The sequence below is a fragment of the Cellulosimicrobium sp. MI9406 genome, assembly GCF_040595865.1.
Taxonomy (GTDB): domain Bacteria; phylum Actinomycetota; class Actinomycetes; order Actinomycetales; family Cellulomonadaceae; genus Cellulosimicrobium; species Cellulosimicrobium funkei.
In genome coordinates, this window is the sequence record NZ_JALIZI010000003.1 from 172,013 (window position 1) to 229,683 (window position 57,671).

47 protein-coding genes (2 of these 47 running past the window's edge) are annotated in these 57,671 nt (G+C 74.5%); 30 read left to right on the forward strand and 17 right to left on the reverse strand.

From position 1 onward, the window contains the following. From MT994_RS06385 to MT994_RS06405, 5 genes are all read right to left on the reverse strand, one after another. Nucleotides 1-1,089 carry the 5' portion of a methyl-accepting chemotaxis protein gene (locus MT994_RS06385; RefSeq protein ID WP_354805580.1) on the reverse strand. It extends 528 nt beyond the left edge of the window, so only the first 1,089 of its 1,617 coding nucleotides appear in the window; it begins with the start codon at nt 1,087-1,089; its stop codon lies beyond the left edge, outside the window. A 55-nt stretch (nt 1,090-1,144) separates the two neighbouring features. Continuing rightward, nucleotides 1,145-1,555 (reverse strand): chemotaxis protein CheW, encoded by a 411-nt coding sequence (locus MT994_RS06390; protein ID WP_021482517.1) that lies wholly within the window; start codon nt 1,553-1,555, stop codon nt 1,145-1,147. Further along, the gene (locus MT994_RS06395; protein WP_354805843.1) at nt 1,552-3,891 is read right to left on the reverse strand and encodes a chemotaxis protein CheW; all 2,340 of its coding nucleotides are present in this window, start codon (nt 3,889-3,891) and stop codon (nt 1,552-1,554) included. Before MT994_RS06395 ends, MT994_RS06390 begins: the two co-directional genes overlap by 4 nt. 181 nt (nt 3,892-4,072) lie before the next feature. Further along, a complete protein-coding gene (locus MT994_RS06400) occupies nt 4,073-4,288 on the reverse strand; it encodes a hypothetical protein (RefSeq protein WP_043653789.1) in 216 nt (71 codons plus the stop codon). A 52-nt stretch (nt 4,289-4,340) separates the two neighbouring features. Continuing rightward, entirely contained in the window at nt 4,341-5,597 is a 1,257-nt protein-coding gene (locus tag MT994_RS06405; protein WP_354805582.1) for a hypothetical protein, read from the reverse strand. Nucleotides 5,598-5,758: 161 nt separating this feature from the next. On the opposite strand from MT994_RS06405, the gene MT994_RS06410 reads away from it, so the two are divergent. Further along, nucleotides 5,759-6,829 carry a hypothetical protein gene (locus tag MT994_RS06410; protein WP_354805584.1) on the forward strand — a complete coding sequence of 357 codons (1,071 nt, stop codon included), beginning with the start codon at nt 5,759-5,761 and terminating at the stop codon, nt 6,827-6,829. A 22-nt stretch (nt 6,830-6,851) separates the two neighbouring features. On the opposite strand, the gene MT994_RS06415 is transcribed toward MT994_RS06410, so the two are convergent. Then, nucleotides 6,852-8,348 (reverse strand): helix-turn-helix domain-containing protein, encoded by a 1,497-nt coding sequence (locus tag MT994_RS06415; RefSeq protein WP_354805585.1) that lies wholly within the window; start codon nt 8,346-8,348, stop codon nt 6,852-6,854. A 116-nt stretch (nt 8,349-8,464) separates the two neighbouring features. On the opposite strand from MT994_RS06415, the gene MT994_RS06420 reads away from it, so the two are divergent. The 3 genes from MT994_RS06420 (at nt 8,465) to MT994_RS06430 (ending at nt 11,844) form a co-directional block, all read left to right on the forward strand. Beyond that, nucleotides 8,465-10,405 carry a phosphoenolpyruvate carboxykinase (GTP) gene (locus MT994_RS06420; protein ID WP_354805587.1) on the forward strand — a complete coding sequence of 647 codons (1,941 nt, stop codon included), beginning with the start codon at nt 8,465-8,467 and terminating at the stop codon, nt 10,403-10,405. 126 nt (nt 10,406-10,531) lie between these two features. Beyond that, complete coding sequence (locus MT994_RS06425; protein ID WP_354805588.1) at nt 10,532-11,176, forward strand: PRC-barrel domain-containing protein; 645 nt, start codon at nt 10,532-10,534, stop codon at nt 11,174-11,176. After that, nucleotides 11,173-11,844, forward strand: coding sequence for a hypothetical protein (locus MT994_RS06430; protein ID WP_354805590.1), 672 nt, complete (start codon nt 11,173-11,175; stop codon nt 11,842-11,844). The genes MT994_RS06425 and MT994_RS06430 overlap by 4 nt, the downstream gene beginning before the upstream one ends. Nucleotides 11,845-11,848: 4 nt before the next feature. On the opposite strand, the gene trpS is transcribed toward MT994_RS06430, so the two are convergent. Beyond that, complete coding sequence (gene trpS, locus MT994_RS06435) at nt 11,849-12,982, reverse strand: tryptophan--tRNA ligase (RefSeq protein ID WP_354805592.1); 1,134 nt, start codon at nt 12,980-12,982, stop codon at nt 11,849-11,851. Between the two features lie 208 nt (nt 12,983-13,190). Here trpS and MT994_RS06440 point away from each other — a divergent pair, with 208 nt between their 5' ends. After that, the gene (locus tag MT994_RS06440) at nt 13,191-14,063 is read left to right on the forward strand and encodes an SMP-30/gluconolactonase/LRE family protein (RefSeq protein WP_354805593.1); all 873 of its coding nucleotides are present in this window, start codon (nt 13,191-13,193) and stop codon (nt 14,061-14,063) included. Between the two features lie 15 nt (nt 14,064-14,078). Here MT994_RS06440 and MT994_RS06445 read toward each other — a convergent pair whose 3' ends face one another. After that, the gene (locus MT994_RS06445; RefSeq protein WP_043653780.1) at nt 14,079-14,933 is read right to left on the reverse strand and encodes a fumarylacetoacetate hydrolase family protein; all 855 of its coding nucleotides are present in this window, start codon (nt 14,931-14,933) and stop codon (nt 14,079-14,081) included. Between the two features lie 38 nt (nt 14,934-14,971). Further along, entirely contained in the window at nt 14,972-15,976 is a 1,005-nt protein-coding gene (locus MT994_RS06450; RefSeq protein WP_354805595.1) for a C-terminal binding protein, read from the reverse strand. A gap of 70 nt (nt 15,977-16,046) precedes the next feature. Between MT994_RS06450 and MT994_RS06455 the strand changes: the two genes are divergently transcribed. Both MT994_RS06455 and MT994_RS06460 read left to right on the forward strand, forming a co-directional pair. Next, a complete protein-coding gene (locus MT994_RS06455; RefSeq protein ID WP_354805596.1) occupies nt 16,047-16,859 on the forward strand; it encodes an SDR family oxidoreductase in 813 nt (270 codons plus the stop codon). Nucleotides 16,860-16,907: 48 nt separating this feature from the next. Next, entirely contained in the window at nt 16,908-17,240 is a 333-nt protein-coding gene (locus MT994_RS06460; RefSeq protein WP_354805597.1) for a nuclear transport factor 2 family protein, read from the forward strand. Between the two features lie 187 nt (nt 17,241-17,427). Here the strand turns inward: MT994_RS06460 and MT994_RS06465 are convergent, their stop codons facing one another. From MT994_RS06465 to MT994_RS06480, 4 genes are read right to left on the reverse strand one after another with little or no spacing between them, the layout of a single operon-like run. After that, on the reverse strand, nt 17,428-18,267 hold the full coding sequence (locus MT994_RS06465) for an SDR family oxidoreductase (RefSeq protein ID WP_354805598.1): 840 nt from the start codon (nt 18,265-18,267) through the stop codon (nt 17,428-17,430). Next, a complete protein-coding gene (locus MT994_RS06470; protein ID WP_354805600.1) occupies nt 18,264-19,577 on the reverse strand; it encodes an enolase C-terminal domain-like protein in 1,314 nt (437 codons plus the stop codon). Before MT994_RS06470 ends, MT994_RS06465 begins: the two co-directional genes overlap by 4 nt. After that, entirely contained in the window at nt 19,574-20,371 is a 798-nt protein-coding gene (locus MT994_RS06475; protein ID WP_144681732.1) for an SDR family NAD(P)-dependent oxidoreductase, read from the reverse strand. The genes MT994_RS06470 and MT994_RS06475 overlap by 4 nt, the downstream gene beginning before the upstream one ends. Further along, nucleotides 20,368-22,011, reverse strand: coding sequence for a hypothetical protein (locus MT994_RS06480; RefSeq protein WP_354805602.1), 1,644 nt, complete (start codon nt 22,009-22,011; stop codon nt 20,368-20,370). Before MT994_RS06480 ends, MT994_RS06475 begins: the two co-directional genes overlap by 4 nt. 147 nt (nt 22,012-22,158) lie before the next feature. Between MT994_RS06480 and MT994_RS06485 the strand changes: the two genes are divergently transcribed. The 12 genes from MT994_RS06485 to MT994_RS06540 all read left to right on the forward strand — a co-directional run bounded on the left by MT994_RS06485 (nt 22,159) and on the right by MT994_RS06540 (nt 38,649). Then, nucleotides 22,159-22,848, forward strand: a complete 690-nt coding sequence (locus MT994_RS06485; protein ID WP_086149077.1) for a GntR family transcriptional regulator — start codon at nt 22,159-22,161, stop codon at nt 22,846-22,848. Nucleotides 22,849-22,909: 61 nt separating this feature from the next. Further along, complete coding sequence (locus MT994_RS06490) at nt 22,910-23,512, forward strand: HEAT repeat domain-containing protein (protein WP_354805603.1); 603 nt, start codon at nt 22,910-22,912, stop codon at nt 23,510-23,512. A 166-nt stretch (nt 23,513-23,678) separates the two neighbouring features. Further along, complete coding sequence (locus MT994_RS06495) at nt 23,679-24,743, forward strand: GNAT family N-acetyltransferase (RefSeq protein WP_354805604.1); 1,065 nt, start codon at nt 23,679-23,681, stop codon at nt 24,741-24,743. 906 nt (nt 24,744-25,649) lie between these two features. Then, a complete protein-coding gene (locus MT994_RS06500; protein ID WP_354805606.1) occupies nt 25,650-27,920 on the forward strand; it encodes a peptidase C14 in 2,271 nt (756 codons plus the stop codon). An 86-nt stretch (nt 27,921-28,006) separates the two neighbouring features. Further along, nucleotides 28,007-30,226 carry a peptidase C14 gene (locus tag MT994_RS06505; protein ID WP_354805607.1) on the forward strand — a complete coding sequence of 740 codons (2,220 nt, stop codon included), beginning with the start codon at nt 28,007-28,009 and terminating at the stop codon, nt 30,224-30,226. A gap of 376 nt (nt 30,227-30,602) precedes the next feature. After that, complete coding sequence (locus MT994_RS06510) at nt 30,603-32,009, forward strand: Gfo/Idh/MocA family oxidoreductase (RefSeq protein WP_354805609.1); 1,407 nt, start codon at nt 30,603-30,605, stop codon at nt 32,007-32,009. 103 nt (nt 32,010-32,112) lie between these two features. Beyond that, complete coding sequence (locus MT994_RS06515) at nt 32,113-33,387, forward strand: sugar ABC transporter substrate-binding protein (protein ID WP_354805611.1); 1,275 nt, start codon at nt 32,113-32,115, stop codon at nt 33,385-33,387. 73 nt (nt 33,388-33,460) lie between these two features. Further along, complete coding sequence (locus MT994_RS06520; protein WP_081895826.1) at nt 33,461-34,417, forward strand: sugar ABC transporter permease; 957 nt, start codon at nt 33,461-33,463, stop codon at nt 34,415-34,417. Next, entirely contained in the window at nt 34,414-35,334 is a 921-nt protein-coding gene (locus MT994_RS06525; protein ID WP_228485232.1) for a carbohydrate ABC transporter permease, read from the forward strand. Before MT994_RS06520 ends, MT994_RS06525 begins: the two co-directional genes overlap by 4 nt. Before the next feature lie 8 nt (nt 35,335-35,342). After that, nucleotides 35,343-36,401, forward strand: a complete 1,059-nt coding sequence (locus tag MT994_RS06530) for an NAD(P)H-binding protein (RefSeq protein ID WP_228075095.1) — start codon at nt 35,343-35,345, stop codon at nt 36,399-36,401. Then, nucleotides 36,401-37,588: a dihydrodipicolinate synthase family protein gene (locus tag MT994_RS06535; protein ID WP_354805613.1), complete on the forward strand. Its 1,188-nt coding sequence runs from the start codon at nt 36,401-36,403 to the stop codon at nt 37,586-37,588. The genes MT994_RS06530 and MT994_RS06535 overlap by 1 nt, the downstream gene beginning before the upstream one ends. Next, complete coding sequence (locus MT994_RS06540) at nt 37,585-38,649, forward strand: hydroxyacid dehydrogenase (protein WP_354805615.1); 1,065 nt, start codon at nt 37,585-37,587, stop codon at nt 38,647-38,649. The genes MT994_RS06535 and MT994_RS06540 overlap by 4 nt, the downstream gene beginning before the upstream one ends. A 33-nt stretch (nt 38,650-38,682) precedes the next feature. Here MT994_RS06540 and MT994_RS06545 read toward each other — a convergent pair whose 3' ends face one another. After that, nucleotides 38,683-39,681, reverse strand: coding sequence for a DMT family transporter (locus tag MT994_RS06545; protein ID WP_354805617.1), 999 nt, complete (start codon nt 39,679-39,681; stop codon nt 38,683-38,685). 82 nt (nt 39,682-39,763) lie between these two features. On the opposite strand from MT994_RS06545, the gene MT994_RS06550 reads away from it, so the two are divergent. From MT994_RS06550 to MT994_RS06560, 3 genes are all read left to right on the forward strand, one after another. Then, a complete protein-coding gene (locus MT994_RS06550) occupies nt 39,764-40,675 on the forward strand; it encodes a LysR family transcriptional regulator (protein WP_076403349.1) in 912 nt (303 codons plus the stop codon). Between the two features lie 269 nt (nt 40,676-40,944). After that, entirely contained in the window at nt 40,945-41,406 is a 462-nt protein-coding gene (locus tag MT994_RS06555; protein ID WP_354805845.1) for a tRNA (cytidine(34)-2'-O)-methyltransferase, read from the forward strand. Nucleotides 41,407-41,527: 121 nt separating this feature from the next. Beyond that, nucleotides 41,528-41,860, forward strand: a complete 333-nt coding sequence (locus MT994_RS06560) for a hypothetical protein (protein ID WP_076403352.1) — start codon at nt 41,528-41,530, stop codon at nt 41,858-41,860. 79 nt (nt 41,861-41,939) lie between these two features. Here the strand turns inward: MT994_RS06560 and MT994_RS06565 are convergent, their stop codons facing one another. Next, the gene (locus MT994_RS06565; protein ID WP_354805618.1) at nt 41,940-43,535 is read right to left on the reverse strand and encodes an FGGY family carbohydrate kinase; all 1,596 of its coding nucleotides are present in this window, start codon (nt 43,533-43,535) and stop codon (nt 41,940-41,942) included. 1 nt (nt 43,536) lies between these two features. Then, nucleotides 43,537-44,718 carry a xylose isomerase gene (xylA, locus tag MT994_RS06570; protein WP_076403356.1) on the reverse strand — a complete coding sequence of 394 codons (1,182 nt, stop codon included), beginning with the start codon at nt 44,716-44,718 and terminating at the stop codon, nt 43,537-43,539. Nucleotides 44,719-44,819: 101 nt separating this feature from the next. Here xylA and MT994_RS06575 point away from each other — a divergent pair, with 101 nt between their 5' ends. Next, nucleotides 44,820-46,049, forward strand: coding sequence for an ROK family transcriptional regulator (locus tag MT994_RS06575; protein WP_194522069.1), 1,230 nt, complete (start codon nt 44,820-44,822; stop codon nt 46,047-46,049). A gap of 99 nt (nt 46,050-46,148) precedes the next feature. Here the strand turns inward: MT994_RS06575 and MT994_RS06580 are convergent, their stop codons facing one another. Next, nucleotides 46,149-47,216 carry a LacI family DNA-binding transcriptional regulator gene (locus tag MT994_RS06580; protein ID WP_061266634.1) on the reverse strand — a complete coding sequence of 356 codons (1,068 nt, stop codon included), beginning with the start codon at nt 47,214-47,216 and terminating at the stop codon, nt 46,149-46,151. Between the two features lie 174 nt (nt 47,217-47,390). Here MT994_RS06580 and MT994_RS06585 point away from each other — a divergent pair, with 174 nt between their 5' ends. The 7 genes from MT994_RS06585 to MT994_RS06615 all read left to right on the forward strand — a co-directional run. After that, nucleotides 47,391-48,329 (forward strand): sugar ABC transporter permease, encoded by a 939-nt coding sequence (locus MT994_RS06585; protein ID WP_031315702.1) that lies wholly within the window; start codon nt 47,391-47,393, stop codon nt 48,327-48,329. 2 nt (nt 48,330-48,331) lie between these two features. Next, nucleotides 48,332-49,288, forward strand: coding sequence for a carbohydrate ABC transporter permease (locus MT994_RS06590; RefSeq protein ID WP_021481966.1), 957 nt, complete (start codon nt 48,332-48,334; stop codon nt 49,286-49,288). An 84-nt stretch (nt 49,289-49,372) separates the two neighbouring features. Further along, nucleotides 49,373-50,713, forward strand: a complete 1,341-nt coding sequence (locus tag MT994_RS06595) for a sugar ABC transporter substrate-binding protein (protein WP_021481965.1) — start codon at nt 49,373-49,375, stop codon at nt 50,711-50,713. A gap of 141 nt (nt 50,714-50,854) precedes the next feature. Next, nucleotides 50,855-53,071: a beta-galactosidase gene (locus MT994_RS06600; RefSeq protein ID WP_354805621.1), complete on the forward strand. Its 2,217-nt coding sequence runs from the start codon at nt 50,855-50,857 to the stop codon at nt 53,069-53,071. A gap of 225 nt (nt 53,072-53,296) precedes the next feature. Next, nucleotides 53,297-56,905, forward strand: a complete 3,609-nt coding sequence (locus MT994_RS06605) for an Ig-like domain-containing protein (RefSeq protein WP_354805622.1) — start codon at nt 53,297-53,299, stop codon at nt 56,903-56,905. Between the two features lie 227 nt (nt 56,906-57,132). Further along, nucleotides 57,133-57,468 (forward strand): STAS domain-containing protein, encoded by a 336-nt coding sequence (locus tag MT994_RS06610; RefSeq protein ID WP_354805623.1) that lies wholly within the window; start codon nt 57,133-57,135, stop codon nt 57,466-57,468. After that, on the forward strand, nt 57,465-57,671 hold the start of the coding sequence (locus MT994_RS06615; RefSeq protein WP_086149091.1) for an ATP-binding protein. 267 nt of this gene lie beyond the right edge of the window; only the first 207 of its 474 coding nucleotides appear in the window; the start codon lies at nt 57,465-57,467; its stop codon lies off the right edge, out of view. The genes MT994_RS06610 and MT994_RS06615 overlap by 4 nt, the downstream gene beginning before the upstream one ends.

Here is a 57,671-nt window from a genome sequence, read left to right on the forward strand (position 1 = left end):
CTCGTTCGTCGCCGCAGCACGCTCCGTGGCCTTGTTCGCCACCTTCGCCGCCTCGTTCGAGTTCTGCGCGATCTCCCGGATCGAAGCCCCCATCTCCTCCGCACCCGCAGCCACCGTCTGCACGTTCTGCGACACCTGCTCCGCCGCCGACGCCACCACACCCGACTGCGCCGCCGTCTCGTCCGACGACGCCGAGAACTGCGCACCCGCCGCAGACAGCTGCTCCGTCGCCGCAGCCACCGCCTCCGACGTCCCCGCCACCTCCGCGATGATCCCCCGCAAGTTCTCCTGCGCACTCGTCAACGCCGCAGCCATCTGCCCCAGCTCGTCACGGGCCTCCACCTGCGCCCGCACGGTGAGGTCGCCCGAGGCGAGCGCGCCGAGCGCGTGCTGGACCGTGCCGGCGGAGCGCCGGATGCCGTTCGCGACGCGCACGCCCACGACGACCGCGAGCAGGAGCCCGACGGCGGCGACGACGATCATGAGGAGGAAGGCCCGCGTGGCCTTCGCCGCGGCGTCGTCCGCGACGGTGTCGAGGTAGGCGTACACCGCGTCGCCGGACGCCGCCAGCGAGGTCCGGTAGGACTCGATGATCTCGTCGTTGGCCGCCTGGATCTCGGGCGTCACCGCCTTGGCCTCCACGGCCGGCATGAGCGTCGCGTCGCGGAAGGCGAGCCACTCGGCCCAGCTCGCCTTGAACGCGTTCCAGTTCGGCTCGTCCACCCCGTCGGCGGCCAGCACCGCGTCGATCACGCCGATCTGCTCCTCGACGAGGGCGTCCGTCGCGGCCATCTGCTCCACGGTCTGCTCGCGGGCCTCGCCCTGGACGATGTCGTACTGGTAGGTGAGCCGCCACGCCTCCTGGGAGGCGTGGTCCACCTCCGCGTTGCTGCGCAGGAGCGAGCTCGCGACGCTCGCGACCGACGCCGTGTCGTCGGACGTCGACCGCAGGCTCTGCAGGGCGAACCCCACGACGAGGACGAGCACGACGGCGAGCACGCCGAGCGCGGTGAGGATCTTCGTGCGGACGGAGAAGTCGGCGAAGCGACGCCGGCGCGCGGCGGGCCGCGGGGTCTCGAGCGTGGACATGAGGAGCTCCTGGGGACGTGGGGACGAGAAGAGGAAGGGGGCGAGCCGGTCGGGCTCAGGACGCCGCGGCGTCGACGTCGAGCGCGAGCAGCAGCCGGTCGGAGAGCTTGTACGCGCCGCGGATCACGGCGCGCAGCTCCTCGGGGAGCGTCTGGGGCGGCGTCTCGAACTGGTCGGCGTCGACCTCGAGCACGTCGCCGATCGTGTCGACGAGCAGGCTCACGGTCTCGTCGCCGACGAAGACGACGACCATCATCTGGTCGCCCTCGTGGGCCACCATGCCGAGGCGTCGCCGCAGGTCGACCGACAGCACGACCTGCCCGCGGAGGTTGACGAGGCCCCCGACGTCGTCGGGCGCGAGCGGCACGCGTGTCCGGGCGCGGCCCGGCAGGACCTCCTGGACGCGGTCGACGGGGATCCCGCAGAGCCGGTCGGCCAGCGTGAACGTCACGAGCTGCGTGGTCATCGGGCACCTGCCAGCGACAGGTCGTTCTCGGCCGTCGCGTCGTCGAAGGGGTCGAGGTCGTCGTAGAAGCCGGGGTCCGCCGCCTGGACGGCGCTGCGGACGTCGAGCAGCTCCGTCACGCGGTCCTTGAGGACGGTCGACCCGGTGAGCCCGTGGCCGTCGATGTCGCTGCGCCGGCGCGCGTCGTCCTCGACGATGTCGAAGATCTCCGTGACCGCCATCGCGATGCTGCGCCCCGCGCGGGTGTACACGACGATGTCGAGCTCGTCCGCGGGCGGGCCGCCCGCCGCGCCCAGGAGCTGGTCGAGCCGGACGAGCGGCAGCAGCGCGCCGCGGTACTGGAGCACCTCGCGCGAGCCGACCTGCTCGATCGTGGCGGCGCGGATCCGTTCGAGCCGCGTCACCGCGGAGAGCGGGATCGCCACGCGGCGGTCGCCCGCCCCGACGACGAGCATCTGCTCGACGGTCGTGGCGCTCTCCGTCGTGTCCTGCGCGTACGCGCGGGCCATGTCCGCGGCGTCGGACGTGAGCACCTTGCGGGCGATCGCCTGGAGGTCGAGGATGAGCGCCACCCCGCCGTCGCCGAGCACCGTCGCCCCGGAGTACATGCCGATCTGCTTGAGGCGGTTCGCGAGCGCCTTGACGACGATCTCCTCCATGTTGAGGACGCGGTCGACGATCACGCCGAAGCGCTGGTCGTCGGCCTCGACGACCGCGATCACGCGACCCTCGGACTCCGGGTCGAGCCCGAGCACCTCGGAGAGCGACAGCAGCGGGAGCAGCGTGCCCCGCAGCCGGAAGACGGGGGCGGTGCCGACGTGCTCGATCTCGCCGTGCTGGTCGCCGAGGGCGACGAGCTCGAGGAGGCTGACCTGCGGGATCGCGTAGACCGCGCCGCAGCACATCACCGTGAGGGCGGGCATGATCGCGAGCGTCAGCGGGATCCGCATGCGCCACGTCGTCCCGGTCCCGACCGTCGACTCGACGTCGACCGAGCCGCCGATGGCCTCGATGTTCGTGCGGACGACGTCCATCCCGACGCCGCGTCCGGACACGTTCGTGACCTTCGCCGCCGTCGAGAAGCCGGGCAGGAACAGCAGGTCGAGCAGCTCGGACGGGGCCATCGCGGCGACGTCGCCCGCCGTCCGCAGCCCCTTGGCCACGGCGGTGCGGCCGACCTTCTCGGGGTCGATGCCCGCGCCGTCGTCCGTGATCTCCACGACGACCTGGCCGTTCGAGTGGTACGCGCGCAGCGTCACGAGCCCCTGGGGCCGCTTGCCGGCGCGGCGCCGGTCCTCGGGCGCCTCGATCCCGTGGTCGACGGCGTTGCGCACCAGGTGCGTCAGCGGGTCCTTGACCGCCTCGAGCAGGGAGCGGTCGAGCTCGGTGTCACCGCCCGTCATCTCGATCCGGACGTCACGACCCAGCATCTTCGCGAGGTCGCGCACGACACGCGGCATCTTGGACCACACGTGCTCGATCGGCTGCATGCGCGTCTTCATGACGCCCTCCTGCAGCTCGGACGCGATGAGGCTGAGGCGCTGCGCGGACCGCTTGGTCTCCTGGTCCTCGCCCGCGCCGGCGATCCGGTCGATCTGGTTGCGCACCAGTACGAGCTCACCGACCTGCCGCATGAGCGTGTCGAGGAGGTCGACGTCCACCCGGATCGAGCCGTCCGCGGCGTTGCGGGTGTGCGGCTCGGGCTCGGGTGCCGGCTCGGGCGCGGGCGCCGGTCCGACGGCGGGTGCGGGCGCCGGCTCGGCAGCGAGCACCGGGGCGGTCCGGGCCGTGGGAGCCGGCTCGGGTGCGGGAGCCGGCTCGGGTGCGGGAGCCGCCGCGGGCGTGGGCTCCGGCTCCGGCCCGGGGTCGGTCTCGAGGTCGGTCTCAGGCGCGGTGCCGGCCGCGGCGTCGGGCGAGGTGCCGTTCGCGACAGCGGGCGCGACGTCCGGCTCCGGCGCCGCCGTGCCGTCCTGGACCGCGACGATGCGCGCGACCATCGGGTCGACGTCCAGGTCGTCCCCGGCACCGGACTCGACCTTGGCGAGGATGGCGCGCAGCGTGTCGACGAGCGCGAGCAGCACGTCCGCCGTCGGCTGGTCCATCGCCCGCTCGCCGTCGCGCAGCTCCGACAGGAGCGACTCGCCCACGTGGGACACGCGCTCGAGGTTGCCGAACCCGAGGAAGCCGCTCGTGCCCTTGATGGTGTGCACGGTGCGGAAGATGCTGCTCAGCAGCGCGCGCGACGACGGGTCGCTCTCGAGCGCCACGAGGTCCTGGTCGAGCTGGTCGAGGTTCTCGTAGGACTCGACCAGGAACTCGTGGACGATCTCGTCCATCTCGTCCACGTCCGTACCTCCCCGCCATGTCTGGCGTGTGTCTGTCTCGTCGCCGGTGTCCGGCGTGCGGCCCGGGTACCCCCGCGGGTGCCCGGGTGGCCGACCCGTTCGGCACGGGCGGTCACGGCGTACTCTCGGTACGCGCTGCCGCCTCGTGGGGTGCGGGTCGTCCGGGGTCGTGTCAGGCGGTGGCCTTCTGCGCGGCGCGGTTCACCAGTCCCGCGGCCTCCGGGCGCGTCATGCCCTGCAGGACGAGCTCCTCGACCAGCGAGGCGATGAGCTCGTGGACGTCGCGCGGGTTGAGCGGCGAGCCGGACCGGCGCCGGGCGAGCTCCTTGTTCAGCGGGGCGCAGCGTTCGGCGATGGTCGTGCGCGGGCGTGCCGGGACGGCGGCCATGGGGTCTCCTCTCGGTGCCTCGCGGGCGAGGCGCGTCGGTGGTCGTGAGGTCCTATGCGACGAGCGAGCGCTTCTGGCCACCCGTGCGGGCCGCGGCCACCAGGTCCGCCAGCGCGCGGCGCACGGCGAGCGGCGTCGCGCCCAGCGGGGCGCCGGGCAGCGCCGCGGCCGTCGTCAGGGTGGCGAGGTAGCGCGCCGCGTCGCGCGTCGTCTCGCCGGTCCCGCGGTCGGGGTCCCACGCGGAGCGCGCCTCGTGCTCGTGCTCGAGGAAGACGGCGGTGAGCTCGGCGACCCAGGCCGCGTCCACGCCGCAGCCCGCGACGGCCTGCTTGACGGCGACTCGGGTGCGGGAGACGGCGGGCCGGCCGGGGCGCGCGCGGTCGGCGAGCGCGTCGCGGACGAGCAGGTCCGCGATCCGCGCGCCGTACTCGTGGTCGGCGAGGGTCGAGAGCCGGTCGCGGTCGAACGCGGCCCAGAGCCGGCCGAGCAGGACCGCGCGGCGCTCGTCGGTCGGGGCGAGGAGCCCGACGACGGAGCGCAGCGCGAGGTCCTCGTCCTCCTCGACCCACCCGAGCATCCGGGCGCGCACGTCCGGGTCGAGCGGGCGGTCGAGCTCGGGCAGGTCGAACGCCTCGCGGATCGCGCCCGCGTCGATCTGCGTGCGGAGCACGCCGCGCTGCCGCGCTGCCGCGCTCACGTGCGTCTCGTAGAGCTGCTCGAGCTGCGCGGAGCGCCCCGCGTCGACGACGTCCGTCGCGGGGTCGGGGACGACCGGGAGCTCGTGCAGGAGGCCCGCGAGCCGGCCCTCGTCGTCGACCGTGCCCTCCAGCAGGTCGGTCGACACGATCTGCCCCACCCGGCGCGCGCTGCGCACGCTGCGCAGGAGGGTGCGGTGCATGAGCGTGTAGTCGCCGAGCGCCTGGCGGATGGAGCCGGCCGCGCTCGCGCCGTCGGCGAACACCTCGAGGTCGAAGAACTTGGTGCCGTTGCGTCCCGTCGAGTCGCCGGTCGCGCCGTCGGCGCTCGGGAGGTCGAGGAGCTTGCGGGTGTAGAAGTCGACGGCCGCCTCGACCATGTCGTCGTGCAGGAACCGCGCGACGTCGTGCCGGTGGCAGTACCGCAGCGTCTCGGACGGGATGATCCCGGTCCGGAAGACGGCCTCGAAGACCGCCATGCGGGCCTCGCGCTCGGGGAGCGCACCGGCGCGCACGCGCAGCGCGAGGTCGGTGGTGAGGCGGTCGAGCTCGTCGCTCGCGCGGTCGTGGGTGCGGGGGGCGGGGACGTCGGTGGCGACGGTCGAGGTGTGCATGGCGAGGGTGTGTGCGGCGCCCGCGCGAAAATCGGCCGCTCGCAGCCCCACGGCGCTGTGATGTCCGTCACACTGTCGCCGCCTCGTGCGCGGTGGTGCGCGCAGGTTGGCGCGCGCCCCCGCCGCATAGGCGTGGAGACCACCACGACGAGAGGACCCTTGTGGAGCACAGACGCCGGACGTTCGACGCCGGACCGGGAGCGGGCCTCCTGCTCCCCTCGTCCGCGATCGAGACGGTGGCCCGCCTGCACCGCTGGCAGGCGTTCGCCGGCCTGGCCGACGGCGAGGTGCTGCTCTCGCCCCTGTCCGCGTCACCGCTCCCCCTGCCGTGGACCGTGCCCGCGGGCCGACGGCGGTGGACCACCGTGCGCCCCGAGGCGATGTGGCACCCGCTCCTGTGGCTGCCCGAGCGCCTGAGTACGCCGCGGGTCCTGCGCGACCCGGTGACGGGCGAGACGTGGGGCGAGACGTACGACGAGTGGGCGCTGCGCGTCGTGCTCGAGCTCACCGAGGCGGGCCCGGTGACGCTCGACGGGCAGGAGTGGGTCCTGCTGCACGACCCGGCGCACGACCGGTTCGTGCGCCCCGCCGGGCCGGAGGACCACGACCTCGTCCCGCTGTTCGACGTGACGACCGGGACGTGGCTCGACGTGCTGTCGACCGTCGGGCTCGACGTCGACGACCGGGCGGACGTCGCCCGGGTCGAGGCGTGGCTCGCCGGCGGGGCCGACGCCGCGCTCGACGCGGTGGACCTCGACCGGCACCTGCACGCCGAGGGGCGCGACCCGGCCTGGTCGCTCGACCGGGTGCACCGGCCCCTCGCCGGGCCGGGCGAGTCCCGGACCTACGTCGAGGACCTGCGCGACGCGTCGTCGGCCCTCGTGGCGCGCGAGCTCGGCGAGCGCGCCGCCCGCCTGGGGCGCGGCCGGGCGACCGCGCGCGAGCTCGGCCGGCAGGTCGGCACGCTCGCGCGCATCGCGTCGACGCTGCTCTCCCCGCGCGAGCTCGTCGCCGAGGACCTCGGGCTCGCGCTGTCGCTCGTCACCGCGAGCGCCGAGCGGGCGACGACGAGGCGGGCCGCGCTCGACGCCGTCGCGGACCTGCGCATGGTGCTCGGCCCGGTCGCGCAGGCGGCCGCCGTCGGGCTCGACCGCGTCGCGCTGCGGTCGGAGATCGAGACGGCGCAGGTGCACCGGCAGGTCGCGGCGCTCTCGGGCCGGCCGGTCGCCTGAGGCGCGCTCGCCCGGCGCCCGGTCAGGCGTCCCGCGGGGCGTGCTTGGCGAGGAACGCGTAGACCTCCGTCGCGTCGACGCCGGGGAACGCGCCGCTCGGGAGCGCGGAGAGCACGTGCTGGTGCATGCGCGCGCTGGGCCACGACGCGTCCTCCCAGCGCGCGGCCGCGTCCGCGGCCGGGCGGCGGCAGCACGACTCGTCCGGGCACGACGACTGCCGCCGCACCGTCGTGTCCCGGCCGCGGAACCACTTCGCCGAGGCGAACGGCACCCCGACGGCGATGGAGAACTGGCCGGACGTCGTCGTGCCGGTCTGCGTGGAGCACCAGAACGTGCCCGCGGGCGTGTCCGTGTACTGGTACGACTCCTGCGCGCGGTCGCGGCGCGTGAAGGCCTCGCGGGCGGCCCACTTGCGGCACACCATCTGGCCCTCGATCGAGCCCGTGACGTCGGCGGGCAGGGGCAGGCCGTCGTTCTCGTAGCCCCGGAACAGCGCGCCGTCGTCGCCGACGCGCAGGAAGTGCAGCGGGATGCCGAGGTGCACGGTCGCCAGGTTCGTGAAGCGCTGCGCGGCGGCCTCGTGGGTCACGCCGAACGCGTCGCGCAGGTCCTCCACGGCGAGGTCCTTCTCGCGCTTGCGCCGCTCGAGGAAGTCGACGGCCGCGCTCTGCGGGATGAGGCAGCACGCGGCGAAGTACGTGATCTCGACGCGCTGGCGCAGGAACTCGGCGTAGGAGCGCGGCCGCTCGTGCCCGAGCACGCGGTGCGCGATGGCCTGGAGGGCGAGCGATCGCAGCCCGTGGCCGCCGGGGATCGACGCGGGCGGCAGGTAGATGCGCCCGTTCTCCAGGTCGGTGACGGTGCGCGTCGAGTGCGGCAGGTCGTCGACGTGCCAGATGGTGAAGCCGAGCTGCTCGGCCAAGCGCGCGACGGTGCGGTGGGTGAGCGCGCCGACGGTGTACCCGGCCTTGCGCGTCATCTCCTCGGCGAGCGCCTCGATCTCCGGGTAGTAGTTGTCGCGCGCCTGGCGCTCGAGGCGCAGCTCGGTGTTGGCGCGGCGCGCCTCCTCGGGGGTCGCGACGGCCTCGGTCGCGCGGCGCTGGAGCTCGGCGTGCAGGCCCACGAGGTTCTCCAGCACCGGCAGGGGCAGCTTCTGGCTCGCCTTCACGGCGGGCAGCCCGAGGCCCGCGAACAGCGGGCCGCGCTGGGCGCGGTCGAGCGCGATCTCCAGCGCGGCGCGGCGCGACGGCGGCTCGTCCGTGAGCAGGTCCGTGACCGGGACGTCGAGCGCCTGGGCGAGCTGCTGGAGGAGTGACAGCCGCGGCTCCCGGCGCCCGTTCTCGATCATCGACAGCAGGCTGGGCGCGGTGCCCACGGCCTCGCCGAGCGCGTCGAGGGTGAGGCCGCGCGCCGTGCGGAAGTGCCGCACGCGCCGACCGAGCGTGATGAGGTCCGCCTGGGCCGCGGGCTGAGCCTCGGGACGGTCCCCGGGACGGCTGGACGACGTCGTGCTGGCCATGGCTTGACAGTACGTCAAGATCGGCGAATCTTCACAGCGTCCTGAGGCGAAATCTACGCCGGTTCGGCGTGAGGCTGGAGGCACAGCACCGCCCACCCGCCGAGCGAGGAGAACCCATGACCACCGCCGCAGGCCCCCGCCAGACCCGCCGCACCCGCCAGGCCGCGCTGCTCGACGACGTCGAGACCGACCTCGCCGGGCTGACGACGGACCGGTCGCCGGGGCAGCGAGGCGGCACGGCCGACCCTCGTCCGCGCGACGCGCGCGCCTGGGTGCGGGAGATCGCGACCCTCACCGAGCCGGACGCGATCGTCTGGTGCGACGGCTCCGCGGCGGAGAAGCAGCGCCTGACCGACCTCCTCGTCGACGCCGGGACGCTCCTGCCCCTCGACCCGGAGCTGCGCCCCGGGAGCTACCTCGCGCGCTCCGACCCGAGCGACGTCGCGCGCGTCGAGTCGCGCACGTTCATCTGCTCGCGCGAGGAGGTCGACGCCGGCCCGACCAACAACTGGCGCGAGCCGGACGCCATGCGCGCCGAGCTCCGCGGCGTGTTCGAGGGCTCGATGCGCGGCCGCACGATGTACGTCGTGCCGTTCTCGATGGGCCCGGTGGGCGGCCCCATCTCCCAGGTCGGCATCCAGGTCACCGACTCGCCGTACGTCGTCGTCAGCATGGGGATCATGACGCGCGTCGGGACGGCCGTCATGGACCTCATCGACGCCGGTGTCGCGTTCGTGCCCGCCGTGCACTCGGTGGGCGCGCCCCTCGTGGACGACACCGGGGCGGTCTCCGAGGACGTGCCGTGGCCGTGCAACGACACGAAGTACATCGTCCACTTCCCCGAGACGCGCGAGATCTGGTCGTACGGCTCCGGGTACGGCGGCAACGCCCTCCTCGGCAAGAAGTGCTTCGCGCTGCGCATCGCGTCCGCGATGGCGCGCGACGAGGGCTGGCTCGCCGAGCACATGCTGCTCATCCGCGCGACGTCGCCCGAGGGCCGGGCCTACCACCTCGCCGCGGCCTTCCCGTCCGCGTGCGGCAAGACCAACCTCGCGATGCTGCGCCCGACGATCCCCGGCTGGACCGTCGAGACCATCGGCGACGACATCGCGTGGCTGCGCCCCGGCCCCGACGGCCGCCTGCGCGCGATCAACCCCGAGGCCGGCTTCTTCGGCGTCGCGCCCGGCACCGGCGTCGAGACCAACCCCGCCGCCGTCGAGACGTTCGCGCGCGACACGATCTTCACGAACGTCGCGCTCACCGACGACGGCGACGTCTGGTGGGAGGGCCTGACCCCCGAGCCGCCCGCGCACCTGATCGACTGGACCGGCCAGGACTGGACGCCCGACGCCGGCCGCCCCGCCGCGCACCCCAACTCGCGGTTCACCGTCTCCGCGGCGCAGTGCCCGACCATCGCCGACTCCTGGGAGGACCCCGACGGCGTCCCGATCGACGCGATCGTGTTCGGCGGGCGCCGCGCGACCAACGTCCCGCTCGTCGCGCAGGCGTACGGCTGGGAGCACGGCGTCTTCATGGGCGCCACCATCTCCTCCGAGCAGACCGCCGCCGCCGAGGGTACCGTCGGCGCACTGCGTCGCGATCCGTTCGCGATGCTGCCCTTCTGCGGCTACAACATGGCCGACCACTGGGCGCACTGGCTCCGCGTCGGCGCCTCCCTCGACCCCGAGAAGCGCCCCAAGATCTTCCAGGTCAACTGGTTCCGCAAGGACGCCGACGGCCGGTTCCTCTGGCCCGGGTTCGGCGAGAACGCGCGCGTCGTCGCGTGGATCGCGGCACAGGTCGACCGCTCGCGCGGCGTCCGCACCGACAGCGGCGCCGTGAAGAGCCCCGTCGGCCTGCTCCCCGCGCCCGGCGCGCTCGAGCTCGGCGGCCTCGACCTGGACGACGCCGACCTCGACGCCCTGTTCGACGTCTCGCCCGAGCAGTGGCTCGCCGAGGCCGAGCTGACCGCCGAGTTCTTCGACACCTTCGGCAACCGCGTGCCCGACGAGCTCTGGGCACAGCTCGCGCGGCTGCGGGACCGGCTGGGGGCCTGACGCCGAGCGCCGCCGCACGCACCCGACGTCCCCGGGTGCGTGCGGTGGCGCTCGCTCGCACCATGAAGTGGTCGGCTCCAGCAGACGGGCCCCCTCCCTGCTGCGGCTCCGACCGAAGGACTCCCCATGATCAGCACGGACCAGATCGAGCGACTGCTCGCCGGAGGAACCGTCGTCACGGAGGACGGCGAGAAGATCGGCAAGGTCGGCCAGGTGTTCGTCGACGACCGCACCGGCGAGCCCGACTGGGTCACGGTGAAGACCGGCCTGTTCGGCACCGGCGAGTCGTTCGTCCCGCTCGCCGAGGCCGACGTCCAGGGGGACGAGATCCGCGTCCCCTTCGACAAGGATCGCGTCAAGGGTGCCCCGCGGGTGGACGACGCAGGGGGCCACCTCTCCCACGAGGAGGAGGACGCGCTCTACCGCTACGACGGGCGCGACACCTCCGACGCGGCGCGCGGGGGCGGCGAGCGTGACAGCGAGCGGCCCGGCCCGGACGACCGGTCCGCGCACGACGTCGGGGCCAGGGGTGACGATCCGGACGACGGCGCCGCCGACGAGGGCGACGTCGTCGGCAGGCACGCCGCCGGGCCGGCGGACGACCTCGCTGCCTTCCCGGCGGATCCGGCCCCGACCGGCGAGCAGGCGCCCACGAGGATGCGGCTTCGCCGGTACGTCGTCACCGAGTACGTCGAGGAGACGGCGCCGGACGAGGAGACGGGGCCGGACGACGCCCGTCGCGAGACCTCCGGAGAGGACGGTCAGTCATGAGCACCAGCTACGGGTCGACCCGGCCCGAGAACGACCCTCCGGCACGCGAGCCCGGCGGGTCCGCCGACCGTGCTGCCGACCCCGCGACGGGCGGTGTCGCACCCGACCGGGAGGCCGTCGTCGCCCGGGAGAAGGAGGAGTACGGCGGCATCAAGATCGGTTCCGCCTTCTTCGGGTGGCTCACCGCCACCGGGACGGCCGTCCTGCTCACCGCGCTGGCCGCCGCCGCGGGGGCGGCCTTCGGCCTGTCCGGGACCACGGACGCGCAGGACGCCGTCGAGCAGGCGACCGAGAACGCGGAGACCATCGGCATCGTCGGCGGCATCGTGCTGGTCGTCGTCCTGTTCGTCGCCTACTACTGCGGTGGCTACGTCGCGGGCCGCATGGCGCGCTTCGACGGCGCCAAGCAAGGCCTCGCGGTGTGGCTCTGGGCGGTCGTCATCGCGATCGTGCTGGCGCTGCTGGGGCTGGTGGCGGGCAGCCAGTACAACGTGCTGTCGCAGCTCAACACGTTCCCGCAGATCCCGGTGAGCGCGAACGACCTCACGACCGGCGGCGTCATCGCGCTCGTCGCCGCCGCCGTCGTGAGCCTCGTGGGCGCCGTTCTCGGCGGTATCGCGGGGATGCGGTTCCACCGCAAGGTGGACCGCGCGGGCATGGGCGGATGACCGCTCAGTAGGCCGTGCCCATGAGCTCGCGGACCTCGGCGAGGGTGCGCTCGGCGGTCGCGTTCGCGCGGGCGTTGCCCTCGCGCAGCACGTCGAGCGGGTCGGGCCCGTCCCCCGCGGCGAGAGCACGACGGCGGGCCCGCAGGGGACGCAGGTGCTCGACGAGCGCCTCGGTCACCACCTGCTTGAGCCGGCCCGCCCCGGCGGCACCGACCTCGTCGGCGAGCGTCTCGGGCGTCGTCCCGGCGGCGAACGCACCCAGCGTGAGGAGGTTCGCGACCTCGGGCCGGCGGTCGGGCTCGTACGTGACGTGCCGCTCGGAGTCGGTGCGGTGGCGGCGGACGAAGCGCGCGGTGGCGTCCTCGTCGTCGCGCAGCTCGAGCGCGTTGCCCGCGGACTTGCTCATCTTGCGTCCGTCGGTGCCGAGCACGGTGGGCGCGGGGGCGAGCAGGACGTCGGGCTCGGGGAAGTAGGGCTGCGCAGCGGCGTAGCGCTGGTTGAAGCGTCGTGCGACGGTGCGCGTGAGCTCGACGTGCGGGAGCTGGTCCTGCCCGCCGGGCACGAGGTTGCCGTGGCAGAACAGGATGTCGGCCGCCTGGTGCACGGGGTAGGTGAACAGCAGGCCGCTCATGGGACGGCCCTGCCGTGCGGCGGCCGCGACGGCCTCGGCCTTGACGGTCGGGTTCCGCTCGATCTCGGCGGTCGTGACGAGGCTGAGGAACGGCAGCAGGAGCTGGTTGAGCGCCGGGACCGCGGAGTGGGCGAAGACGGTCGTGCGGGCGGGGTCGATCCCGGCCGCGAGGTAGTCGAGGACGACCTCGCGCACGGTGGCGCGCAGGTCTCCGGCGTCGTCGCGGTCGGTGATGACCTGGTAGTCGGCGACGACGAGCACGACCTCGACGCCGTCGTCCTGCAGCCGGACGCGGTTCGCGAGGGTGCAGAGGTAGTGCCCGAGGTGCAGCGCGCCCGTCGGGCGGTCGCCCGTGAGGACGCGGAACCCGGACGGGTCGGTCGCGAGCCGGGCCTCGATCTGCGCGGACCGCTCGCGGGCCGCCGCGACGGACGCGGTCGACGCCGACAGCCCGGACGGCGTCGCGGACGAGAGGGGCGACGGCGCGGGGTCGAGGGTCGTGGTCATGGTGCTCTCCTTCGGTGGGGAGCCACGCGCCACGCCCGGTCGAGGACCGGACCGGCCCGGACATGACGACGTCCCGGCTGCGGCGCGCAGCTCGGGACGTGGGCAGGACTGGTCACGGCTGCGGAGGCAGCCACCACCAGCTCTGCGCGATCATGCGCCCACCCTACGCCCGCCGCGCGGGGCGACGGCCCTCGGCGAGAATGGTCGGATGCCTGAGATCTCCGTCGAGAACGTCACCGGCCCCGTCGCCTACCACGCGGAGGGCCCGGTGTGGTGGCCGGGCTGGGGCGGCCTGCGGTACGTGGACATGCTCGCGGGCGACCTCCTGACGCTGCGGCCCGACGGCGGCGTCGACCGCCTCCACGTGGGCGACCACGCGGCCGTGGTGCGGCCGCGGACCGGGGGCGGGTTCGTCGTCGGGCTGGCGCGGTCGGTCGCGGTGGCGGACGGCGACGACGCCCCGGTCCGCACGCTCGCGTCGCTCGTCGACGACCCGACGGTCCGCCTCAACGAGGGGGCGGCGGCGCCCGACGGCGCGTTCTACGTGGGCGGCCAGGCCGAGGGCGAGCGGCCGAGCGCGCTGTACCGGGTGGAGGCCGACGGGTCGTCGCGCGTCGTGCTCGACGGCGTCGAGGTGTCGAACGGGCTCGGGTTCTCGCCCGACGGATCGCGGGCCTACTACGTCGACTCGGCTACGCGGCGGATCGACGTGCTCGACGTCGTCGCCGTCGCAGAGGATCCGCGCGGGCTCGTGGGGCGTCGCCCGTTCGTGGAGATCGACCCCGACGACGGCATGCCGGACGGCCTCACGGTCGACGCGGAGGGCGGCGTCTGGGTGGCGCTGTGGGGCGGCGGCGCGGTCCGGCGCTACTCCCCCGACGGCACGCTCGACGCCGTCGTCCCGCTCCCGGTGTCGCAGGTGAGCGCGTGCACGTTCGGCGGCGTCGACCTCGACCGGCTGTTCGTCACGACGTCGCGCCAGGGGCTGGACGACCCCGACGCGGACGAGGCCGCGTCGGGGTCGCTGTTCGTGGCGGACCCGGGGGTCCGGGGGCTGCCGGCCCTGCCGTTCGCGGGCTGAGGAGCAGCGCGAGGCTCAGCGGACGGCGTCGCGCACGCGCTGCTCGGCGCGGCCCAGGCCGTCGATCTCGAGCGTGACGACGTCGCCCGCGCGCAGGTAGGGGAAGCGCCCGGACAGGGCGACGCCCTGCGGGGTGCCGGTGTTGATGAGGTCGCCCGGCTCGAGGACCATGTACTGCGACAGGTGGTGCACGAGGTACGCGACGTCGAAGATCATGTCGGCCGTCGTCGAGTCCTGGCGGGGCTCGCCGTTGACCCAGGACCGGAGCCCGAGGTTCTGGACGTCCACCTCGTCGGCGGGGACGAGCCACGGGCCGAGCGGGTTGAACGTCTCGCAGCTCTTGCCCTTCGACCACTGACCGCCGGAGACCTTCATCTGGTAGTCGCGCTCGGAGACGTCGTGCGACAGGACGTAGCCCGCGACGTGGTCGAGCGCCTCCTCCGGTGACGACAGGTAGCGCGCCCGGCGGCCGATCACGACGCCGAGCTCGACCTCCCAGTCGACCGTCGTCGCCCCGGGCGGCACGAGCACGTCGTCGTGCGGGCCGACGACCGTGTTCGAGTGCTTCCAGAAGACGATCGGGACGTCGGGCGGCGTCGAGCCGGACTCGGCGGCGTGCTCCGCGTAGTTCATCCCGATGCAGACGACGGCCGTCGGCCGGGCGACGGGCGCGCCGACGCGCAGCTCGTCCGCGCCGTCGAGCACGGGCAGCGCGCCCGCGGCGAGCGCCGCGCGGACCCGGCCGACGCCGTCGGCCGCGAGGAACGCGCCGTCGATGTCGCGGGTGAGCGGGTCGAGGGAGTACACGACCCCGTCCTCGCGGACGGCGGGACGCTCCTGGCCGAGGGGGCCGAGTCGGACGAGCTGCACGGGTGGGTCTCCTAGGTCGGGGCGGGTGGCGCGGGTCCTCAGGCGAGGGCGCGCGCGTGGTCCGGGTTGACGATCGACGGCACGGGGCGGCCCGTGAGGAAGTCGACGGCGTTGCGCGCGGTGTGCACGGGGAGGTCCTGCATGGCCTCGGGCGAGAACCACGCGGCGTGCGGGGTGAGCAGCACGTTGTCCAGCATGCGCAGGCGCGAGTCGGCGGGCAGCGGCTCGGTCGCGTAGACGTCGAGCGCGGCCGAGCCCACGTGGCCGGACGCGAGCGCGTCGGCGAGCGCGTCCTCGTCGATGAGCGGCCCGCGGCACGTGTTGACGACCCGCACGCCCGGCTTGGCGGCGGCGAGCGTGCGGGCGTCGAGCAGGTGGCGCGTCGACTCGGTGAGCGGCGCGTGCAGCGTGATGACGTCGGCGCGCGCGACGGCCTCGTCGATCCCCACGGCCTCGTGCCCGTCGGACGCCACGGCCTGCGCGTCGACGAACGGGTCGTGCACGAGCACGCGGTAGCCGAGCGCACGGGCGGAGCGCGCGACCTCGGAGCCGATCCGCCCGTACCCGATGACGGCGACGACGGTGCTGGACAGGCGCGCGGCGTGCTGCGCCGTCGGGGCCCACGTGCCCGCGCGCAGCGCGCGGTCGTAGGCGACGAGGCCGCGGTCGAGCGTGAGGATCATCGCGACCGTGTGGCTCGCGACCTCCTCGATGCAGTAGGTCGGGGTGTTCGCGACGGCGACGCCGCGCTCGGTCGCGGCCGCGACGTCGACCATGTCGTAGCCGATGCCCATGCGCGAGACCATGCGCACCCCGCCCGGGCCGGCGACGGCGTCGAGCACGCGGGCCGTGATCGGGGCCCACTGCACGACGAGCGCGGAGGGCGCGGACCCGCTCGCGGCGGCCTCCTCGACGGCGGCGATCACCTCGTCCTCGGTGCGCGCGGCGGCGCGCACGGCCCGCAGCCCGGCGGCGGTCAGGGTGTCCTCGCACGCGGTCCCGGGCAGGTCGCAGTCGGTGATGACGACGGTGTCGGCTGTCATGCGAGGAATGCTATAGCAAATAGCACCCTCGACCAACCCTCGGGCCGGTCGGATGCTATAGCGTGGGCCCATGACCCTTGCCCCGGACGGCGCCCGCCGCCGCCTCGCCCTCGTCACCGGCGCCAGCTCCGGCATCGGCGCCGCCACCGCCCTCCAGCTCGCGCGCGACGGGCACGACGTCTGGCTCACGTACACCGGCGGCGAGGCCGGTGCGCGCGCCACCGCCGCCCGGTGCGAGGAGGAGGGCGCCGCGACGCGCGTCTCGCGCCTCGACCTGCGCGACACCGCGTCCGTCGAGGCGCTCGTCGCCGAGGTCACCGATGCCTGGGGACGCCTCGACGTGCTCGTCAACAACGGCGGCGTGTGCCCGTATCGCGCGCTCGACGACATCGAGCTCGACGAGTGGGACCTCGTCATGGAGACGAACGCGCGCGGCACGTTCGTGCTGTCGCGCGCCGCGCTCCCCCTGCTGCGCGCGGACCGTCCGTCACCCGCCGGGGCCACGGCCACGCCCGACGAGCGGGCCGCGCGCGACCGCGCGATCGTCAACCTCTCGTCCATCGCGGGCGAGCAGGGCGCGCTCAAGACCGGCGTGCACTACGCCGCGAGCAAGGCCGCGATCCTCGCGATCACGCGCTCCTTCGCGCGCATCCTCGCGAGCGAGGGCATCCGCGTGAACGCCGTGACCCCCGGCCCCGTGACGAGCGCGATCACCGACCAGCTCGCCCCCGACGCGCGCGCCGGGCTCACCGCGTCCATCCCGCTCGGGGACTTCGGCACGCCCGACGACGTCGCGTGGGTCGTCGCGTCCCTCGCCTCCCCGCGCGCCGGGTTCGTCACCGGCGCGACCTACGACGTCAACGGCGGCGTCCGGATCGACTGACGCCCCGCCCACCGCACACCGCGCCCACCCCTGCCCGAGGAGGCACCCATGAGCACGTCCCCGTCCGCCGTCGTCACCGCCCAGGTCGACGCCTTCAACGTCCGTGACCTCGACGGCTTCTGCGCGACCTACGCGCCCGACGCCGTCGTCAGCGGCGTGACCCCCGAGCCGGTCGTCGGCCGCGACGCCCTGCGCGCGTTCTACGCGAGCCGGTTCAAGGACACCGCGCTGCACTGCGTCATCGACGCGTCCGTGACGTTCGGCGACCGCTGGCTCGTCGCGCGCGAGCTCGTCACGACGTCGAACGGCACCGGCGAGACCATCGCAACGTTCGAGGTCCGCGACGGCCTCATCACCCGCGCGAGCATGGTCAAGGGCTGACGCCCTGGCCGCGTCCTCCCCGTTGCACGGGCGTAGCCGCCCAGCGGCCCCGTGGGTCCTCCGCTCGGTCGCCGCCGCGAAGACGGGACGAGAGGCGAGAAATGGCCCCTGTCGCCAGCCTGCCAGGGGCCACAACTCACTTCTCGCGTCGACGATGCGGGGGCTCGTCGGGTTCCTGTATCCCAGGTCAGGTAAGGCCGTACCGCGCGTCGAGGTCGGGGTCGTGGGGCGGGTTGCCGAACGACGCGGTCCAGGCGCCGTCGGCGGCGATCGACTGGCCGGACACGTAGCCGCCCTCGTCGGACAGCAGGAACGCGACGAGGGCGGCGATCTCCGCGGACTCGGCGATGCGGCCGAGCGGCGGGCCCTCGGCGAGGGCGCGCTCCTCGGCGGCCGGGTCGGCCGCGCGGGCGATCTGCGCGTCGAGGTGCGGGGTGCGCACCCCGCCCGGCGCGACGGTGTTGGCGCGGATGCCGTACCGCCCGTACGTCACGGCGACGGAGCGCGCGAGCGCGTCGATGCCGCCCTTGGTCAGCTCGTAGGCGGCGTGGTCGGCGAACGCCGCGCGGCCGTGGATCGAGCCGATGTTGACGATCGACCCGCCGCTCACCTGGTCGGTGAACGCCTCGACGGCGGCGGCGCAGCCCCACAGGTAGCCGAGACCGTTGATCTCGACGACGTCGCGCGCGTCCTGCTCGACCTGCGCCGCCCGCTCCGGGTCGGCGAGCGCGTGCAGCGGCGTGCGGACGGTGATGCCCGCGTTGTTCACCCATCCGGCGAGCGGCGCGAGGTCGCGCGCGGTCCGCGCGGCCTCGCGGTGGGCCTCGCGGTCGCGCGAGTCCCCCAGCACGACGGCAGCGCACACCCCCTCCTCGACCGTCCCCGAGCCCGGGGTGCGCTCCAGCCCGACGACGGTCCACCCGTCGGCGGTGAGGCGCGCGGCCACGGTGCGGCCGATGCCCTTGCCGCTGCCGGTGACGACGACGCTGCGGTGCTTGCTCGCGGGTCCGTCCGTGGGTCCTGTCACGGGGTCGCCTCCAGGTCGAAGCGGTCGGGGTCGAGCGTGAAGCCCAGGCCGGGCGCCTCGGGCGGGGTGGCGTGGCCGCCGTCGAACACGGGACCGGCGCGCACGAGCAGCGGCGCGGGGTCGTAGGGGTTGCCCGCGGGCGAGCGGTCGAAGGTCTCGACGCCGATGCCCGCCGCTCCGCCCAGGTGCACGCTCACCTCCGGGTACACGTGGCTGGACACGACCTTCCCCCGCGCCGCCCACGCGCGCACGAGCGGGTCGGCGGCCGTGATGCCGCCGATCGCGACGACGTCGACGCGCGGCACGTCGAGCGCGCCCAGCGCGTCGAGCCGCGCGAAGACCTCAGGGTCGGTGACCTCGTCGCCCACGGAGAGCGGCAGCCCGGACGCGTCGCGGACGCGCGCCGCGCCGACCGCGTCCTCGGGCAGCAGCGGGTCCTCGAGCCACGCCAGCGCGGGCACGCCCTCCCCCGCCGCACCCGTGACGCCCCACGCGTCGAGGTCCGCGAGCGCCTCGTCGGCGTCGCGCCAGCCGAAGCCCACGTCGACGACGACGCCGCTGCGGGCTGCGATGGTCGGCCGGCCCGTGACGTCGGGCAGCTCGGCGCGCAGGATCGCGAGCAGGTCGCGCATGAGGGCGCGGTCGGGCGAGCGCGAGATCTTCAGCAGCGGCCACCCGGCGCGCGCGTGCGCGAGCACCTCGTCCGCGACGTCGCGCGCGGTGCGGCCGGGCGTCGGGTAGGCGGCGACGAGGATCGCGGGGCGTGGCGCTGCGACGGCCGCCCCGGATGAGACGTCGCGGGGACTCCCGGCGACGGCACGTGACGGAACGTCCCTGTCGCCGCCGACACCCGGCTTCGCGGACCCCGCGAGGTGCGGGCCGTCGTCGAGCAGGGACCACACGGGACGACCGGCGAGGCGGCCCGCGAGGTCCCACAGCGCGACGTCGACCAGGCCGACCGCGCGACGCACGAGGCCCACGCGGCCGACGATCGCGGACCCGCGCAGGGCCGCGTCCCAGGCCGCGCCGACGCTCTGACGCGCGGCGACGCCGTCGGACGCGACGACCTCCCGGCCCACCACGTGCGGGGTGACGAGCCGGTCCACGAGCTCGGCCATGGGCGCCTCGCGCGTGAGCGCGTACGACTCCCCGGCGACGGTGCGACCGTCGTCCGTCTCGGCGACGACGCGCACGCCGACGTACTCGCGGCGCTCGACCGTCATCGCGCCGAGGCGCAGCGGCTGCGGCAGCGGGACGACCGTCGTCGCGGTGCGGACGGCGACGACGCGCGCGGCGGACCCCACGCTCACTCCGGCTTCTTGGCGAGCGGCACGCCGTAGTCGACGAGGAACCCGCCGTCGACGTACACGGTCTGCCCGACCATGTACGCGGCCTGGTCGGACACGAGCCAGCTCACCGCGTTGCCGATCTCCTCCGGCTGGGCGAGCCGGCGCGCGGGGATGCGCGCGAGGATCGTCTCCTCCGAGAGCGTGCCCTGCGCGACGCCCTGGCGGAACACGCCCGTGTCGATGTACCCGGGCGCGACGGCGTTGACCCGCACGCCGCGCGCGGCCCACTCGGCTCCCGCGGTCGCGGTGAGCCCGATGACGGCGGCCTTGGTCGTGGAGTACGGGGCCCGGCCGGCGGAGCCGCGGGCCGAGACGGACGAGATGTTGACGACGGCGCCCCGGCCCGCCGCGAGCATGTGGCGGCCCGCGGCCTGGAGGCACGCGAAGACGCCGTGCAGGTTGACGTCCACGACGGCCGACCACTCGTCCCACGTGAGGTCCTCGAGCGCGCGGTGGCGCTGGATGCCCGCGTTGTTGACGAGCGCGTCGATCCCGCCGAACGCCGCGGCGAGGTCGTCGAACGCGGCGCGCACGGCGGCGTGGTCGGTGACGTCGAGCGGGGCCCACACGAGCCCGGGCGCGTCGGGGACGGCGCCGAGGTCGAGCGCGGGGAGGTCGTGCTGCACGACGTCCGCGCACACGACCCGGAACCCGTCGGTCGCGAGGCGCTCGGCGACGGCACGGCCGATGCCGGCCGCTCCCCCGGTGACGACGGCGAGCGGGACGCGCGGGGCGTCGAGGGCGGGGGTGGTCACTGGTCCTCCTCGGGGACGGGACGGGTCGGGGGTGCGGCGGACGTCGGTTCGGCGGGTGCGGCGACGCCGGGCGGCCAGGCGGCGGCGTCGGCGAGCACGTCGTCGACGACGGCGCACGCGTGCCGCTCCAGGCGTTCGAGCGAGCCCGGCGCGAGCGGCGACTGCCACGCCTGGTAGGCGCCGACGTCGTACGCCTCGCAGGTGGGCAGGTAGACGAAGCCGGGCCCGTTGGTGAGGTTCGCGACGACGACCGGCCGCCTCCCGGCGTGGGCGCGCACCGTGCGCTGGAGGCGCGAGTACGCCTCGCCCGGGTGCGCGACGAGCAGCGCCTCGCCGACGCGCCACACCCACGTGGGGTGCTGGACGGTCGGGCCGGTGACGTAGCCGTCGCGCAGGTTCCGGGCGCGGCGCAGGCGCTCCTCGCGCGAGCGCGGGTCGATGTCGGCCCATTCGGCCTCGAGCTCGTCCCACGTCGGGAGGTCGCGCAGGTCGAGCGTGACGGGCTCTACCACGGCGGCGAGCGTCCGTGCGTCGGGCCGGGCATCGGTGCCTGGGCCACGGAGCGCGGCCGACGGCGCGGGCTCCCAGACCGCGAGCGGCGCGCCGGACTCGACGACGTGGGTCAGCTCCAGCTCCGTGCCCGGCGGCGGGAGCTCGGCGAGCGCCGCGAGCACGGCATGGCCGAGCGAGGTGCCGTGCCGGTCCGCGACGGCGGTGTCGCCCGTGTACTGCTCGCGCGGCGCGAGCTCGCCCGACGCGCCCTGCACGAACGCGACGGGAGCGCCCGTCTCGCGCTCGACGAGGTCGCGCATCGCGCCCACATAGTCGGGCGAGACGAGCCGGTTCTGCCAGGCGAGCGTCGTCGGGTGGCACGCGTAGTTGACGATCGTCGCGAGGGTGACGTCCTCGCCTGCGGGCGCGGCGCCGTCGGGCCGCGTCTCCCCGGCGGGCGCCGGGCGTGCGGTGAGGCGCCCGACGACGACCGTGTCGTCCGCGGGGTCGGCGCCGGGCGAGCGCGGGGTGCCGGCGTCGGGGTTGAAGCCGACGAGCGGCCGGGGCCGCGTGCTCTCCGCAGAGGCTCCCGCGGTCGTCCCCGCCTCCCCGCCGGCGCAGCCGTCGAGCAGCGCCTCGCGGTTCGACGCGAGGCCGCAGCGGCCGGTCGTCCACTCGAGGGTCGCGGGCCGGAGGGCCGCGATCGCCTCGACGGCGGCGTCGGCCGCTGCGCGCGCGAGGCCGTGCAGGTAGGCGACGCCGCGGTCGCCGCCCGCGAGGTCGGTGTCGCCCGAGCACAGGACCGGCCCGGCGTGCGTGTGCGAGAGCGAGACGAGCAGGCGCTCGACGGGCAGCCCGGTCGCGTCGAGGACGGTCGCGCGCAGGGTCGCCTCGTCGTCGACCCGGCGCCACCACGTGCCGTCGATCGTCACGAGGACGAAGGGCTCGGAGGCCCAGGGGTCGGGGCGCTCCTCCGCGAGCGCGACGGCGGTCAGCGTCATCGCGCGGTGGGCGCCCTCGGAGACGTCCCAGTCCGCCGGGCCCCAGTTGCGCGCCCGGATACCCGGGGCGGGCGTGACGTCGCGGACGGCGACGCCGGCCAGGCCGACGAACGCGGGGACGGGGGCCCGCGTGTGCAGGGCGACCATCGCACCTCCTCTGGGCTCGGGAGTGCCGATGCTATAGCATGTAGTCCGGTCGGGACGCCCCCGGGACGGCACCGTGGCCGCTATCCTTCAGCGGCGCCCCACCTCGACGATCCGAGCCCGCCGCCCCCACGACACCACGGAGAAACCATGGCGCTCAAGAGCGTGCCGGACCAGAACGTCGCCGACCGCGTCACGGTCGAGCTGCGCGAGGCGATCTTCAGCGGCGACCTCGCGCCGGGCGAGCGGCTCGTCGAGCGCAAGCTCGCCGAACGCCTCGGCACGAGCCACATCCCGGTGCGCGAGGCACTGACGCGACTGACCCAGGAAGGCCTCGTCGAGCGGCTCCCTCACCGCGGCGCGCGCGTCGCCGCGCTCACGAGCCGCGACCTCGAGGAGATCTCGAGCCTGCGCACCCTGCTGGAGCAGTTCGCCGTCGTGCGGGTCCAGGACGCCTGGGACCCGGCGAAGGAGGCGAAGCTGCGCAAGACGGTCCAGCAGATGGTCCAGGCGGCGGAGAAGGGCAGCAACGCCCGCGTCTTCGAGCTCGACCGGCGCTTCCACGAGCAGCTCTGGGAGATGGCCGACCACCGCATGCTCATGACGCTCAACGCGCAGCTCCGCAGCCGCATCACCGGCTTCCTGCGCGCCGCGAACGCCGCGCTCGAGCCCGAGGCGCGCGTCGCGCACGCGCGCACCCACGACCTCATCGTCGACGCCATCGCGGGCGGCGACCCGGGCACCGCCCAGCGCGTCATGGCCGAGCACATCGGCGAGGCCGCCGCGCGCCTTGCGAGCCACACGGACGACGAGGCCGAGCCCGCCGCGGCGAACGGCTGACCGCCGCGGCGTCCGCGCCGTGTTGCGACTCTCGCGAACCCGGGCCGCCTAGGGTCACGGGATGGACATCGTGCGCGCCGCCGAAGAGTTCGCCGCCTGGGCGCGGACGCATCCCCAGGACTTCGGGGAGTGGGAGACGGACTACGAGGAGTGGCCCGCGACGTACGCCTGCGCCCGGGACCTCGTCGGCGAACGCCCTTTCACGCGATGGAGCGACGCGGAGAAGACCTCCTTCCTCTACCTCCTCGCGCGCGACAACGAGATCGAGGACCTGGCCGACTTGCTCTCCGAGCACCCCGCGACGCTGGCTGGCGTCGCCGAGCAGGTCTGCGCTGCGCCGGAGTCCGCGGAGCCCGACGCACGGTGGCAGATCGCGGCCTATCTTCCCGCCATCGGGCCTGACGCGACCCCGCTGCTCCTGACGCTCTTCGCCGACGACGACGAGTACGTCCGGCGCCGCGCGCTGCTCTCCCTCGGCGAGCTCGGCGTACCGGCTGCGGAGGGGTGTGCCGTCGCCGCCTGGGAGTCCGGCCTCGAGTACCAGCGGATCGCCGCGCTGCACGTCCTGCACCAGATCGGATCACTCGAGCTCGAGACGTACGCGGAGCGCGCGGCGGGCGACCCTCGCTCGTTCGTCCGCCAGGCAGCCCGGCGGCTCGCCTGATCTCCGGCGAGACCACGGTCCTGGGTGGCGGCAGCGCCGCCACCCAGGAGGGTCGCACGCGCCCAGCCCGGCCCGCGCGGTCCGTCGCGTCGCACGCCGACGGTCGTCCCGCGACCCTACTTTTGCTATAGCATCCCGTCAACACCGGCCCGGACCCTGGACTGCCATGCACCTGCGCACCGCCACGCCCGACGACGTCCCCGCGCTCTTCGCGCTGTGGGACCGCGCGTTCGACGCGCCGCTCATGGTGCCGGTCTACGAGACGGACGACGGCCGGCTCGACCGCACGCACGTCGCCGTCGACCCGGACGACGGCCGCGTCGTGGGCTCGGTGTACTGGACCCCGCGCAAGCTCGGCGGGCCGGGCGGCGGCATCCTCCGGGCGGGCGGGGTCGCGAACGTCGCGACCGCCCCCGAGGCGCGGGGACGGGGCCTCGTCCGCGCGCTGCTCGCGCGGGCCGTCGAGCAGATGGAGCAAGACGGCGCGGACGTCGCGCTCCTGTTCACCGGCACCCCGGACGTCTACCGGTCGAGCGGCTTCGAGACGTTCGACATGCCGCTCCTGCGCGGCGCGCCGCGTCCGGTCGACGAGCCGGACCCCGGGCACGACGACCTCGACGACGACGGGCTCCCGACGGGTGCCGCGCCGTCGGACCTCGTGGGCGACGCCCCCGTGCGAACCCGCACCGACCGCCTGCCCGGCGTCCTGTGGCCCGCGTGGTCGGTCGCGCTGCGGTGGGAGCAGCTCGCCGTGCTGCACGACGCGTTCGACACCGTGGCGGACGGGCCGCGCCCCCTCGCCGTCCGACGCACCGCCGAGCACTGGGAGCGGCGCATCCCGCTCTGGTACTCCGGCGCCGAGGTGTTCACCGCACGGGCAGCCGACGGGGAGGTCGTGGGCTACCTCGTCCTCGAGCCCGAGCCAGGCGTGCTGAAGGTCCGCGAGCTCGGCGTCGACCCGGCATCGGACCGCGCGCGCGACGTCGTCGACGCCCTCGCACGCACCATGCTCCACCGCGCGCACCTGCACGGCCCCCCCGCCGTCGAGGTGCGCCTCCCCGCGCACGCCCTGACCGACCGCTTCGCCGCCGCGGTGCTCGACGCGCCCGTCGCCGCGACCGACACGACCGGCATGCTCCGGCCCGTCCGCGCGGCGGCCGACGTCGTCGCGCACCTCCGCGACGCCGCCGCGGCCGGGGTGGGCTTCCACTGGCCCGGCGACTACCTCTGACCGACTGACCCACCCCTCGAGGTAGAGCCCCGGTCCGCCGAGGTAGAGCCGCAGGTCAACGAGGTAGAGCCGCGGTTCGCCGAGGTAGATCCATGGTGGGCCAAAACGGAGAACCCCGCTCTGGCGCCCGACGGCGCGTGCTCGGGACGGGGGGATCGGTCCAGGTCGTCGCTGTGCACGCATGCGACATTTCCGTGTCGCAGCATGGCACCGCTACGTCGAGCAGGCGGTCCGGGCGCGTCCAGGTCGCCTCACGCACCCGTTTCGCCTGCTCGACCCGCCGGGACGGCCTGGTCGACGAGGCGCCGGGCCGCCACAGGGCCCCCAGGCCCGGCAGTCGCCGAGTGGCGGGCGGACATGGAGGTGAAGAGGCGATCGAGCCGGGCCTCCCGGACCACGACCGCCAGACCGACCGACGGCGCGCCGACCCAAGCCCGCGCGCGCCGCGGGTCACACCGCGGCTCTACCTCGCGTGACCAGACCTCTACCTCGCGCAACCACGGCTCTACCTCGCGCGACCGGAGTTCTACCTCGCGCAACCACGGCTCTACCTCGCGCGACCACGGCTCTACCTCGCGCGACCACGGCTCTACCTCGGCGCGGCCTGCGTGCCGAGCTCCGCCTCGGTTCGATTGCTATGGCAATTGTTCTTGCTCGACAACCGCTCTGACCTGCGCCGACGCCTTTCGATCTGCCCTTGACGATGCCATAGCATCCCGCTACTCTCCGAGAGTCCGGTTCACCGTCGCAACGACGCGCACGAACCCGCTGACCCCCGACCCAGCACCGGAACCGCACGACCCCCGCAGCACCGCTCCCCCGGAACACCCCGCAGCCCCGGGCCGCCGGAGCCACCGCGTCGCCCGCCCGCACGGCGTCCTCCCGACGTCACGAAGGGTGCCCCCGTTGTCCACTCCCCGATCCCAGACCCGCCCCGCGCCCATCAGCTCCGGCGCGACCGACCCCACGACCGCCGAGGCGGCGTCGTCGCCCTCGCGCCGCCACCTGCTGCGCGTCGCCGGCATGGCCTCGCTCGCCGCGGGCGCCGTCGCCCTCGGCACCGGCAGCGCGCACGCGGCGCCCCTCTCCGGCACGCTCCCCGCGAGCAAGAACGACAAGCCCGACGACGAGGTCCTCGTCGCCGCCACCGTCGCGCAGCTCACCGGCTGGAAGGCCAAGAAGCTCGACGACGGCGCCGTCGCCCAGCTCCTCGGCCACGCGATCCCGGGCGACGGCGCGGCCCGACTCCTGCGCTACGACGCGCGGTCCACCGCGACCCCGAACGGCGGCACCGTCCTCGCCCCCAGCGACGCCGGTGCCACCGGCCGCTGGCACACCGTCCACACCGGCACCGCGGACTTCCGCTGGTTCGGACTCTTCGGCCCCGAGAACCCCGCCGACGACGCCCTCGACGCCCTCGTGAACGACCCCAGCATCACCCGCATCGAGGCCCGCACCGACCTCAACTTCACCCGACGCCACACCTACACCCGCTCGAACCTCGAGCTCGACTTCGGCGGGCGCACGGTCACGACGGAGGGCATCGAGCGCAACGCCCACGACAACCCGTTCGGCGCGGTCCTGTTCTTCCAGGGTCGCGTGACCGACGAGACGCACCAGCGCACGCTCGCCACGACGCTCCCCGACCTCACGGACGTCTTCGAGGTCGCGGACGCAGGCGCGTTCGCCGTCGGGCAGTGGTGGACGCTGCGCTCGGACGAGCGCCCGGGCGGCGGCGGGGACGAGCGCGAGCTCCAGCGCCTCGTCCAGGTCACGCAGGTGCTCGACGCGACGCACGTGCGTGTCGACTACAAGAACGGCTGGGAGCTGCCCGCCGGGCGCGTGCTCACCTGGACGCGCGTCGAGCCCGTCGAGCAGGTGCACGTGCGCGCGATGACGTTCCACGGCTCCGGGCCCTTCGACGGCCCGGCGAACGGCGAGCTGCCCGACGACCGCGAGATGACCGGCTCGCACCCCGTCGCGTTCGAGTACGCGGTGCGCTGCGACGTCTCGGACGTGCACGGCCACCGCACGTGGTGGCCGGTGATCATGCGGCGCTGGAACACCCACTTCGTCACGGAGCGGTGCTCGGTCGCCAACCCGCCGACGGTGTTCTACGGCGGCGCCGGCTACCTCACGCAGCAGATCTACTGCCTGTACGGGCGGGTCTCCGACTGCACGAGCCACAACGCGCGGCACCTCAACGACCTCACGGCGTCGGCGTACTGCCTCGTGGAGAACTGCCACGGCGACGGGGACGACCAGGGCGGCAACCCCTTCACGACCCACGGCCAGTACGAGCACGACCTCGTGTTCGTCGGCAACAGCGGGCTCATGGACATCGCCAACTCGGGCGGTCAGTGGGGCACGGCGGCCAAGCGCATCACGGTCAAGCACCACACGTGCTCGTGGTTCGTCGCGGGCACCAAGATCACGGACCTCACGCTCGAGGACGTGCACGTCGTCGCGCGCTCGACCTTCGACCCGCAGGCGACGCTCACGATCAACGCCGACGGCGCGCAGGTGCGCGGCTGCACGGCCGGCTTCTTCGCCGTCGGGCAGCGGTCGTCGCTGTCGCGGCGCCCGACGGTCGTCGAGGACTGCGCGTTCGCGCTGCCCGCGGGGTCCGTGCTGCACCAGACGCCGGTGACGAACCCCGTGCACTTCGTGCGCACCCGCATCACCGGCGTGGACGGCACGATCCTGCGCGGCGCCGGCCCCGTGACGTTCACCGACTGCGAGCTCGTCGGCGGCACGGACGACGCCCCGGCCGCGCCCGTCGACCTCGGCTCGGCGGACGTCACCGTCACGGGCGGGTCGTGGCAGGGCGTGGGCGTGCGGCTCAGCGGCGCGCGCGACCAGCGGCTCGTGCTCGACGGCGTCCGGGCCGCGGGCACGACGACGGCCGGGGCCCTCGTCTCGCGCGGCACCGGCGCGGGTGCCGTGGACGTCACGCTCCGCGGCGCCGACCTGCGGGCCGCCGACGGCACCGCGCACGTCGCGCTGCGCCCCGGCGACCGCTACGCCGCGACCGGGTCGCGGTTCACGGGCGGTCGCCTCGACCTGCCCGACGGCGTGCGCGTCCTCCATGCCCGCAACGTCGAGACCGGCGTCGACCGCGCGGGCCTGCCGACCGCGGGCGACGGCGTGCTCGTCGACGCGAACCTCACCGTGTGACCCGCCCGGGCGACGCCCGGGCACCCTGCTCCCGCCTCCCCACCGACACCCGCGCCGTCGCGCCGGGCCGACGAAAGGACACCCCCATGACCCTCGAGACCACGACCGAGCCGACGCCGGCCGCGCCGGGCGAGGCCGCCCAGCCGCCCTCGCGGCGCAACCTGCTGCGCGTCGCCGGCATCGCCTCCCTCGCCGCGGGCGCCGTCGCCCTCGGCAGCGGCAGCGCCCACGCGGCGCCGCTCGTCGGCGCGCCGCTCGCGGCGAAGAAGGACGACAAGCCCGACGCCGAGGTCCTCGTCGCCGCCACGGTCGCCGAGCTCACGGGCTGGAAGGCCAAGAAGCTCGACGACGGCACCGTCGCCCAGCTCCTCGGCCACGCGACCGCCGGCGACGGCGCCGCCCGGCTCCTGCGCTACGACGCGAGGTCCACCGCCGCCGCCAACGGCGGCACCGTCCTCGCCCCGACCGACGCAGGAGCCAAGGGCCGCTGGCACACCCTGCACACCGGCACCGGAGACTTCCGCTGGTTCGGCCTCTTCGGCCCCGAGAACCCCGCCGACGACGCGCTCGACGCCCTCGTGAACGACCCGAGCGTCACGCGCATCGAGGCGCACACGGACCTCAACTTCGCGCGACGCCACACGTTCACGCGCTCGAACCTCGAGCTCGACTTCGGCAACCACCTCATGACGACCGAGGGCATCGAGGACGCCGGGCAGGACGACCCCTTCGCGGCCGTGCTGTTCTTCCGCGGCAAGGTCACGGACGACGTCCGGAAGAACACCCTCACGGCGACGATGCCGGAGCTGCGCGACGACTACGAGGTCGCGGACTCCTCGCAGTTCGAGGTGGGCCAGTGGTACGCGGTCGAGGTCAACGCGCTCGCCGGCCGGTGGGAGCGCGAGCTGCAGCGCCTCGTCCAGATCACGCAGATCGTCGACGCCACCCACGTGCGCGTCAACTACAAGGCGGGCTGGTCGCTCGCGAAGGGCCGCACGCTCACGTGGACGCGGGTGGAGCCCGTCGAGCAGGTGCACGTGCGCAACCTCGCGTTCCGCGGCCGGCCCGACGGTGACCAGTACACGGGCTCGCACCCGATCGCCTACGAGTACGCGGTGCGCTGCGACGTGGAGAACGTGCACGGCGTCGCGACGTTCTGGCCGCTCGTCATGCGCCGCTGGAGCACGTTCTTCCGCACGGCGGGCTGCTCGCTCACCAACCCGGCGTCGGTCACGTGGGGCGGCGCGGGCTACCTGACGCAGCAGATCTACTGCAACTACGGGCACGTCGTGGACTGCCACACGACCAACGCGCGGCACCTCAACGACTGGACCGCGTCGTCGTACGGGCTCGTGGAGAACTGCCACGGCGACGGCGACGACCAGGGCCCGTTCGTCACGCACGGCCAGTACGAGCACGACCTCACGTACGTGGGGAACTCGGGGCTCATGACGTTCGCCAACTCGGGCGCGGCCTGGGGCGGCGCGGCCAAGCGCATCACCGTGACGCGGCACGTGTGCTCGTGGTTCGTCGCACGCGTCAAGGTCACCGACCTCACGCTCGAGGACGTGCAGGTCATCCGCAAGGACGGCCTCGCGGGCTCGGGGATGCTGTGGGTCAACGCCGACGGCGTGCAGCTCCGCGGCTGCCAGGCCGACGACACCCTGATCATCTCCCAGGCGTCGGCGCTGTCGACGCGGCCCAACGTCATCGAGGGGTCGCGCTTCGCGGTCCTGCCGGACACCGCGATCACCCAGGCGAACGTCACGAACCCGGTGCACCTCGTGCGCACGACCCTGAACGGGCTGAAGAACGCGTCGTTCGCCGGGAAGGGCGCCGTCGTGCTGGACACGTGCACGCTCGAGGCGGCCGAGGGCGAGGGCACGGTGACGGTGAGCGGCGACCTCACGGTGCACAGCGGCGTCGTCCGCAACGTCGCCCTCGTCGCGGCCGGCGCGTCCGACCAGACCGTCCGGCTCGACGGCGGCGCCCGGCTCGAGGGCAAGCCCGCGGGCGGGAGCTTCCTGCGCCGGGCGAAGGCGGACAAGCCGGTCACCTGGGCGCTGGACGGCGTCCGGAGCACCGCGCCGTCGGGCGACACTGGGCACGTGAACCTCGACGCCGGCATCAACACGTGGTCCGCCACGGGCTCAACCTTCGCGGGCGGAAACCTGGCGCTCGCACCGTCCGCCCTGGGCGGCGACTCGTTCGTCCTCCACAGCGGCAACGTCGAGCAGGGCGTCACCCGCACGGCGTTCCCCGACGACGGCGACCGCGTCGTCACGACGGGCAACCTCGTCGTCTGACGCGCCCGCACCCACGCCGCTCTCCCCGCCGGGCGCACCCCGGCGCGGGAGCAGCGCGCGAGGTGGGACGACGAAGGGGCCGGGGGTGGTGAGTGCGGGTCGTGGCGGGCCTGGCGGGAGCGCCGCGAGGAACGAGCAGCGCGGATGGTAGACCCGCACTCCCCGGCCCCGGCCCACGACGACCACCGCGCCGGCACCCCGAGCCGCGGCACGAAAGGTCACAACTCCGCATCGCGTCGTGCGCGAGTTAACACGAGCGCCGATCTGGCGTAACATCGGCATGGCAGGCTTGCTATAGCAAATAGCAAACGAGGCCTGCCAGGGGCGGGAGACCCCCGCCCCGCAGGACCATCGCAACGGAGCAAGGACCGCACACGTGACCCCCACCCCCCAGCCTGTCACCGTCGCCCTCGTCGGCGCCGGGAACCGCGGACAGACGTACGCGCGCTGGATCGCCGAGCACCCGGAGCGCGCCCGCCTGGTCGCCGTCGCCGACCCTCGGGCGCACCAGCGCGGGCTCGTCGTCGACCAGGCCGTCGCGGCCCAGGCCGCCGCGGCCCAGACCGGCGGCCCCGCCGACCCGGCCGTCACGCCCGCCGCGCTCGCCGCCGACACGTCAGCGCCCGCCGTCGCCCTGGGTACGGCGCTCCCGCAGGTCGCGGAGTTCGCCGGCTGGCAGGACCTCGTCGCCGCGGGCGACGCCGACCGGGCCGCGGGGGGCACGGGCCGGGTCGCGGACATGGTGATCGTCGCGACGCAGGACCGGGAGCACCGCGACCCCGTCGTCGCGCTCGCGCCGCAGGGGTACGCGATCCTCGTCGAGAAGCCGCTCGCGCCGAGCCCGGAGGAGTGCCGGGACGTCGTCGACGCGGTCGAGGCGTCGGGCGTGCTCTTCGGTGTCTGCCACGTGATGCGCTACATGCCGTACACGGACCTGGTGAAGTCCGTCGTCGACTCGGGCGTCCTGGGCGAGATCGTCAACGTCCAGCACCTCGAGCCCGTCGGCTGGTGGCACGACGCCCACTCCTACGTACGCGGCCCGTGGCGCTCGGAGAAGACGTCGAGCCCGATGCTCCTCGCGAAGTCGAGCCACGACCTCGACTGGATCCGCTACGTCACGGGCAAGCGGATCGCGACGGTCGCGAGCTTCGGCTCCCTGAAGCACTTCCGGCCCGAGGAGCGGCCCGCGGGCGCGGCGGACCGCTGCCTGGACTGCCCGCTCGAGCCCACGTGCCCGTACTCGGCGCCCCGCCTCTACCTGTCCACGCTGCGCGAGAAGGGCCCGATCTGGCCGGTCTCCGTCATCACGGACGCGACCGACGAGGCGGGCGTCGTCGAGGCGCTGCGCACGACCGACTACGGCCGCTGCGTCTACGCCTCGGACAACGACGTCGTCGACCACCAGGTCGTCGCCATGGAGCTCGAGGGCGGCGGCGCGGCGACGTTCACCATGACCGCGTTCTCCGAGCAGGACCACCGCAAGACCCAGATCTTCGGCACCCACGGGTGCCTCGACGGCGACGGGGAGAAGGTCCGCGTGACCGACTTCCGCGACGGCAGCGTCACCGTGCACGACGGCGGCCACCACGGCGCCACGAACGCCGCCGACGACCACGGCGGCGGCGACTCGGGGGTGATGGACGCGTTCGTGCGCGCCGTCGCGACGGGGGACCCGAGCCACGTCCGGTCGGGCGCCGTCGAGTCCTTGCAGAGCCACCTCGCCGTGTTCGCGGCCGAGGAGTCGCGCCACCGGCGCACCGTCGTCGACGTCCCGGCGCGCTGACGCGCCGGGCCCGACGACCGCACCACCACAGCACCACACCGCCCAGCAGCACCCCCACCCCCACCCGCCCACCCGGGCGGGACCTCACCAAGGAGACACGTCGATGACCCTGCGCACGACGAAGCGCCTCTGGACCGCCGCGCTCGCGGTCGGCACGCTCGGCGCGCTGAGCGCCTGCGCCGGCGGTGCCGGCGCCGGCAGCTCCACCCCCACGCCCGAGGACGGCGCCGCGTCCGGGTCCGTCACCATGTGGACCTACCCCGTCATCGCCGACGAGGCCGCCCACAAGGCCTTCTGGGACGAGCAGGTCGCCGCGTTCCAGGAGGAGAACCCCGACGTCGACGTCAAGGTCGAGATCTACCCGTGGGCCGGCCGCGACGAGACGCTCGCGACCGCGATCGCGGGCAACAAGGGCCCCGACGTCGTCTACCTCATCCCGGACCAGATCCCGAAGTACGGCAAGTCCCTCGCCGCCGTGGACAACTACGTCACGGACCAGGTGGGCGACCTGCGCGAGAACGCGTCGAAGGCCGTCACGGTCGACGGCGCGATGCTCGGCTCGCCGTTGATCATGAACAGCAAGCCGCTCGTGTGCAACGCCGCGGCGTTCGAGGCCGTCGGCGAGGCGGGGAACTACCCGGAGACGTGGGACGACCTCATGGCGCTCGCGCCGACGTTCCAGGCCGCCGGTTACGACGTCACCAACTACTGGGGCTCGGTCGACGCGACGCTCAACGAGTCCTTCTACCCGCTGCTGTGGCAGGCGGGCGGGTCCGTCTTCTCCGAGGACGGCTCGTCGGTCGCGTTCGACTCCCCCGAGGGCGTCGAGGCGCTGCAGTTCGCGGTCGACCTCGCCGAGGGCGGGTACATCGAGAAGGACCTGCTGACGACCATCCCCGCGTTCGAGCAGACGAACACCGCCAAGGGCAAGATCGCGTGCACCTGGCAGCAGGGCCCGGCGGACGTCGCGGGCTTCTGGGGCGAGGAGAACGTCGTCGTCCTGCCGCCTCTCAAGGAGGCCGAGGCGGTCGCGTTCGGCACCGTCGGCTCGCTGTCCGTGCTCAAGACGGCCGACAGCCTCGACGCCGCGGGCAAGTGGGCCGCGTTCGCGACCTCGCCCGAGGTGAGCTCCGAGTACGCCCAGGCCGCCGGCTGGTTCTCGCCGTACGAGAGCGAGTCGGGCCTCTACGCCGACGACCCGGTGCTGTCCGCGCTCGAGGAGACGCTCCAGTACACGACGGCCGGCGAGGTCAACGAGAAGTCCCGTGAGGTCATGGGCGTGCTCGCCCCGGAGCTCCAGGCCGCGCTCATCGGCGAGAAGACGCCCGAGCAGGCCCTGAAGGACGCGGCCGCGGCGGCGAACCCGCTGCTCGGCTGACCGACGCCGCGGCGCGGGCAGCCGTCCCCCTGCTGCCCGCGCCGCGGTACCTCGCGGTACGAGAGGAGAACCCATGACCGCGACCGCCCCCACCTCGGACGGGCTGACCGCCGACGGGCCCGACCGGCGCCCGACGCCGTCGAGGCCCTCGCGCGGCACGACCCGCCGCGTCCTGGAGCGCCGTGAGGCGAGGATCGGCCTGCTGTTCGCCCTCCCCGCGTTCCTGCTGTTCCTGCTGTTCCGCTTCGGCCCGGCGATCGCCGGCGTCGCGCTGAGCTTCTTCGACTACACCATCGGCGTCGGTGCCGAGTGGACGGGCGTCGAGAACTTCCGGCGCATGGTCGACGACCCGATCTTCTGGTCGGCGCTGCGCGTCACGGTCGTGCTGAGCGTGCTGATCGTCCCCGTGTCGCTCGCGATCTCGACGTTCATGGCGCTCATGGTGCGCCGCTCGTTCCGCGGCTCCGGCTTCTACCGCTCGGTGTTCTTCCTGCCCGTGGTCACCAGCCTCGTGCTCGCCGCGACCGTGTTCACGTGGGTGTTCTCCACGAACGGGCCGTGGTCGAAGCTCATGGGGGCGCTCGGGTTCTCGACCGACTCCTGGCTGGGCGACACGCTGCTCGTGCTGCCCGCGCTCGCGATGGTCGCGATCTGGTCGCGCTTCGGCTACGGGATGCTCATCCTCCTCGCGCGCATGCAGGACCTGCCGCGCGAGCTCGAGGAGGCCGCCGCGATCGACGGCGCCGGGCCGTGGAAGCGGTTCTGGCACATCATCGCGCCGCAGCTCAAGCCGACCCTGTTCTTCCTCGCCGTCATCGAGACGACCGCGTCGTTCCAGATCTTCGACCTCGTCTACGTGATGACGGCGGGCGGGCCCGCCCGGGCGAGCTACAACCTCGTCTTCTACATCTACGACCAGGGCTTCAAGTACTTCGACCTCGGCTACGCGAGCGCGCTCGGCGTCGCGCTGTTCGTCGTCACGCTGGTCGTCGCCCTGATCCAGCGCTATGCCATCGGGAGGGACAAGTGACCGCCGTCGACCCCACCACCACCGGGCGGGTGCTCGAGGGCGCCGCGATGCCCGTGCGCCCCACCGCGACCCGCCGCCGGCGCGGCCGCAAGGGCGCGAGCGACCTGTCGCTGCGCGGCAAGGTGCTGCGCTACGCCGTGCTCTCGCTCGCCGCCGTCGTGACGATCTTCCCGTTCTACGCGATGGTCGTGCTGTCGCTGAAGCCGGCCGCCGCGATCGACTTCCCCGCGTCGCTCCTGCCGACGAACCTCACGACCGAGGCCTACGGCCGCGTGCTCGGCGCGGGCAACATCGGCACCTGGCTCGTCAACACGCTCGTGTACTCCGTCGTCTCCGTCGTCGCGGTGCTGCTGCTCGCGTCGATGGCCGGCTACGCGTTCGCGAAGAAGAAGTTCCCCGGGCGCGAGGCGATGTTCTGGTCGTTCCTCGCGATGGTCATGGTCCCGTACCACGTGACGCTCATCCCGACGTTCATCCTCATCGCGCAGGCGGGCGGGCTCGACACGTACTGGGGCCTGATCCTGCCGACGCTCGCGAACGCGCAGGCCGTGTTCCTCATGCGGCAGTTCATCCTCGACCTGCCCGACGAGCTGTTCGAGGCCGCGAAGCTCGACGGCGCCTCGGAGTGGCGCATCTTCCTGCGCATCGTGCTGCCGCTGTGCAAGCCGATCCTCGCGACGCTCGGCACGTTCGTCTTCCTGTGGCACTGGAACGACTTCCTGTGGCCGCTCATCATCGGCCAGGGCACCGACCACTGGACGCTGACCGTCGGCATCGCCTCGCTCCAGCAGCAGGACGTGCCGCTCAACATGGTGCTCGCGGGCGCCACCATCTCGTTCGTTCCGATCTTCGCCTCGTACCTCGTGGCCCAGCGCTTCTTCGTCGAGGGCGTCACCTCGTCCGGCATCAAGGGATGACTCACCACATGACCACGCAGACCAGCACCACCGCCCTCAAGGCCCCGACGTCCGTCGCGGAGCTCGAGGAGCTGCTCACGACGCCGTCCGCCGCCCTCGTGGAGGACCTGGCCGCTCGCTCGGGCGACCTCGTCATCCTCGGCGCGGGCGGCAAGATGGGCCCGAGCCTCACCGTCCTCGCCCGCCGGGCGCTCGACGCGGCCGGGCGCACGGGCGACGCCGTGCACGCCGTCTCGCGGTGGTCCGACCCCGAGCAGGCCGACCGTCTGCGCGACGCCGGGGTGAACGTCGTCGCGGCCGACCTGCTCGCGCCCGACGCGGACCTCGCCGCGCTGCCCGACGGCGCCGACGTCGTCTACATGGTGGGCGCCAAGTTCGGCACGTCGTCCGCGCCGTCGCTCGCGTGGGCCGCGAACGCGGCCCTCGTGCACGACGTCGCGCGCCGCTACGCCGACTCGACCATCGCCGCGTTCTCCACCGGGAACGTCTACCCGCTCGTGCCCGTCGAGTCGGGCGGGTGCTCCGAGGAGCACCCCGTCGGGCCGGTCGGCGAGTACGCGATGAGCTGCCTCGGCCGCGAGCGCGTGCTCCAGCACGCCGCGCTCTCGCGCGGCACGAAGGTCGTGACGATCCGCCTCAACTACGCCGTCGACCTGCGCTACGGCGTCCTGTTCGACGTCGCGTCGCCGATCCTCGCGGGCGAGCCCGTCGACCTCACCACCGGGCACGTCAACGTCGTGTGGCAGGGATACGCGAACGAGGTCGCGCTGCGCTCGCTCGCGCTCGCGTCGTCGCCCGCGACGGCGATCAACCTCACCGGACCGGAGACGGCGTCGGTGCGGCGCCTCGCGGAGCTCCTCGGCCGCGGCCTCGACCGCGAGGTGTCGTTCACGGGCGAGCCCGCCCCGACGGCGCTGCTCAACGACGCGACGCGCTGCCACGAGCTGTTCGGCTACCCGCAGGTGCCGCTGCGCACGCTCGTGGACTGGCAGGCGCAGTGGCTCGCGGCCGGGCTGCCGACGAGCGGCAAGCCGACGAAGTTCGCCGTGCGCGACGGGGCGTTCTGATGACGGCCCCCACCACCCCCGCCGCGGCGCCCGCCACCCCGCGCCTCGCCGACGACGTCGCCGCGCTCCTGCGGGCGGGGACCGTCATCCCGGCCCAGCCCCTCGCGCTCGACGCGGACCGCCGCCTCGACGAGCGCCGCCAGCGCGCGCTCACGCGGTACTACCACGCGGCGGGCGCGGGCGGCGTGGCCGTCGGCGTCCACACGACGCAGTTCGAGATCCGCGAGCACGGGCTCCTGCGGCCCGTGCTCGAGCTCGCGGCCGAGGTGTCGCGCGCGACGGCCGCGGGCGACGCGCCCGCGGGCTCGCTGCACACCGGGCCCCGCCCGCTCGTCCAGGTCGCGGGCGCGGCCGGCGACGTGCGGCAGGCCGTCGCGGAGACGGAGCTCGCGGCGTCGCTCGGCTACGACGCGGTGCTGCTCGCGCCGCGCGTGCCCGGTCTCGTCGGCTCGCGCGAGGAGGTCGAGCGCGTGCTGCTCGACCGCGCCCGCGCCGTCGGCGAGGTGCTGCCGGTCATCGGGTTCTACCTCCAGGAGGCGATCGGCGGCCCGCGCCTGTCCGTCGGCTTCTGGCGCGAGTACGCGTCGATCGAGGCAGTCGTCGCGATCAAGGCCGCGCCGTTCCACCGCTACCGGACGATCGACGTGCTGCGCGGCGTCGCCGCGTCGGGTCGCGGCGACCAGATCGCGCTGTACACGGGCAACGACGACGCGATCCTCGCCGACCTCACGCAGCGCCTCGACGTCCCGGTGACCGACGCCGAGGGCCGCGCCTCGACCTTCACGGCGCGGTTCGTGGGCGGCCTGCTCGGGCAGTGGGCGGTCTGGACCCGGGGGGCGGTCGAGACGCTGGCCCTCGCGCACGCCGCGCACGGCATCGGCCCCGACGGCGGCACCACCGTGCCCGACGCCGCCGCCCTCGCGACGCTCACCGCGCGCGCGGCCGGCCTCACCGACGCGAACGCGGCCGTCTTCGACGCGGCGCACGACTTCGCGGGCGTCATCGCGGGCGTGCACGAGGTGCTGCGCCGCCAGGGCCTGCTCGACGGCATCTGGTGCCTCGACCCGGAGGAGACCCTCTCCCCCGGGCAGGCCGACGAGCTGACGCGCGTGACGGCGTCGTACCCGTGGCTCGCCGCCGCGGACGATGCGCTCGTCGCGGAGCACCTCGAGGACTGGCTGCGGTGACCGGCGCGCCCGACCCGGGGACCGCCGCGGGGCCCGGCCCGGGTGCCGGGGCCGCGCGCGCGGTCGTCGCGGTCGCGCCGTGGCTGCGCACCGAGCTGTTCGCCCCCGACGTCTGGGAGCGCCTGGCGGGCGCGGGACCGTTCGACGTCGTCGACGACCCGCGCGCGCTCGGCGTCGCGCTCGACCGGCTGAGCCCCGCGGCGCGCGAGCGCGTCGACGCGCTCGTCGTCTCCTGGGGCACGCCGCCCCTGGACGCGGACCTCCTGGACCGGCTCCCCCGCCTGCGGCTCGTCGCGCACACGGGCGCCTCCGTCAAGCCGTTCGTCACGCCCGCGCTGTGGGAGCGCGGGGTCCGCGTGACGCAGGCGGGCCAGGCGATGGCACGCCCGGTGGCCGAGGTCTCGGTGACGTTCGCGCTCGCGCTGCTCCACCAGGTCCCCGCGTTCCACAACGCCCTGCACGACGGCGTCCCGTGGGCCGACGCCGAGACCGCACCCCCGCGGTACGAGATGGCGGGCACGCGCGTCGGCGTCGTCGGGGCGTCGCGCACCGGGCGCGCGGCGGTCGCGATGCTGCGCGCGCTCGGCGCGGAGGTCGTGGTCGCCGACCCGACCCTCTCCCCCGCCGACGCCGCCGCGCTCGGCGCGACTCTCGTCGGGCTCGACGAGCTGCTCGCGACGAGCCGCGTGACGATGCTGCACGCGCCCGTGCTGCCCGAGACCCACCACCTGCTCGGCGCGCGCGAGCTCGCGCTCCTGCCCGACCACGCCGGGCTCGTCAACACCGCACGGTCGTGGCTCACGGACGAGGACGCCCTCATCCGTGAGCTGGCGAGCGGCCGGATCAGCGCCGCGCTCGACGTCTACGACGCCGAGCCGCTGCCCGAGGACCACCCGCTGCGCCGCCTGCGGAACGTGCTCCTCACGCCGCACCACGCCGCCGCGACCGTGCAGGGTCGGCTCGCGCAGGGCGCGATCGTCGTCGACGAGCTCGAGCGCTTCCGCGCGGGCGAGCCGCTCGTGCACGAGGTGCGTGAGGCCGACCTCGACCGCATGGGCTGAGCCCGCGGCGGGCGGGGCCGGGTCAGGGCCGGGTCAGGCTCGCGCGGCCGGCACCGGGGGCACCGGGGCGACCCGCCGCCGCGGGAGCGTCGCGACCGCGACCCCGGCGAGGCACAGCGCGCCGCCCGCGAAGGTGACCGGCGCCGGGATCTCCGCGAGCACGAGCCACGACAGGACCACGACGAGCGGCGGGACGAGGTACGTCGTCGCCGCGGCCCGGCCCGCGCTGAGGCGCGAGAGCGCGTAGCCCCACGTCGTGAACGCGACGGCCGTCGGGCCGAGCCCGAGCAGCACGACCGCCCACGTCGACGACGGCGGCGCCGCGGTGGCGTCGGCCGCGAGCGCCGGGGCGAACGGCAGGAGCGCGACCGTGCCCGCGAGGCACCCGACCCACGTCATCGTCAGGGCGTCGAGGTGCGCGAGGAGGCGCTTCTGCGACGTCGCACCCGCGGCGTAGAGGACGGCGGCGGTGAGCCCGAGCGCCACGCCGACGACGTCGCGCTCGCCCGAGGAGGTCGCGGCCGCGATGATCGCGACCCCGGCGAACGCCGAGGCCATGCCGACGAGCAGGCGCCGCGGGAAGCCCTCGCCGAGCAGGACGCCCGCGAGCACCGCGACGAGGACGGGCGCGACGTTGACGAGGAGCGCCGTCGTGCCGGCGTCGAGGTGCTGCTCGGCCGCGTTGAGCGCGAGGTTGTAGAGGCTGAACCAACCCACGCCCCACGCGAGGACGCCCGCGAGCACCCGGCCGCGGGGCAGCACGGGCCGGTGCCCGCTGCGGAGCCACCGCACGGCGACGACGGCGGTGAGCCCGAGGCTGCCCGCGAGCTGGCGGCCCAGGGCGAGCGACCCGGGCGCGTAGTCGTGCCCGGCGGCGCGCACGCCGATGAACGCCGACGCCCACAGCACGACGGTCACGGCCACCGCGAGGACGACGGGCAGCCCGGCGCGACGGGCCGGTCCGCGGGCGGAGGGCAGGCCGGGCCGGGCGGAGCCGACGGGTGTCGTCGTCGAGGTCTCGGGTGCGGTCACGGGTCGATCGTCGCCCCGCCGCACCGTTCAGCACCAGCACGTGTTCCTACCGTTCGATGCAGTACGGCTGTAGCGTGAGGGGATGCTGGACGTGCATCGTCTCCGGATCTTCCGCTCCGTCGTCGCGAGCGGCTCGGTCCAGGCCGCCGCCGCCAACCTCGGGTACACGCCGTCGGCGGTGAGCCAGCACGTGGCCGCGCTCCAGCGCGAGACCGGGCTCGCGCTCCTCGAGCGCGCCGGGCGGGGCGTCCGGCCGACGGCCGCCGGGCTCGAGCTCGCCGCGCAGGCCGACCGCGTGCTCGCCCGGCTCGGCGAGGTCGAGGCCGTCGTCGCGGACCTGCGCGCCGGGCGGACCGGGACCCTGTCTCTCATGTACTTCGCCTCCGCCGGCTCCGCGTGGCTGCCGCGTGTCGTCCGACGGCTCACGACCGAGTTCCCCGGGGTCCGGCTCGACCTCGCCCTCGGCGAGGCGATCCCCGACGATCCCGACGCCCGCGCCGACGTGCAGGTCGCCGTCGCGTCGCCCGCCTTCGTCCCCGGCACCGGGTTCCGGGCGCACCACCTGCTGGACGACCCCTACGTCGCCGTCCTCCCCGCCGACCACCCGCTCGCCGGGCAGCCCGAGGTGGAGATCGCCGCGCTCGCGACGGAGCGCTGGGTCGACAACGACTTCGCCCGCGGGTGGTGCCGCCGCAACCTCGTCGAGGCGTGCACCGCGGCGGGGTTCAGCCCGCCGTTCCACGTCGAGGCCCACGACTACCCGACGGCGGTCGCGTTCGTCGGCGCGGGCATCGGCATCACGGTGCTGCCGCGGCTCGGCGCGGTGCACCTGCCACCCGGCCTCGTCGCCGTCCCGGTCGTGCGGCCCGCGCCCGTCCGGTCGGTCTACGCCGTCGTGCGCGACGCCGCCGCCTCGACGCCGCCCGCCCGGGCGGTGCTCGACGAGCTGCGCGCGGTCGCGCGCGCGGGCGCCGTCGTCCCGGCCGCGCGCTGAGGCCCGACACCTCCCGGCCGCCGAGGTAGAGCCCTGGTCCGCCGAGGTAGAGGCGCGGTCGCCCGCGGCGGGCCACCACACCTCTACCTCGCGCCACCGGGGCTCTACCTCGCGGGACCAGCCCACTCCCCGGGGAACTAGGGCTCTACCTCGCGGGGGCGCACCTGCCCCGCGGCGCTGCGAGAATCGGGGGCGTGAGCGAGACCCCCGACCCCCGCACCGACTGGCGGCCGCACGTCGCCGACCCGGCCGCCCGACCGCCGTCGACCCTGCCCCACGTGGTGTTCTTCGAGCCGCGCATCCCGGGGAACACGGGCAACGCGATCCGCCTCGCCGCGGTGACCGGGGCGAGGCTGCACCTGGTCGAGCCGCTCGGGTTCGACCTGGACGAGCCCAAGCTGCGGCGCGCGGGGCTGGACTACCACGACCTCGCGATCGTCGAGGTGCACGCGGACCTCGACGCCACGCTGGCGACCCTCCCGGGCCGGGTGTTCGCGTTCACGACCCGCGCGACGACGTCGTTCACCGACGTGACGTACCGGCCCGACGACGTCCTGCTGTTCGGCCCGGAGCCCACCGGCCTGCCCGACGACGTGCTGGCCCACGAGCGGATCACGGACCAGCTGAAGATCCCCATGCTGCCCGGTCGCCGCTCGCTCAACCTCACCAACGCGGCGTCGATCGCCGTCTACGAGGCGTGGCGCCAGACGGGCTTCGCGGGCGGCACATAAGGGAAAGCACGTACCTGGCGAGGGTCAAATTTACGTACTGCTCGAGTTGCTGACAGTGCAGCGCCACGGTGAACTGTGGCCGGGCCGATCGCGGCCCCCCACACCTGAGCAAAGGAGCTCCATGCGAACTCTCCGACTGCGCGCCCTGGCCGTCTCCGCCCTCGTTGCCGCTGCCGTCGCGATCGCCCCCTCGGCGAGCGCGGCCCCCTACGACGGCGGCGTGTGCACGTTCGACGTGACCCGGACCGGGAACGTCTTCACCGTCGGCGCGGGCACGTGCGACTGGGTGCTGCTCGAGGTCTACGGCAACGCGTACGGGACGAACCTCAACCGGTCGGTCTCGACGACGTCGGTCGCGTCGGTGGAGATCGCCGGACCGGTCTGGGGCGTGACCGGCGCCGCCGCGGTGGGCCGCAAGGCCGGCGTGACGGGCCCCGTCGTCCGCGTGCTCTGACCCTCCTGCCCACCGTCGTGGGCGAAGGGCCCGACCCCCTCACGGGGGCCGGGCCCTTCCCTGCTGTCGCGAGGTCGTGTCAGACGAGGTCGCGGACCGCCGCGTACTGCTCGCGGATGGCCGGGACCGGGTCTGCCTCGACCACCGTGGCCGACGACGCGGCCCAGGTGGGCGGGGCGACGTCCGCCCCGGAGCCGCCCGCCTCGTGCGCGGCGAGGACCCACGCCGCCTGGCGTGCGGCGCCGTCGGCCACGTACTCGCCGGGCTCGGGGACCGTGACGGGCAGGCCGAGGACCTGCGGCGCGATGCGCCGGACCGCCTCGGACTGGGCGCCGCCGCCGATGAGCTGCACGCGCTCGACCCGGACGCCGAGCGCCCGCAGCGCGTCGAGCCCGTCCGCGAGACCGCACAGCATGCCCTCGACGTACGCGCGCGCGAGGTGCTCCGGCGTCGACGTGCCGAGCCGGATCCCGTGCAGCGTGCCGGACGCGTCAGGGCGGTTGGGCATGCGCTCGCCCTCCAGGTACGGCACGAGCACGAGCCCGTCAGCGCCGGGGGGTGCCTGGAGCGCGAGCCGCGACAGCCCCGCGTGGTCGACCCCGAGCACCGCGCGCGCGGCGTCGAGCACCCGGCTCGCGTTGAGCGTCACCGCGAGCAGCAGGTACCGGCCCGTCGCGTCGGAGAACCCGTTGACGAGGCCGGAGCCGTCCGCCGTGCGGTCGTCGGTCACGGCGGACACGACGCCCGACGTCCCGATCGACACCGCGACGTCGCCCGCGACCATGCCGAGGCCGAGCGCGGCACCGGCGTTGTCGCCCGCGCCGGGGCCGAGCAGCGTGCCGCCGTCGACCGCACTGCCGGCCACCGAGGGGTGCGCGACGCCGGCCGTCGCCGACGGCGCGACGACGCGCGGCAGCACGACGTCGGCGCGACCGAACGCGAGCTCCAGCAGGTCGAGGCGGTACGCGGCCCGGCCGTCGTCCCCGTCGTCCCGGGTCGCGTCGTAGTACCCCGTCCCGGACGCGTCGGACGCGTCGGTGACGAGCGCGTCGAGGTCCGGCCCGAGCGGCGCGGACTCGTCGCCCGCGGGCCCGTACCCCGCGATGCGCCACGTGAGCCAGTCGTGCGGCAGCGCGACGGCGGCGACGCGCGCCGCGTTCTCCGGCTCGGCGTCGCGCAGCCAGCGCAGCTTCGTCACCGTGAGCGACGCGACCGGCACGGACCCGATCGCGTCGGCCCACGCCTGCGCGCCCGCCTCGGTCGCGGACTCGACCCGGTCGTGGGCGTCGGGGACGCCCTCGGCGAGGCGGGCCTCGCCGAGCTCCCGGATCAGGTCGCGCGCGGCCGCGGCCGAGCGCGTGTCGTTCCACAGGAGCGCGTCGCGCACCACGTTCCCGTCCGCGTCGAGCGCGACGAGCCCGTGCTGCTGGCCGCCCACGGCGAGCGCCGCGACGTCGTCGAGCCCGCCCGCAGCGGACGCGGCCTCGCGGAACGCGTCCCACCACGCGTCGGGGTGGACCTCGGTGCCGTCGGGGTGCTTGGCCGACCCGGTGCGCACGAGGGCGCCCGTCGCGGCGTCGCGCACGACGACCTTGCAGGACTGCGTGGACGTGTCGACGCCGGCGACGAGCACGCGCTCGCCGCCGGCGTCGGACGTCCTGGCGTCGGCGGCCACCTCAGCCGATGAGGTGCTCGAGCGCGAGCTGGTTGAGGCGCACGAAGCCGAAGTCGCGGTTCGCCGCGGCGTCGACGTCGAACTCCTCGTACGCGCTGCGGTCCGCGAGCAGGTCGGCCACGGACTCGCCCTCGCCCAGCGTGGACTGGCCGAGCTCGAACACGCCGGAGTGCGCGAACGCCTCCTGGACGCGGCTGTCGGCGCGGTACGCCGCGGCCTTGCGCGCGAGCAGGCGGTAGGTCTCCATGTTGGCGCGCGCGGAGTCCCACACGCCGACCTCGTTCTCGGTGCGCGACGGCTTGTAGTCGAAGTGGCGCGGGCCCGTGTACGTGGGGCCGCCGTTCGGGAAGCCGTTCTCGAGCAGGTCGACCGTGAAGAACGCGGAGAGCAGGTCGCCGTGGCCGAACACGAGGTCCTGGTCGAACTTGATCGAGCGCTGGCCGTTGAGGTCGATGTGGAAGAGCTTGCCCGCCCACAGCGCCTGCGCGAGGCCGTGCGTGTAGTTGAGGCCCGCCATCTGCTCGTGGCCCGTCTCCGGGTTGAGGCCCACGATGTCGCCGTTGTCGAGCTTCGCGATGAGGCCGAGCGCGTGGCCGATGGTCGGCAGGAAGATGTCGCCGCGGGGCTCGTTCGGCTTGGGCTCGAGCGCGATCTTGAGGTCGTAGCCCTTCTCCTTGATGTACGCCGCGGTGAGGTCGAGGCCCTCGGCGTAGCGCTCGTGCGCGGAGTGCAGGTCCTTGGCGCCGTCGTACTCGGTGCCCTCGCGGCCGCCCCACATGACGAACGTCTTGGCGCCGAGCTCGGCGGTGAGGTCGACGTTGCGCAGCACCTTGCGCAGCGCGTAGCGGCGCACGCCGCGGTCGTTCGACGTGAGGCCGCCGTCCTTGAAGACGGGGTGGCTGAACAGGTTGGTCGTCACCATCTCGATGACGAGGCCCGTGTCCTCGGCGGCCTGGCGCACCGCGTCGAGGCGCTTGGTGCGCTCGGCGTCGTCCGCGCCGAAGGGGACGACGTCGTCGTCGTGGAACGTGAAGCCCCACGCGCCGAGGTCGGCCAGACGACGCACCGACTCGGCCGGGTCGAGCGCCGGGCGGCTCGCGCTGCCGAACTGGTCCTGCGCGGTCCAGCCCACGGTCCACAGACCGAAGGAGAAGTTGATGTCCTGGGTGGTCTCGTCGGCCACGGTGGTCTCCTCGTCGAGAGGGCCGGAGCGACGTCGGTCGACCCCGGCCTATTTATGTCGTACGGCTGAACTTATCCGTCCGGGTCGGTAAGGTCAAGACCGTGAACCGCAGCGTCGCGACCCGGACGGGTCCCCCAGCAGCCCGCCAGGCCACGCTGCGCGAGCACAACCTCGCGCTGGTCGCGCGGGCCGTGTTCGAGGCGTCGCACCCGTGCTCGCGCGCCGACATCGCCGGCGCGAGCGGGCTCACGCGCGCCACCGTCTCGACACTCGTCGACCGCCTCGTCGCCGCCGGGATCGTGGCCGAGCTGCCGCCCGCCACCCCGCAGCGCGCCGGGCGGCCCGCCGTGCCGCTCGCCCCCGCGCCGCGCACCCTCGTGGGCCTGGGGCTCGAGGTGAACGTCGACTACCTCGGCGGGCGCGTGCTCGACCTCACCGGCGCCGTCGTCGCCGAGCAGGTCGACCCCGACGACCTCCACGACAGCGACCCCACCGAGGTGCTCGCCCGCCTCGGCCGCATCGCGCACGACCTCCTCGCCCAGGTCCGCGCCGACGGCATGACGGTCGCGGGCGCGCGCCTCGCCCTGCCCGGCCTCGTCGACCCGCGCGCCGGCCGGCTCGAGGTCGCACCCAACCTCGGCTGGTCCCACCTCGACCCCGTCCGCCTCCTCGGGCTCAGCCCCGACGTCGCCGTCGAGATCGGGAACGAGGCCAAGCTCGCCGCGCTCGCCCAGGCGAGCCACGGCGTCGTGCCCGACGACGCGACCGGGCCCGCGCCCTCGACGTATCTCTACGTGTCGGGCGACGTGGGCATCGGGTCCGCGATCGTCGTCGACCGCCGCCTGTTCCACGGCCGCCACGGCTGGACGGGCGAGGTCGGGCACGTCGTCGTCGACCCGCACGGCCCCCGGTGCCGCTGCGGAGCGACGGGCTGCCTGGAGCAGTACGCGGGCAAGGACGCGCTCCTGCGCGGCGCGGGCCTCCCCGTCGACGCGCCCACCGGGGCGCTCGTCGCCGCCCTCGACGCCGGCGAGCCGGACGCGCTCGCCGCGGTCGAGCGCGCCGGGACCGCGCTCGGCAGCGCCCTCGCCGACTACGTCAACCTCGTCGACATCGACACCGTCCTGCTCGGCGGCATCTACCCCGCGCTCCTGCCCTACCTGCGCCCCGCCGCCGAGGCCGAGCTCCGGGCCCGCGTCCTCGCCGCTCCCTGGACCGACGTCGTGCTGCTGCCCGCGCCCGTCGGCGACCACGCCGCGCTCACGGGCGGCGCGCGCGAGGTGCTGCGCGGGGTCGTCGAGGACCCGAGCGCCTGGGTCGCCGACGACTGACCAGGTGATCCTGGCGGGCCGAGCAGGCCGTCCGCGCGCGTCCGGCGACCGGGACGAGCCCGGACCACCTGCTCGGCCGGGCGGGCACGAACCCGGGACCTAGCTCGGGGGCGGGGCGGTGCTCGCGCGCTCGACGAGGCGGGTCGGGACGAGGCGCGTGCCGGCCTCGTGGACGCCCTCGCGGACCTGCCGGAGCACCTGCGCGACGAGCCGGCGCCCGACCTCGGCGAAGTCCTGGTGGACGGTCGTGAGCGGGGGCAGGAACTCGCTGGACTCGGGCAGGTCGTCGAACCCGACGACGCTCACGTCCTGCGGGACCCGTCGGCCGGAGTCGTGCAGGGCCCGGACGAGCCCGAGGGCCATCTGGTCGTTGGCGACGAACACGGCGGTGAGGTCGTCGCGGCGCGCGAGGCGCAGCCCGGCCTCGTACCCCGACGACGGCGACCAGTCGCCCCGCTCGATCGGCGGGACCTCGCGGCCCGCGGCCTCGAGCGTGGCCCGCCACGCGGAGGTGCGGCGCTCGGCCGCGAACGAGAGCGCGGGCCCCGCGAGGTGGTGCACGGTCCGGTGCCCGAGGTCGAGCAGGTGCCGCACGGCCTGGCGGGTGCCGTCGGCCTGGTCCGTGTCGACGACGGCGTAGCTCTCGCCCGCGTCGGAGTCGGCGACGACGACCTGGACGCCGGGCGGCAGGCTGACCTGCGCGACGTCGAGGAGGTGCACCTCCATGAGCAGGATGATCGCGTCGACCGCGAGCTCGCCGAGGCGCGTGAAGGCGCCGTGGACGCCGTCCTGGGTGGGCGCCGCGACGGGGATGACCGTGATGGCGTAGCCCTCGGCGGCGGCCGAGGTCGCGATGGCCTCGAGCGTGCGGACGTTGCCCGTGGTCGCGAGCGAGAAGAGGATGACGCCGATCGTGCGGAACGACCCGCTCTTCAGCGCGCGGGCCGCGCTGTTGGGCCGGTAGCCGAGCTCGGTCATCGCCTCGAGCACGCGCGAGCGCGTGCTCTCGACGACGCCCGGGTGCCCGTTGGAGACGCGGGAGACGGTCTGCGCGGAGACCCCGGCGACGCGCGCGACGTCGGCCATCGAGACGCGCCGTGCCGTGCGGACGGCAGCCCCCCCGGTGCGCGTCAGGGCGGGGGTCTCGTCGTCGAGCCCGTCGGTCATGGCGTCCTCGTCCTCGTGGTGTCGGCACAGTACCCGTGCCGGACCGGTGTCGTGGCCGGTCAGGACCCACAGTAGGCGATGTTTGCGCAAACACCGAACCTCGTGCCATGCTCATGTTTACGCAAACAACGGCGACGACGGACGTCGCCGTCCCCCGATGACGAGGACCACAGCATGACGACGACGTCCCCACCCGTGGCAGCGCTCCGGCCACCGGTCGGCGCTCCTTCGTCCCTCCCGGCGCGGCGCCGACGGCGCTCGTGGACCGGCTGGGGCTTCGTGGGGCCGTTCATGGCGGTCTTCGCGCTCGTGTTCCTCGCACCGATCGCGTACTCGATCTACCTCAGCCTGTTCCGCACCCAGATGGTGGGCGGCACGCAGTTCGTCGGGTTCGAGAACTACGCCCGCGCGTTCTCCGACCCGCAGTTCTGGTCGGGCGTGTCTCGCGTCGGGCTGTTCCTCGTGGTCCAGGTCCCGATCATGCTCGGCATCGCGCTGCTCGTCGCGCTCGCGATCGACTCCGGGCGCCTGTACGGGCGGAACTTCTTCCGGATCTCGATCTTCCTCCCCTACGCCGTCCCGGCCGTCGTCGCGACGCTCATGTGGGGCTTCATGTACGGGACGCGCTTCGGCCTCGTCGCGAACATCAACGACGCCCTCGGCACGACGATCCCCAACCCGCTCTCCCCCGACTGGGTGCTGCTGTCGATCGGCAACATCGTGACCTGGGAGTTCGTGGGCTACAACATGCTCATCTTCTACTCGGCGCTGCGCGTCGTGCCGACCTCGCTCTACGAGGCCGCGGAGCTCGACGGCGCGTCCCAGTGGCAGGTCGTCCGGGCGATCAAGATCCCCGCGATCCGCGGCTCGCTCGTCATCGCGACGATCTTCTCGATCATCGGCTCGTTCCAGCTCTTCAACGAGCCGAGCATCCTGCAGAGCCTCGCGCCGAACGCGATCACGACGTACTTCACCCCGAACCTGTACGCGTACTCGCTGTCGTTCTCCGGCCAGCAGTACAACTACTCGGCGACCGTCGCCATCATCATGGGCGTCCTCACGATGATCGTGGCCTACGTCGTCCAGCTGCGCGGCATGCGCAAGGAGGCCTGACGATGACCGCCACGACCCCCTCGACCCCGGCGGTCCCCGCCGCGTCCCGCACGACGACGAGCGCCACGACGCGCAAGCCCGTGCGCCTGCGCTCGCGCGCCCCGCACGGCGTCACCCGCCCGCGCCGCAGCGTCCTGCTGACGGTCCTCACGGGGATCGTCCTGCTCTACGCGCTCGTGCCGCTGTTCTGGCTCGTGGTCAACGCGTCCAAGACGCAGTCGAGCCTGTTCTCCTCGTTCGGCCTGTGGTTCAGCGGCGACTTCGCGCTCTTCGACAACATCGCCCGGACGCTCACCTACGACGGCGGCATCTTCGGTCGCTGGTTCGCGAACACGCTGCTGTACGTGGTGGTCGGGGCCGGCGGCGCGACGTTCCTCGCGGTGCTCGGCGGCTACGCGCTCGCGAAGTTCGACTTCCCCGGCAAGCGCGGCGTGTTCGCGACGGTCATCGGCGCGGTCGCGGTGCCGGGCACGGCCCTGGCCGTCCCGACGTTCCTCATGTTCAGCCAGATGGGGCTGACGAACACCCCGTGGGCCGTCATCATCCCGTCGCTCATCTCGCCGTTCGGCCTCTACCTCATGTGGGTGTTCGCCGCCGAGTCGATCCCGACCGAGCTGCTCGAGGCCGCGCGCGTGGACGGGTCGAGCGAGGGGCGCACGTTCTTCCAGGTGTCGCTGCCGCTGCTCGCGCCCGGGATCGTCACGGTCCTGCTCTTCACGATGGTCGCGACGTGGAACAACTACTTCCTGCCGCTGATCATGCTCAAGGACCCCGACTGGTACCCGCTGACGCTCGGCCTCAACGCGTGGAACGCGCAGGCCGCGACCGCCGGCGGCGAGGCGATCTTCGACCTCGTGATCACCGGCTCGCTCCTCACGATCCTGCCGCTCGTCGCGGCCTTCCTCCTGCTCCAGCGCTACTGGCAGTCCGGCCTCGCGGCCGGGTCCGTCAAGGAGTGACGCCCGCGCCGCCGCACGGGCCGGCCCACCACCCCTGCACCCACCCCGCCCGATCCGTCTGACGACGAAGTGAGAGGAACCCTCATGTCCATCCGCACCACCCGCGCCCTGCGCGCCGTCGCCGCCACCGGCGTCGTCGCGCTGGCCCTGGCCGCCTGCAGCTCGGGCGGCGGCAACGACTCCGGCGGGGACGCCGGCTCGGCCGACGACGTCGCCGCGGCCCTCGAGGAGGGTGGCAGCCTCACGGTGTGGGCCTGGGAGCCCACGCTCGAGCAGGTCGTCAGCGACTTCGAGGCCGAGTACCCGAACGTCGACGTCGAGCTCGTCAACGCGGGCACCGGCAACGACCAGTACACCGCCCTCCAGAACGCGATCGCCGCCGGCAAGGGCGTGCCCGACGTCGCGCAGGTCGAGTACTACGCGCTCCCGCAGTTCGCGCTGTCGGACGCCGTCGCCGACCTGTCGTCGTTCGGTGCCGACGAGCTCGACGGGACCTTCACCCCCGGGCCGTGGAACGCCGTCCAGCAGGGCGAGGGCATCTACGGCCTGCCCATGGACTCCGGCCCCATGGCCCTCTTCTACAACGAGGAGGTCTTCACGCAGCACGGCATCGAGGTGCCGACGACGTGGGACGGCTTCGTCGAGGCCGCGCGCGCCCTGCACGCGGCCGACCCGAACGTGTACATCACCAACGACACGGGCGACGCCGGGTTCACGACCTCGCTCATCTGGCAGGCCGGCGGCCAGCCGTTCCAGGTCGACGGCACGGACGTGACGATCGACCTCGCGGACGAGGGCAGCACGCAGTTCGCGCAGACCTGGCAGACGCTCATCGACGAGGACCTCCTCGCGCCCGTCAGCTCGTGGAGCGACGAGTGGTACCAGGGCCTCGGCAACGGCACGATCGCGACGCTCGCGATCGGCGCGTGGATGCCCGCGAACCTCGAGTCGGGCGTGCCCGACGGCGCGGGCAAGTGGCGCGTCGCCCCGCTCCCCCAGTGGGAGGAGGGCGCGTCCGCGAGCGCCGAGAACGGCGGCTCCGCGCTGTCCGTCCCGGCCGCGAGCTCGAACCAGGCGCTCGCCTACGGGTTCCTCGAGTACGCGAACGCGGGCGACGGCGTGCAGACGCGCGTGGACGGCGGCGCGTTCCCGGCCACGACGGCCGAGCTGGAGTCCGACGAGTTCCAGGGCTTCGAGTCCGAGTACTTCGGCGGCCAGAAGATCAACGAGGTCCTCGCGCAGTCGGCGTCCGACGTCGTCGAGGGCTGGTCGTACCTGCCGTTCCAGGTCTACGCGAACTCGATCTTCAACGACACCGTGGGCCAGGCCTACGTCTCGGGCACGACCCTCGCCGACGGCCTGAAGGCCTGGCAGGACGCGTCCGCGAAGTACGGCACCGAGCAGGGGTTCACCGTCACCGAGTGACCCGGCCCCGCCGGGCGCCCGCCGGGGCGCCCGGCCCTGCCCCGTCGGCCGCGTGGTCGCGCCTCCCGGCGCGACCACGCGGCACCCCCGCCGACGGCCCACCCCGCCGTCGACCGCTCTGCGAGCACCTGAGGAGCCTGCATGTCTTCCCCCACCCCGTTCCGCTGGCTGCGCCGTCCCGGGCCGCACACGCCGCCGGGCGAGCCCGGCGCGTACACGCCGTCGGGCCTGTCCTACGGCGCGGACTACAACCCGGACCAGTGGCCGCGCGAGGTCTGGGACGAGGACGTGCGCCTCATGCGCGAGGCGGGCGTGACGGTGGTCTCGCTCGCGATCTTCTCGTGGGCCCGCATCCAGCCGACCGAGGACACGTGGGACTTCGCGTGGCTGGACGACGCGATGGACCTGCTCCACGCGCACGGCATCACGGTCGACCTGGCGACGGCGACGGCCTCGCCGCCGCCGTGGCTGACGACGAAGCACCCGGAGGTCCTGCCGCAGACGCGCACGGGCGAGACCCTGTGGCCGGGCGCGCGCCAGCAGTGGCGCCCGACGTCGCCGGTCTTCCGGGAGCACGCGCTGCGCCTCGTCGAGCGCATGGCCGAGCGGTACGGCGACCACCCGGCGCTCGTCGCGTGGCACGTGTCGAACGAGCTCGGCTGCCACAACGTCTACGACTTCTCCGACGACGCGGCCGCGGCCTTCCGCGCGTGGCTGCGCGACCGCTACACGACGCTCGACGCGCTCAACGCCGCGTGGGGCACCGCGTTCTGGTCGCAGCGCTACAGCGCGTGGGAGCAGGTGCTCCCGCCGCGACTCGCCGCGTCGCACCCGAACCCGACCCAGCAGCTCGACTTCAAGCGCTTCTCGTCCGACGCGCTCCGCCAGTACCTGCGCGCCGAGGCGGAGATCCTGCGCCGCGTCACGCCGGACGTGCCCGTGACGACGAACTTCATGGTCATGGGCGAGACGAAGGGCATGGACTACGCCGCGTGGGCGGACGAGCTCGACTTCGTCTCCAACGACCACTACGTGCTGCCCGGCCCGCAGGCGCTCGACGAGCTGTCGTTCTCCGCGAACCTCACGGGCGGCATCGCCCGGCACCGCCCGTGGTTCCTCATGGAGCACTCGACGAGCGCGGTGAACTGGCAGCCCGTCAACGTCGCGAAGAAGCCGGGCGAGCTCGCGCGCGACTCGCTCACCCACGTGGCCCACGGCGCCGACGCGGTCTGCTACTTCCAGTGGCGCCAGTCCGCGGCCGGCGCGGAGAAGTACCACTCGGGCATGGTCCCGCACGCGGGCGAGCGCTCGCGCCTGTTCCGCGACGTCGTCGCGCTCGGCGCGACGCTGCGCGACCTCGCACCCGTCGCGGGCAGCACGCAGAAGCCCGCGCGCGCCGCGATCGTCTTCGACTGGGACTCGTGGTGGACGAGCGAGCTCGACTCCCACCCCACCGACCGGCTGCGCTACCGCCAGGAGGCGCTCGACTGGTACTCGGCGTTCCTCGCGCTCGGCGTCCGCGCGGACGTCGTGCCGTCCGCGACGGACCTCGCGACGTACGACGTCGTCGTGGCGCCGGTGCTGCACGTCGTCCCGGCCGGCCTGCGCGACCGCCTCACGGCGTTCGTCGAGGCGGGCGGCCACCTCGTCACGACCTACTTCTCGGGCGTCGTCGACCAGGACGACCACGCGTGGCTCGGCGGCTACCCGGGCGCGCTGCGCGACCTGCTCGGCATCCGGGTCGAGGAGTTCGCCCCGCTGCTGGACGGCGAGAGCGCGACGGTCGAGCTCGCGGGCGAGCAGCTCGAGGGCACGGTGTGGACCGAGCCGGTGGACGTCGTCGACCCCGACGTCGAGGTGCTGGGCTGGTACAAGACCGGCGAGCAGGCCGGCCGCGCCGCCGTGACGCGCCGGACGGTCCGCACCGGCGACGGCACGGGCGCCCGCGAGGGCTCCGCCGCCTACGTCTCCACACGGTTCGGCCGCCAGGGCCTCGTCCCCGTGCTCGCCCGCCTGCTCGACGACGCGGGCGTGCGCAGCGAGCTGCCCGCCGCCGTGCGCGGCGACGTCGAGCTCGCGGTGCGCACCGACGGCACGGACGACTTCTGGTTCCTCGTCAACCGCACGGCGCGCCCGGTCGAGGTGCCCGACGTCGCGGGCGACGTCCTCGCCGGGCGCCGCCTCACGGCGTCGGGCACGAGCGCCGTCACGACGGATGGCACGGCGGAAGGCACGGCGGAGGCCCCGGTGGAGGGCACGGCGGGAGGCGCGCTGCTGCTCGAGCCGCGCGGCGTCGCGGTCGTCCGCCGCCCGGCCGCGCCGACCCCGCCGAGGAAGAACCCCGCCACGGCGAGGTAGAGCCCCGGTTCCACGAGGTAGAGCCCCAGTACCGCGAGGTAGAGGCCTGGTACCGCCGAGCTGGAGGCCGTGGTCGCCGTCGTCGAGACCAAGCCTTTCCCTCGGCAGACCAGGGCTCTACCTCGGCGGACCAGGGCTCTGCCTCGGCACGACAGACCCCCGCGGGAACGACCCGCACCCGGTGCACCCGCCGGTTCGCAGCGACGCGAAGGAGGTGGCTCAGGGATGAGCCCGACCGAGACCGACACGACCACGCGGGGTGGACCACCCGGTCCTCGCCGCACGGGCCCGGGCGGCCCGGCCGCCCGCCGGACGGGGGCCCGCGTCGTCGCGGGCCTCGGCGCCGGGGCGCTCGTCGCGGGCTGCGCGCTCGCGGCCCTGCCCGCGCAGGCCTCGCCCCTGGGCGCGACCGCCGCGACCGGCACGACGACGGCCCCCGCCGACGTCGCGGGCGTCACCGTGACGCCCGACCCGTCGTACGCGGGCGCACCGTTCGAGGGCTGGGGCACGAGCCTCGTGTGGTTCGCCAACGCCACGGGCGGCTACCCGGACGAGATCCGCGACCGGCTCGCGGACATGGTGTTCGGCGACGAGGGCCTCAACCTCAACATCGCGCGCTACAACGTCGGCGGCGGGAACGCGCCCGACGTGCCGGACTACCTGCGCGCCGGCGGCGCCGTCGACGGCTGGTGGAAGGCGCCCGAGGGCACGACGCGCACCGACGTGGACTGGTGGGACCCCGAGAACCCGGACCACTGGGACGAGGACGCCGACGCGACGCAGCGCTGGTGGGTCGACCGCATCAAGGACGACGTCACGCACTGGGAGACGTTCAGCAACTCCCCGCCGTGGTTCATGACCGTGAGCGGGTACGTCTCGGGCGGGTTCAGCTCGACCGCGGACCAGCTCAAGACGGACAGCATCGACGACTTCGCGGCCTACCTGGTCGGCGTGACCGAGCGCCTCGAGGACGCGCACGGCATCGAGGTCGACACGATCGACCCGTTCAACGAGCCCAACACCAACTACTGGGGCACGCAGCTCGGCGCCGACGGCAACCCCACCGGGGGCCGCCAGGAGGGTGCCCACATGGGCCCCGCGCTCCAGGCGAAGGTCGTCCCGGCGCTCGCCGCGGCGCTCGAGGGCTCCTCGACCGACGCCGTGATCTCGGCGATGGACGAGACGAACCCCGGCACGTTCGCGACCAACTGGAACGCGTACCCGCAGGCGGTCCGCGACCAGGTGTCGCAGCTCAACGTCCACACCTACGGCACGGGCCAGCGCACGACGGTCCGCGACATCGCCAAGGGCGAGGACAAGCCGCTGTGGATGAGCGAGGTCGGCGGGAACTGGAGCTCGACGGGCCAGGACTTCGAGACCATGGAGTCCGGCCTCGGCAGCGCGCAGCACATCGTCGACGACCTGCGCGAGCTCGAGCCGAGCGCGTGGGTGTTCTGGCAGCCGGTCGAGGACTACGCCAACATGGCGCCCGGCGGCGAGAGCGCGAACGGCATGAACTGGGGCGAGATCCAGATCCCGTTCGACTGCACCGCCGAGGACACGCTCGAGACGTGCCCGATCTACACGAACACGAAGTACTGGGCGACCCAGAACTTCACGCACTACATCGAGCCGGGCGACTCGCTGATCCGCTCGGACGACGCGAGCAGCACGGCCGCGGTGTCGGCCGACGGCACCTCCGCGACCGTCGTGCACGTCAACGCCACGAAGGCCGAGCGCGCCGTGACGCTCGACCTGTCGAAGTTCGGTGCGGTCGGGTCCGATGCGACCGTCACCCCCGTGGTCACGAGCACGGCCGGCTACCTCGTCGAGGGCGAGCCCGTGGCCGTCACGCCCGGCACCGAGGACGGCGCCGGCCCGAGCGCGACGCTCGTCGTGCCGGCCGAGTCCGTGACGACGTTCGTCGTCGACGGCGTCTCCGGCGTCGCGGACGACGCCGCGCTCGTCCAGGACGGTCACGCCTACCGTCTCGACGGCGTGCAGGCGGACCGCTCGCTCGCGCCGTCGGCGTCGGGCACGGGCGTCGTGATCCGCACCGACGCACCGGTCGCGGAGCAGGCGTGGGAGCTCACGGCGCTCGGTGCCCCCGACGGCTCCGGCACGCACCGCACGCGCTACGCCGTGACGAACGCGGCCACGGGCCGCCAGCTCGCCGTCGCGGCCGACACGTCCGCCGTCCTCCAGGACGCGCCCGCCGACGTCGCGGACACCCCGCTCGCCGCGCAGTGGATCCTCTCGACGACCGGCGACGGCACCTTCACGCTCGTCAACGCGTCCTCGAAGACCCTCCTCGAGGTCGGCGGCCAGGCGACGGCGGACGGCTCGCCCGTGGGCACGTACCTCGCGAACTCCGGCGTGAACCAGCGCTGGCGCGTGGTCGACGAGACGGTCCTCGGCACCGAGCCCGTCCAGGCGTTCACGACGCCGGGCACCGCGCCCGAGCTCCCCGCGACCGTCACCCCGGTCTACCGTGACGGGGCGCGCGGCGCGCTCCCCGTGACGTGGGACGTGCCGGACGACGACGCGTGGGCCGAGCCCGGCACCGTCGAGGTGACGGGCACCGTGGCCACGCCGACCGGCGGCGAGGTCGCCGCGACGGCGACCGTCGTCGTCGACGAGCTCACGTCCACGCTCCCCGCGCGCGCCAAGGCGTACGCGGGCGGCACCCCGACCCTGCCCGCGACCGTCACGGCGGTCGCCGCGGGCGGCGCGGAGGTGCAGCGCCCGGTGGTCTGGGACGACGCCCCCGCGGGCGCGTACGACGCCGTCGGCGTCGTCGAGCTCACGGGCACGGCCGACGCCGGGGCGGGCGCCACGCTCCCGGCCACCGTCCGCGTCCAGGTGACCGAGGCGGCGTCCGCCAACGGCGCGCTCGCCCCGGGCACGACCGCGAGCGCGACGTTCACCGAGCCGGGCTACGCCGTCGGCGGCGTCGTGAACGGCAACCTCACCGACAAGGCGTGGTCGAACTGGGTGTCGGGCACCAAGCGGACGTCCGACACGCTCACCGTCACGCTCCCCGTCGACCGGGACGTCACGAGCGTCGTGACGCGGTTCTGGAAGGACGGGTCCAGCGCGAGCTGGGCGCAGTCCGTCCGGCTCCAGGCCCTCGTGGGCGGCACGTGGACCGACGTCGGCGCGCCCGTCACGGTGGACGCCTCGCCCGACGGCCCCGCGCCTGCGGTCGAGATCCCCGCGAACGTGCGGACGTCGTCCGTGCGCGTCGTCCTCACGGCCCGGGCGAACACCCACCTGGTGGTCTCCGAGATCGAGGTGCTCGCCAAGGTGCCCGGCACGGGGACCGACGCCGCGGCGTCGGGCATCACCGTGGCCGGCGAGCCCCTCGCCGGGTTCGACCCGGCCGTCACGGCGTACGACGTGCCCGTCGCGGGCGGGGTGCCCGCCGTCGGGGCGGTCGCGCACGACCCCTGGGCGACGGTCGCGGTCGAGGCCGCCGACGCCGTCCCCGGCACGACGACGGTGCGCGTCACGGCCGAGGACGGCACGGAGCGGGCGTACGCCTTGCGCTGGACGGCCGACGCCGGCGCGGCGCCGGTGACGGTCACCGCCGAGACGCGGTGCCTGGCCGGCAAGGTGTACGTCGCGGTCCGCGCCACGAACGACGGCGACGCGCCGCTCGACGTGACCCTCGCGACGCCGTACGGCACGCGCACGGTCGCCGCGGTGGCGCCGGGCGCGAGCGCCTACCAGTCGTTCGCGTCGCGCGCGGCGTCCGTCCCGGGCGGGACGGCCGTCGTGACGGTCGACGGGTCCGCGCCGCTCGAGGTCGCGTTCGACGCGCGCTCCTGCTGAGCCGTCCGGCCGTCCGGCGGGCCGGGTCGGCGTCCTCCGCGACGCCGTCCGGGCCCGCCGGGCGGCCCTCGTCGTGCCTCTCCCGCGCCGCCCTCCGCGGCGCGGGAGAGGCACGTCACCCGATGATCGCGGCCACGCCGCGACACTGCCTCGCGTGCGTCGGCGGAGCCGCGTACCGTATCCCGGGTGCCCGGTACAGTGCCGGGACCGAGGAGGAGCCCACCACCGTGACCCCCACCACGAGCGGAGACGTCCTGACGACGGCCGGCGGCACGCGCTGGACCATGCGCGGCGAGATCGACGCCGCGGTCCAGGCCCGGCGCGAGGACGAGCTGCTGCGGCTCGCGCAGTCGGCCGACGGGCGCATCCACATCGACCTCGGCGCGGTCACCTTCATGGACTCGGGCGGCCTGCGCCTGCTCTACCACGCCGCCACGGCCGGCTCGGGGACACCCGTGCTGGAGCGCGTCCCGCGCCGCGTCCGCGACCTGCTCGAGCTCAGCGGTGTCGCCGAGCTGTTCGAGCTCACCGACGACGCCGGACCTGCCGAGGACGAGGCGTGACCTTCGCCCACGCGGCGGTACCGCCCGGCTTCGTCGAGATCGGTGCCTGGCCGCTGCGCACGCTGGCGGACCTCGCCACCCTGCGGGAGGGCCTGCACCGCATGCTCACCGGCGCCCCGCTGCCCGCGGACCGCGCGCTCGAGGCCACGCCCGAGCGCGTCGTCCTCGTCGCGAGCGAGCTCGCGACGAACGCGCTGCGCCAC

What these genes read in the sequence shown, in the direction of transcription:
- MT994_RS06390 (WP_021482517.1), bottom strand. Translation starts at nt 1,555, where the DNA reads ATGACCACGCAGCTCGTGACGTTCACGCTGGCCGACCGGCTCTGCGGG.
- MT994_RS06395 (WP_354805843.1), bottom strand. Translation starts at nt 3,891, where the DNA reads ATGGACGAGATCGTCCACGAGTTCCTGGTCGAGTCCTACGAGAACCTC.
- MT994_RS06400 (WP_043653789.1), bottom strand. Translation starts at nt 4,288, where the DNA reads ATGGCCGCCGTCCCGGCACGCCCGCGCACGACCATCGCCGAACGCTGC.
- MT994_RS06405 (WP_354805582.1), bottom strand. Translation starts at nt 5,597, where the DNA reads ATGCACACCTCGACCGTCGCCACCGACGTCCCCGCCCCCCGCACCCAC.
- MT994_RS06415 (WP_354805585.1), bottom strand. Translation starts at nt 8,348, where the DNA reads ATGGCCAGCACGACGTCGTCCAGCCGTCCCGGGGACCGTCCCGAGGCT.
- MT994_RS06420 (WP_354805587.1), top strand. Translation starts at nt 8,465, where the DNA reads ATGACCACCGCCGCAGGCCCCCGCCAGACCCGCCGCACCCGCCAGGCC.
- MT994_RS06425 (WP_354805588.1), top strand. Translation starts at nt 10,532, where the DNA reads ATGATCAGCACGGACCAGATCGAGCGACTGCTCGCCGGAGGAACCGTC.
- MT994_RS06430 (WP_354805590.1), top strand. Translation starts at nt 11,173, where the DNA reads ATGAGCACCAGCTACGGGTCGACCCGGCCCGAGAACGACCCTCCGGCA.
- trpS (WP_354805592.1), bottom strand. Translation starts at nt 12,982, where the DNA reads ATGACCACGACCCTCGACCCCGCGCCGTCGCCCCTCTCGTCCGCGACG.
- MT994_RS06440 (WP_354805593.1), top strand. Translation starts at nt 13,191, where the DNA reads ATGCCTGAGATCTCCGTCGAGAACGTCACCGGCCCCGTCGCCTACCAC.
- MT994_RS06450 (WP_354805595.1), bottom strand. Translation starts at nt 15,976, where the DNA reads ATGACAGCCGACACCGTCGTCATCACCGACTGCGACCTGCCCGGGACC.
- MT994_RS06455 (WP_354805596.1), top strand. Translation starts at nt 16,047, where the DNA reads ATGACCCTTGCCCCGGACGGCGCCCGCCGCCGCCTCGCCCTCGTCACC.
- MT994_RS06460 (WP_354805597.1), top strand. Translation starts at nt 16,908, where the DNA reads ATGAGCACGTCCCCGTCCGCCGTCGTCACCGCCCAGGTCGACGCCTTC.
- MT994_RS06480 (WP_354805602.1), bottom strand. Translation starts at nt 22,011, where the DNA reads ATGGTCGCCCTGCACACGCGGGCCCCCGTCCCCGCGTTCGTCGGCCTG.
- MT994_RS06485 (WP_086149077.1), top strand. Translation starts at nt 22,159, where the DNA reads ATGGCGCTCAAGAGCGTGCCGGACCAGAACGTCGCCGACCGCGTCACG.
- MT994_RS06490 (WP_354805603.1), top strand. Translation starts at nt 22,910, where the DNA reads ATGGACATCGTGCGCGCCGCCGAAGAGTTCGCCGCCTGGGCGCGGACG.
- MT994_RS06495 (WP_354805604.1), top strand. Translation starts at nt 23,679, where the DNA reads ATGCACCTGCGCACCGCCACGCCCGACGACGTCCCCGCGCTCTTCGCG.
- MT994_RS06505 (WP_354805607.1), top strand. Translation starts at nt 28,007, where the DNA reads ATGACCCTCGAGACCACGACCGAGCCGACGCCGGCCGCGCCGGGCGAG.
- MT994_RS06515 (WP_354805611.1), top strand. Translation starts at nt 32,113, where the DNA reads ATGACCCTGCGCACGACGAAGCGCCTCTGGACCGCCGCGCTCGCGGTC.
- MT994_RS06520 (WP_081895826.1), top strand. Translation starts at nt 33,461, where the DNA reads ATGACCGCGACCGCCCCCACCTCGGACGGGCTGACCGCCGACGGGCCC.
- MT994_RS06530 (WP_228075095.1), top strand. Translation starts at nt 35,343, where the DNA reads ATGACCACGCAGACCAGCACCACCGCCCTCAAGGCCCCGACGTCCGTC.
- MT994_RS06535 (WP_354805613.1), top strand. Translation starts at nt 36,401, where the DNA reads ATGACGGCCCCCACCACCCCCGCCGCGGCGCCCGCCACCCCGCGCCTC.
- MT994_RS06550 (WP_076403349.1), top strand. Translation starts at nt 39,764, where the DNA reads ATGCTGGACGTGCATCGTCTCCGGATCTTCCGCTCCGTCGTCGCGAGC.
- MT994_RS06560 (WP_076403352.1), top strand. Translation starts at nt 41,528, where the DNA reads ATGCGAACTCTCCGACTGCGCGCCCTGGCCGTCTCCGCCCTCGTTGCC.
- MT994_RS06580 (WP_061266634.1), bottom strand. Translation starts at nt 47,216, where the DNA reads ATGACCGACGGGCTCGACGACGAGACCCCCGCCCTGACGCGCACCGGG.
- MT994_RS06585 (WP_031315702.1), top strand. Translation starts at nt 47,391, where the DNA reads ATGACGACGACGTCCCCACCCGTGGCAGCGCTCCGGCCACCGGTCGGC.
- MT994_RS06590 (WP_021481966.1), top strand. Translation starts at nt 48,332, where the DNA reads ATGACCGCCACGACCCCCTCGACCCCGGCGGTCCCCGCCGCGTCCCGC.
- MT994_RS06595 (WP_021481965.1), top strand. Translation starts at nt 49,373, where the DNA reads ATGTCCATCCGCACCACCCGCGCCCTGCGCGCCGTCGCCGCCACCGGC.
- MT994_RS06600 (WP_354805621.1), top strand. Translation starts at nt 50,855, where the DNA reads ATGTCTTCCCCCACCCCGTTCCGCTGGCTGCGCCGTCCCGGGCCGCAC.
- MT994_RS06605 (WP_354805622.1), top strand. Translation starts at nt 53,297, where the DNA reads ATGAGCCCGACCGAGACCGACACGACCACGCGGGGTGGACCACCCGGT.